Source organism: Xanthomonas vasicola (assembly GCF_000772705.2).
Lineage (GTDB): Bacteria > Pseudomonadota > Gammaproteobacteria > Xanthomonadales > Xanthomonadaceae > Xanthomonas > Xanthomonas vasicola.
This window is the reverse complement of sequence record NZ_JSBW02000096.1, coordinates 56,613-111,840: the sequence shown is the minus strand read 5'-3', so window position 1 is coordinate 111,840 and position 55,228 is coordinate 56,613. Positions and strand designations below refer to the sequence as shown.

Sequence of the window (55,228 nt, the reverse complement as noted above, 5' to 3'; positions counted from 1 at the left end):
GGCGTCGTGTGCGTGCAGCTTGGTCGAGCGCTTGATGTACTTGCCGTACAGAGCATGCTTGACCTGGCGCTCCACCAACACGGTGACCGTTTTGTCCATCTTGTTGCTGACGACACGGCCTTCGACCGTGCGCAGCGCTTGCTTTTCGTTATTGTCGCTCATCGCGGCCGTCCTTACTTGGTGCTGCCGAGCAGGTGCTTGACGCGAGCAATCTCGCGGCGCACCCGGCGGGTTTCGTGGGTCTTCGGCAGCTGGCCGGTGACCTGCTGCATACGGAGCGAGAACTGCTCCTTACGCAGATCGGTCAGGTGGGCCTTCAATTCGTCAGCCGACTTCTCGCGGAGTTGTTTGATATCCATCAGCGCACCGTCCGGGTCACGAAAGTGGTGGTCACCGAGAGCTTGGCAGCGGCAAGGCGGAACGCCTCACGTGCGGTCTCTTCGGGGATCCCCTCGATTTCATAGATCATGCGGCCCGGCTGAATCTGCGCCACCCAGTACTCCACGTTGCCCTTACCGGAGCCCATGCGGACTTCGATAGGCTTCTTGGTGATCGGCTTGTCGGGGAACACACGGATCCACATCTTGCCGCCCTTTTTGACGTGGCGGCTGATCGTGCGGCGTGCTGCTTCAATCTGGCGTGCGGTCAGCTGACCGTGCGCCGTGGCCTTGAGGCCGTATTCGCCGAAGCTGACGGCGTTTCCGCTCCATGCCAGGCCGTCATTGCGGCCCTTGTGCATCTTGCGATATTTGGTTCGCTTGGGTTGCAACATTGCCGTTACCTCGCTTCACGAGCCGGGCGCGACGGGCGGTCACCACGGTCGCCGCGATCGTTACGATCGTTGCGCGGGCTGTCGTCCTGCTTCTCCTGGCCAACCTGAGAGAAGTCGAAGACTTCGCCCTTATAGATCCAGACCTTGATACCGATGATGCCGTACGTCGTGGACGCTTCGGCAAAACCGTAATCAATGTCGGCACGTAGCGTGTGCAGCGGCACGCGGCCTTCGCGGTACCACTCCGAACGGGCGATTTCTGCACCGTTGAGGCGGCCAGCCACATTGACCTTGATGCCCAGGGCACCCAGGCGCATCGCGTTGCCGACCGAGCGCTTCATTGCACGGCGGAACATGATGCGACGCTCAAGCTGCTGCGCGATCGACTCGGCGACCAGCTGCGCATCCAGCTCAGGCTTGCGCACTTCGGTGACGTTGATGTGGGCCGGAACGCCCATCAGTTCGCTCACTTCCTTACGCAGCTTTTCGATGTCCTCGCCACGCTTGCCGATCACCACACCCGGACGGGCCGTGTGAATGGTCACGCGGGCGGTTTTGGCAGGGCGCTCGATCAAAATCTTGCTGACACCTGCCTGCGCGAGTTTCTTGCGCAGCATTTCACGCACTTTCAGGTCGGCTGCCAGATAGGCAGCGAAATCGCCCTTGTTTGCGTACCACTTGGAGTTCCAGTCTTTGGAGATACCAAGACGGATTCCAGTCGGATGAACTTTATGACCCATGGTCTTTTCCTTTCCGCTTACTTGGCGGCGCCGACAATCACAGTGATGTGACTGGTGCGCTTGAGGATGCGGGTACCGCGGCCTTTCGCCCGCGCCATGAAACGCTTCAGGGACGGACCTTCATCAACCATGATGGTCTTGACCTTCAGCTCGTCGACATCCGCGCCCTGATTGTTCTCGGCATTGGCAATTGCCGACTCCACAACCTTTTTGATCAGGTGTGCAGCCTTTTTATCCGAGAACTTCAGCAGATTGACCGCACGCTCGGCGGACAAACCACGCACCTGGTCAGCGACCAGTCGGGCCTTCTGCGGGGAGATGCGCGCGGTGCGCAGGATTGCTTTCGCTTCCATCGTCATCTCTCCTTACCTGCTCGACTTCTTGTCGCCACCGTGACCCTTGAAGGTCCGGGTGACGGCAAATTCGCCGAGCTTGTGGCCGACCATATTCTCGTTGACGAGCACCGGAATGTGGTTCTTGCCGTTATGCACGGCGATGGTGATGCCTACCATTTCGGGCAGGATCATCGAACGGCGCGACCAGGTCTTGATCGGCTTCTTGCTACCCGCAGCGGACTCCACCTTCTTTGCAAGGTGGTGATCGACGAACGGGCCCTTCTTAAGTGAACGTGCCATGGTCGATTAGCCCCTACGATCGCGGACGATGAACTGCTGGGTGCGCTTGTTCTTGCGCGTCTTGTAACCCTTGGTCGGAACACCCCACGGGGTGACCGGATGCGGATTACCCTGACCAGCCTTCGCTTCACCACCACCGTGCGGGTGATCGACCGGGTTCATGGCCGCACCGCGAACGGTCGGCCGAACACCGCGCCAACGCTTGGCGCCGGCCTTGCCCAACTTCTCGAGGTTGTGCTCATCGTTGCCGACTTCGCCGATGGTGGCGCGGCACTCGACCGGCACCTTGCGCATTTCGCCCGAGCGCAGACGCAGCGTGGCATAGATGCCTTCGCGAGCGACCAACTGGACGGCTGCACCGGCAGCACGTGCGATCTGAGCGCCCTTACCCGGCTTCAGCTCGATACCGTGAACCGTCGTACCGACTGGGATGTTACGCAGCGGCAGCGTGTTACCGGTCTTGATCGGTGCGTTGGCACCGGCAATGACCTGGTCGCCCGCCTTCAGGCCCTTGGGGGCGATGATGTAGCGGCGTTCGCCGTCGACATAGCACAACAGGGCGATATGAGCGGTACGGTTCGGATCGTATTCGATCCGCTCCACACGCGCCGGAATGCCTTCCTTGCTGCGCTTGAAGTCGATGATGCGGTAATGCTGCTTATGGCCACCACCGACGTGACGCACGGTGATGCGGCCGTGGTGGTTACGACCACCGGACTTGCTCTGCGAATCGAGCAGCGCCGCGTGCGGTGCGCCCTTGTGCAGATCGGGAGTAACCACGCGCACGGCGGAACGACGGCCGGGAGAGGTGGGTTTGAACTTCATCAATGGCATGGGATGGACCTCAGGCCTTGGCCGTTACGTCGATGGACTGACCATCAACCAGGCGGACGTACGCCTTGCGCCAATTGCCACGGCTGCCAGCACGGTTACGGAAGGACTTGCTCTTGCCCTTCACGTTGACCACGTTGACTGCCTTGACCTTGACGTCGAACAGCTGCTCAACCGCGGCCTTTACATCGGCTTTAGTGGCTTCGTTCGAAACTTCGAAGACATACTGGTTGGAGATTTCCTGCAGGCGCGCGGTCTTTTCGGAGACTCGCGGAGCACGCAGCACGCTGAAGATTTTTTCGTTGCTGCTCATGCCAGCCACTCCTCGACCTTCTTGACCGCATCGGCGGTGATCACGACCGTATCGGCCCCGACCAGAGCGACCGGATCCAGACCCTGCACGTCACGCACCTGCACATACGGCAGATTGCGAGCGGACAGATACAGGTGCTCGGAAGCTTCTTCGGTGACGATCAGCGGGCGCTTGCCCACGTCCAGTCCTTTGAGCTTTTCGATCAGGCCCTTGGTCTTGGTCGCTTCGAGGTCGAACGCGTCCACGATCATCAGACGCCCCTGACGGTTCAGCTCGGAGAAGATCGCGCAGATGGCCGCACGGTACATCTTGCGGTTGACCTTCTGCTCGAAGCTGCGCGGCTTGGCCGCGAAGGTCACGCCGCCGCCGACGAAGATCGGAGCCGTGAGCGCGCCATGACGCGCACCGCCGCCCTTCTGCTTCTTCGACTTCTTGGTCGTGCCCGCAACTTCCGAACGCGTCTTCTGTGCCTTGGTACCGGCGCGACCGGCGTTGCGATAAGCGACGACGACCTGGTGAACCAGATCTTCGCTGAATTCGCGACCGAACACGGCATCGGAGACCGAGACCTTGTTGTTGCTACCCGTGATAACGAGTTCCATCGTCATCTCTCCTTATGCCTTGCTCGCCGGACGGACGATCACGTCGCCACCAGCTGCGCCAGGCACGGCGCCGCGGATAGCAATCAGACCACGCTCGACGTCGACCTTGACCACTTCCAGGTTCTGCGTGCTTTGCTGCACGGCGCCCATGTGGCCCGACATCTTCTTACCCGGGAAAACGCGACCCGGGGTCTGGCGCTGACCCAACGAACCCGGCGCGCGATGCGACAGCGAGTTACCGTGAGTTGCATCGCCCATACGGAAGTTGTAGCGCTTGATGGTGCCCTGGAAACCCTTACCTTTGGTGACGCCCTGGACGTCGACCTTCTGGCCGACCTCGAAGATGTCCGCCTTGATTTCGCCGCCGACGGCGAAATCGCCGAGCTGGGCATCCTCAACACGGAATTCCCACAGGCCGCGACCCGCTTCCACCTTCGCCTTCGCGAAGTGGCCTGCAGCCGGCTTGTTGACCAGCGCGGCACGACGGGCGCCAACGGTAATCTGCACAGCGCTGTAGCCGTCGACTTCGACGGTCTTGATCTGCGCGATGCGGTTCGGAGTTGCTTCGATCAGCGTGACCGGTACCGAGCGGCCGTCTTCAGTGAAGAAGCGGCTCATACCAGCCTTGCGGCCCACAAAGCCCAACGAATATTTCTTCGTCATGGTCGTAGTCCTCAGGTCAGCTTGATCTGGACGTCAACGCCAGCCGCGAGTTCGAGCTTCATCAGCGCGTCCACGGTCTTGTCGTTCGGGTCGATGATATCGAGCACACGCTTGTGCGTGCGGGTTTCGTATTGGTCACGCGCATCCTTGTCGGCATGCGGGGATACGAGGATGGTGTAACGTTCGATCTTGGTCGGCAACGGGATCGGGCCACGCACTTGCGCGCCGGTCCGCTTAGCCGTTTCGACGATCTCGCTGGCCGAACGGTCGATCAAACGATGATCGAACGCCTTCAGCCGGATACGGATCTTCTGATCCGCCTTCTGACCGGTCTTTTGCTCCGCCATGACGGTGGGTTCCTTCGTTAAAAGAGCGACGGGCAAGGCCTCTGGGATACCTGCCCCGATATTCCTGACGTTGATGAAATCGCAGTGCGTCCTGCAAGCGAGGGCATTTCCTCCGCCCAAAAACTCAGGCAGCCCGGTAAACCGGCCTGCCCAGACAGAAAAGTATAATGCGCAACAAGAACACCGTCAACAACACGTGAGTTGTTGGGCGCTCCCTGCAACGCGACCTTCCCGGTCTGGCGAACACGAGCGGCTTCCTGCCGTTCTTTTCGCTGGAACTCAGCACCCTACCCAGGGACACCGAGCCGCCCATTTTAGCGCTCTACTGCGGCGTGCGCAAGCATTCTTCCTCGCTTCCACTCAGCCCAGCAGCGGATCCGACAGGTGGGCAGCGCGCTCCGGCTAGCAACCTGCACTGTGCAGCCGATTGGATGAGCTTCCGGGCGGGATCTGAGCGTGAAATCGCTCGGCCAGACTGCAGTGCCATGATAGCGCCGGCGCGTCCAGTGCCACGGCGTAGAAATGCCTCGAACATCCAGCAAGGCTAGCTGACGCCGCCGTGGATATCGCCGCAACGGCGAAAAACCGCGAAAGCGAAGCCTGCCAGCGTCCGCCGGGACGACCTCCGCCGTGTTGATGCACGGTGGCCACCACCGGGCCGGATCGGCGCGGCGCTCATAACGGAACGATGAGGTCGGGGCAGTGCGAAATGGAAATTCGCTTTTCCGCGGCGAGGTGCTCGATTCCCTAGTGGGGCATGTCTGGGCCAGTCCAGCTCTGGACTATCGCGGCGATCTGGAGTTGCTGCAGTGATCGTGGCATGGCTCTGTGCCGGTCACCACACCCAGCGCGTTCACCTCACCGGGCCGCTAGTGCCGCAGGCCGGCCTGCGAAAAGATTGATGAGCAACTTCGTCCGCTCCACACCGGAAGGCGATTTCTCGCCATCCCGGAGCATCCCGGCATGCGAACCATATCCACGCTTCTCTCGTCAAGTGATTGGGCACTCTACGCGTCAGTCGGTGCGGCAAAGTATTGGGACACTTCCAGCATGCTCATAACAAGCAAGCTTCTTAGCTGCGTGCTGGCGGGTCTGATCGTCACCATGATGCACACGAATACCAACACACAAATTTCCTAACGGAGATCTCCCACGAAGTTCCTGTGCCGGCCACGCGTGTTCGTGATGCTATTTCTCGCCATCGCCACGCAACGGTCACCACAGGCCAAGCAGCCCGCGCCATCCAACCAGGCGGAGCAGGCGCTCGCTTATGTCTTGAAGAACGACACCGTGCTGTCGAGAACTTTCGGCGCATGTCCGGGACTCGCCTTCAAGCGCACCCAGGCGGAGGCAGACAAGGCGTTATGACCAGCCCAGCCGACGCGAGGACGGCTTTTCCCCGAAGCCATATTCAATGCTGTTGCGAGGCAGGGAGCTCTCCCTGCCTCGTTCTTGCACGATCCCGCACCGGAGATTCCCCATGTCCCAGTACTCGCTCTCGCTGCTCGGCCTGCTGCTTTTTGGCCTGGTCGTTCCGCAGTCCCACGCCGCCAGCAAGGACGGCATTGCCTGCACGGACGCGTTGCACCAAGCGTTTGCGACCTCCGCCAGCGCGGCAACCCTGCCCGTTGCATGCAAACGCATCGGTCCAGTCGCACTTGGAATGCGCATGCAACAAGTCCGGGCCGCGCTGGGCCAACCGGATGTCACCCGCACCGATGCAGCAGATCAAGGCAGGCTTAGCTTGCTGTACCTGTACCCACGCAATTTCAAAGCGCAGCTGGCCCAGCATCCGCATCCAGCCGGCAAGCTCATCCATAGCGCGTTGGCCGTGGGATTCCGCAATGCTCGTGTCAGCAACCTGATTGCCTTCGCCGATCCGAAGGCGCCCCTACCCTTCGACCTGCTCGGGCAGCCGGCCGGCACCCATATCGACCGCATCCTTACAGCGATCGGTGGCAGCCCACAATGGAACGCCAGCCGCGACTATGTCCAGTTCGCCGCCATGCCACTGGGTGTGGATGTGGACCCGGATACCTCGGCCATCGTCGGGCTGAACATCGCAACCACCAAACGGGAGTTGGACAACTTCGGCTTGCCTGGCCTGGATCTGCTAAAGGACGCGAAGAGCGGCCTGATCAGCGGCATTCGCTAATGACCGCCAGCGTCTGCGCGCATGCTGCGCGGCATCGTTGTGTCGACTTCCCGCGATCGCGTCGCCGATGCGACCTGCGCATGCAGCGCCCCATGCTCTCTGATGCAGAGACTCCTGGTGGGACAGGTACCGTCTTTTTGTCTTTATCTTTGCAGCGGCTTGCATCCATTCGCGAGTCGGTAGTGGCTACAAAAACACGCAACGAGCTGCACGAACAGGGCGTTGCACGAATGCGGTTAGACGTCAGGCAGACGAGGCCTCCCATTGCGTGGGCATTGCCTGGCTCTGGGCGCTCCCGCGCACGTGATGCGCCGGGCCATTACGTTTCATGCCAAAGTGCCTCTGCGACGCATTCCGCGCCTGTCCCAGTTCTAGGCCAACACGCGGGCAAAGAAAAAGGCCGGCTTTCGCCGACCTTCTCTTTCCTGTGGCACAGCAGCCGAAGCTGCCGTGCTGCAGGCATTTCTTACTTGATGATCTTGGCAACCACGCCGGCGCCGACGGTGCGGCCACCTTCACGGATAGCGAAACGCAGACCTTCGTCCATCGCGACCGGATTGATCAACGTCACAACCATCTTCACGTTGTCGCCCGGCATCACCATTTCCACGCCTTCCGGCAGCTGGCAAGCGCCAGTGATGTCGGTGGTGCGGAAGTAGAACTGCGGACGGTAGCCCTTGAAGAACGGGGTATGACGGCCACCCTCGTCCTTCGACAGCACGTAGACTTCGGCTTCGAACTCGGTATGCGGCTTGATCGAACCCGGCTTGCACAGCACCTGGCCGCGCTCCACGTCGTCACGCTTGGTGCCGCGCAGCAGCAGACCGGCGTTGTCGCCTGCCTGACCCTGGTCCAGCAGCTTGCGGAACATTTCCACGCCGGTCACGGTGGTCTTCTGCGTATCGCGGATACCGACGATTTCGATTTCGTCGCCAACCTTGATGATGCCGCGCTCGATACGACCGGTCACCACGGTGCCGCGGCCCGAGATCGAGAACACGTCTTCCACCGGCATCAGGAACGGACGATCGACGTCGCGGGTCGGATCGGGGATGAAGGTGTCCAGCGCATCGACCAGCTTCAGGATCGCCGGCACACCGATGTCGCTCTGATCGCCGTCCAGCGCCAGACGCGCCGAACCGTGGATGATCGGGGTGTCATCGCCCGGGAAGTCGTACTTGCTCAGCAGCTCGCGCACTTCCATTTCGACCAGCTCGAGCAGCTCGGCGTCGTCGACCATGTCGGCCTTGTTCAGGAACACGACGATGTGCGGCACACCGACCTGACGCGAGAGCAAGATGTGCTCACGGGTCTGCGGCATCGGGCCGTCAGCGGCCGAACACACCAGGATCGCGCCGTCCATCTGCGCTGCACCGGTGATCATGTTCTTGACGTAGTCGGCATGGCCGGGGCAGTCAACGTGTGCGTAGTGACGGTTCGGGGATTCGTACTCGACGTGGGCGGTCGAAATCGTGATGCCGCGCGCCTTCTCTTCCGGCGCCGCGTCGATCGCGTCGTACGCCTTGAACTCACCACCGAAACGCTCGGCACCGATCTTGGTCAGCGCAGCGGTCAACGTGGTCTTGCCATGGTCAACGTGACCGATGGTGCCGACGTTCACGTGCGGCTTGGTGCGCTCGAATTTAGCTTTTGCCATGACTAACTACCTCTAATTAAAAAATTTGTGAGAAGGAGCTGAGCGAACTCAGCCCTTCTTGGTGACGGCGTCGGCGATGTTGGCCGGTGCCTCTTCGTAATGGTCGAATTCCATCGAGAACGTCGCACGGCCCTGGCTCATGGAGCGCAGCGAAGTCGCGTAACCGAACATTTCACCCAGCGGAATCATCGCATTGATGATCTTGCCCGACGGGCTGTCATCCTGACCCTGCAACACGCCACGACGGCGGCTCACGTCGCCCATCACGTCACCCAGGTAATCCTCCGGGCTGACGATCTCGACCTTCATAATCGGCTCCAGCAACACCGGGCTGGCTTTCGCGAAGCCCTGCTTGAACGCCATCGACGCGGCCAGCTTGAACGCCATTTCCGAGGAGTCGACGTCATGGTACGAGCCGAACACCAGCTTGACCTTCACGCCCACCACCGGGAAGCCGGCGATCGGACCACTGGTAATCGTTTCGCGCAGACCCTTTTCGACCGAGGGGATGAATTCCTTCGGAATGATGCCGCCGGTGATGTCGTTGACGAACAAGAAATCGTCTTTGACGTTGTCGCTCTTGCGCTCTTCCTCGGTCATCGGCGACAGCTCGATCACGACGTGACCGTACTGACCCTTACCACCGGACTGCTTGGCGTGCTTGTAGTCAGACTTGACGTCGGACTTGCGGATCGTTTCGCGGTAGGCCACCTGCGGCTTGCCGACGTTGGCCTCGACATTGAACTCGCGACGCATGCGGTCGACGATGATGTCCAGGTGCAACTCGCCCATGCCCGAGATGATGGTCTGGCCGGATTCTTCGTCGGTCTTGACGCGGAACGAGGGATCTTCCTGCGCCAGACGGCCAAGGGCCATGCCCATCTTTTCCTGGTCCGACTTGGTCTTCGGCTCCACCGCCATCGAGATCACCGGCTCCGGGAACACCATGCGCTCCAGGGTGATGATCTTGTCCTGCGCACATAGCGTGTCACCGGTGGTGACGTCCTTCAGACCCACGGCAGCGGCGATGTCACCAGCGCGCACTTCCTTGATCTCTTCGCGATTGTTGGAGTGCATCTGCAGGATGCGGCCCACGCGCTCTTTCTTCGACTTGACCGGGTTGTAGACCTGGTCGCCGGAGTTCAGCGTGCCCGAATAGACACGGAAGAACGTCAGCGAGCCCACGAACGGGTCGGTCATGATCTTGAACGCCAACGCCGAGAAAGGCGCGGTATCGGTCGCAGCGCGCGTGTCTTCCTTCTCGTCTTCGTCGATACCTGCGACCGGCGGACGGTCGGCCGGCGACGGCAACAGGTGCACGACGCCGTCGAGCATGGCCTGCACGCCCTTGTTCTTGAACGCCGAGCCACAGAACACCGGCACGATCTCGACCTTCAGGGTGCGCTCGCGCAGACCCTGCAAGATCTCTTCTTCGCTCAGGTCGCCTTCGTTGAGGTACTTGTCCATCAGGTCTTCGCTGGCTTCTGCAGCCGCTTCGACCATAAACGAACGTGCCTCGGTCGCGACATCGACCAGATCGGCCGGGATGTCACGGTATTCGAAGGTGGTGCCCTGCGATGCGGTATCCCAGTGGATCGCCTTCATCTTCAGCAGGTCAACCACGCCTTCGAAGCCGTCTTCGGCGCCGATCGGCACCTGCATCGGCACGGCGTACGCACCCAGACGGGCCTTCAGCTGCTCAACGACCTTGTCGAAGTTGGCACCGGTACGGTCCATCTTGTTGACGAAGGCCATGCGCGGCACGGAATACTTGTTGGCCTGACGCCACACGGTCTCGGACTGCGGCTGCACGCCACCGACGGCGCACAGCACGAACACCGCACCATCGAGCACGCGCAAGGAGCGCTCCACTTCGATGGTGAAGTCGACGTGCCCGGGGGTGTCGATGATGTTGAAACGGTGCTGCGGCATGGACTTGTCCATACCCGACCAGAACGCGGTGGTCGCAGCGGAGGTGATGGTGATACCACGCTCCTGCTCCTGCTCCATCCAGTCCATCACTGCAGCGCCGTCATGGACTTCGCCGATCTTGTGACTCACACCGGTGTAGAACAGGATGCGTTCGGACGTGGTGGTCTTGCCGGCATCGATGTGGGCCATGATGCCGAAGTTGCGGTAACGCTCGATAGGGGTGGTGCGGGCCACGGGGAGCCTCTCAATTTCTTGGATTTCGGATGGCCGAACGCCGCCTTTCGGCGGCCTTCGGATTGGATGCGACGCAAGATGCGTCGCAAACAGCACTCATATGGTGCTGAAGGGCCCCGTTACCAAGGCCCACGAGGTCACCAGCGGTAATGTGCGAACGCCTTGTTCGCCTCCGCCATACGGTGCGTCTCTTCGCGCTTCTTGATCGCGCCGCCGCGGCTTTCCGAGGCGTCCAACAGTTCTGCAGCCAGCTTACGCGGCATGGTGTTCTCGCCACGCTTGCGCGCGGAATCGATCAACCAGCGCATTGCCAGCGCCATGCGACGGGAGGAGCGCACTTCGACGGGCACCTGATAGGTAGCACCACCAACGCGACGCGATTTAACTTCGACAGCCGGGGCCACGTTGTCCAGTGCTTTCTGCACCAGCTCGATGGCATTCGGATTCTTTTCGCCAATGACGTCCATTGCGCCATAGACAATTTTCTCAGCAACCGACTTCTTGCCACTTTGCATCACCATGTTGATGAAGCGGGCAATGGTTTCGCTGCCATGCTTTGGATCTGGCAGGACGGTGCGCTGCGGAGTAGAACCTTTACGGGACATTTGAGTATTTCCTTAGCTCTTCGGGCGCTTGGCGCCGTACTTGGAACGACCTTGACGGCGCTTTGCGACGCCGGCGGCGTCCAGCACACCACGGAGGGTGTGATAACGCACACCGGGAAGATCCTTGACGCGGCCACCGCGAATCAGGACCACGGAGTGCTCCTGCAGGTTATGGCCTTCACCACCAATGTAGCTGATGACCTCTTCCTGATTCGTCAGACGCACCTTGGCGACTTTACGCAGGGCCGAGTTCGGCTTCTTCGGGGTAGTGGTGTAGACGCGTGTGCAGACGCCGCGGCGCTGCGGACACTTGTCCAGTGCCGGGGAGGCACTCTTGTAGGTGGTCGCTTGCCGAGGCTTGCGGACCAGCTGATTGATCGTCGTCATCAGTTGATTCTTCTGATTGAGAGGCCGAGACGGCCTGCACGAAAACAAAGGCAGGCCGAGACCGGCCCACCGAGACAGAGAAGTATAGCTGGCAGGACGAAACTCCGTCAACTTCACGGAATCTGAACCTACTGGCCCATCCAAGGCCGGAAAACGGAGGGCCTCCTGCCCTCCTTTTCGCGTGGCTTACGACCGCCGTCGGAGCGCTTACTCCTCGTCCGCGCCGGCGTCGGCCACAGCTGCGACCGGTTCGGCAACTGCCGGCTTGCCCGACAGCGTTTCCATTTCCGAGTCGGTCAGACCCGAAGACTTGCGACGTCCAGCGTGGTACGCCAGACCGGTACCGGCCGGAATCAGGCGACCCACGATGACGTTTTCCTTCAGACCGCGCAGGTTGTCGCGGGTGCCGCGGACGGCTGCCTCTGTCAACACGCGAGTGGTCTCCTGGAACGATGCCGCCGAAATGAACGACTCGGTGGCAAGCGACGCCTTGGTGATACCCAGCAAAACCGGATCGTACTTGGCCGGCAGTTCGTTGCGCTTGACCAGACGGGCATTTTCCTCGATGACGCGCTGGCGCTCGACCTGCTCGCCGTTGAGGAACTTACTATTGCCCTGATCGACGATCTCGACCTTACGCAGCATCTGGCGAGTGATCACCTCGATGTGCTTGTCGTTGATCTTCACGCCCTGCAGGCGGTACACGTCCTGGATTTCCTTGACCAGATACGCGGCCAGCGGTTCGACACCCAGCAGACGCAGGATGTCCTGCGGGCTCGGCTCGCCGTCCACCACGGTCTCGCCCTTGGTCACGTGCTCGCCTTCGAACACGATGATCTGGCGGTATTTGGGAATCAGCTCTTCGTGTTCCGAACCATCGGTGTCCTTGATGATCAGGCGCTGCTTGCCCTTGGTGTCCTTACCGAAGCTGATGATGCCCGAGCGCTCGGCCAGGATCGCCGGATCCTTCGGCTTGCGTGCTTCGAACAAGTCGGCAACGCGCGGCAGACCACCGGTGATGTCGCGGGTCTTGGACGCTTCCTGTGGAATCTTGGCAACCACGTCGCCCACGCCGACGGCGGCGCCGTCCTGCAGGTTGACAATGGAGCGCGGCGGCAGCAGGTACTGAGCCGGCAGATCCGTGTTCGGGATCGTCAGGTCATTGCCCTTGCCATCGACGATGCGCACGATCGGACGCAGTTCCTTGGCATGTGCACCGCGACGCTTCGGGTCGGTGATTTCGCGCGAGGCCAGACCGGTCAGTTCGTCAGTCTTCTCGATGACGGTGACGCCGTCGACGAAGTCGATGAAGCGGATGAAACCGGCCACTTCCGACACGATCGGGTGGTTATGCGGATCCCAGTTGGCAACGCTTTGACCGGCCTTGACCGCATCGCCGTCTTTGGCGGTGATGGTGGCGCCGTACGGCAACTTGTAACGCTCACGCTCGCGGCCGTGGCCATCGAGCACGGACAGCTCGCCAGAACGCGAGACCGCAACCAGCGAGCCACTGGCATGCGCCACCGACTTGAGGTTGTTGAACTTCACCGAACCGGTGGTCTTGACAGTGATGTTGTCCACCGCCGCGGCACGCGATGCCGCACCACCGATGTGGAACGTACGCATGGTCAGCTGGGTACCCGGCTCACCGATCGACTGGGCGGCGATGACGCCGACCGCTTCGCCGATGTTGACCTGGTGGCCACGTGCGAGATCGCGGCCGTAGCAGCGTGCGCAAACGCCGAACGAGGATTCGCAGCTGATGGTCGAACGCACCTTCACCGACTGCACGCTGGCGTCTTCGAGCTTGGCAACCCAGGCTTCGTCGAGCAGCGTGTTGCGGGTGACGATCGGCTCTTCGTCGTTGCCCGGCAGGTAGACGTCTTCTGCCACCACACGGCCCAGCACGCGCTCCTTCAACGGCTCCACCACGTCGCCGCCTTCCACGATCGGGGTCATGATCAACCCTTCGGTGGTGCCGCAATCGATTTCGGTGATCACCACGTCCTGCGCCACGTCGACCAGACGACGGGTCAGGTAACCGGAGTTCGCAGTCTTCAGCGCGGTATCGGCCAGACCCTTACGGGCACCGTGGGTGGAGTTGAAGTACTCCTGCACGTTCAGACCTTCGCGGAAGTTCGCCTTGATGGGCGTCTCGATGATCGAGCCGTCCGGACGCGCCATCAGGCCGCGCATACCGGCCAGCTGACGGATCTGCGCCTGACTACCACGGGCACCGGAGTCGGCCATGATGTACAGCGAGTTCATCGACTTCTGGTCGATGGTCTCGCCCTTGGCGTTTTCGACCTTTTCGGTACCGATGGTGTCCATCATCGCCTTGGCGATGCGCTCGCTGGTACGCGACCAGATATCCACGACCTTGTTGTAGCGCTCGCCAGCGGTGACCAGACCCGACTGGTACTGCTCCTGGATTTCCAGCACTTCGGCTTCGGCCTCGGTGAGGATGCCCTTCTTCTCGTCCGGGATCAGCATGTCGTCGATACCGATCGACACGCCGGCGCGGGTTGCGTAGGCGTAACCGGTGTACATCAGCTTGTCGGCGAACACGACGGTGTCCTTCAAGCCCAGCAGGCGGTAGCTGGAGTTGATCAGACGCGAGATGTTCTTCTTGGTCATCTCGGTGTTGGCCAGCTGGAACGGCAGGCCTTCGGGCAGGATTTCGCTCAGCAATGCACGGCCGACCGTGGTGTCCACGATTGAGGTACCACTGGTGCGCTTGCCATCGACTGCGTCCACGTCGACCTGGGTGATGCGGACCTTGACCTTGGCATGCAGTTCGACCACACGGTTGTCATAGGCGCGCTTCACTTCGCTGGTGTTGGCGAACACCATGCCTTCGCCCTTCTTGTTCTCAAGAGCGCGGCTCATGTAATACAGGCCCAACACCACGTCCTGCGACGGCACGATGATCGGCTCGCCGTTGGCCGGCGACAGGATGTTGTTGGTGGACATCATCAGCGCACGCGCTTCCAGCTGAGCTTCCAGCGAGAGCGGGACGTGGACAGCCATCTGGTCGCCGTCGAAGTCGGCGTTGAAGGCCGTACATACCAGCGGATGCAGCTGGATGGCCTTGCCTTCGATCAACACCGGCTCGAACGCCTGGATGCCCAAACGGTGCAGGGTCGGCGCACGGTTCAACAGCACCGGATGCTCGCGAATCACTTCTTCCAGGATGTCCCAGACTTCAGCTTCTTCGCGCTCGACCAGCTTCTTGGCGGCCTTGATGGTGGTAGCCAGGCCACGACGCTGCAGCTTGGCAAACACGAACGGCTTGAACAGCTCAAGCGCCATCTTCTTCGGCAGGCCGCACTGGTGCAGCTTGAGGTACGGACCGACGGTGATGACCGAACGACCGGAGTAGTCCACGCGCTTGCCGAGCAGGTTCTGACGGAACCGGCCCTGCTTGCCCTTGATCATATCGGCCAGCGACTTCAGCGGACGCTTGTTGGTGCCGGTGATGGCACGGCCGCGACGGCCGTTGTCCAGCAGTGCATCGACCGATTCTTGCAGCATGCGCTTTTCATTGCGCACGATGATATCCGGCGCATTGAGCTCCAGCAGGCGACGCAGACGGTTGTTGCGGTTGATGACGCGGCGGTACAGATCGTTCAGATCCGAAGTCGCGAAGCGGCCACCATCCAGCGGCACCAGCGGACGCAGATCCGGCGGCAGCACCGGCAACACGGTCATGACCATCCATTCCGGACGGTTACCCGATTCCAGGAAGGCTTCGATCAGCTTGATGCGCTTGGTCAGCCGCTTGAGCTTGGTTTCCGAACCGGTGCTGGCGATTTCTTCGCGCAGGCGGGTCATTTCCGACTGCAGGTCGATCGTGCGCAGCAATTCGTACACGGCCTCGGCGCCCATAGCGGCGTCGAAATCGTCGTTGTACTCCTGGCGTGCGGTCAGGTACTGCTCTTCGGTCAGCAGCTGGCGGCGCTCGAGCGGGGTCAGACCCGGCTCGGTGACGACATAGGCTTCGAAGTACAGCACGCGCTCGATGTCACGCAGGGTCATGTCCAGCATCAAACCGATGCGCGAGGGCAGCGACTTGAGGAACCAGATGTGCGCGACCGGAGAAGCCAGGTCGATGTGACCCATGCGCTCGCGGCGCACCTTGGCCAGAGTGACTTCGGTGCCGCACTTTTCGCAGACCACACCACGGTGCTTCATGCGCTTGTACTTGCCGCACAGGCATTCGTAGTCCTTGATCGGTCCGAAGATGGCGGCGCAGAACAGGCCGTCACGCTCGGGCTTGAAGGTCCGGTAATTGATGGTTTCGGGCTTCTTCACTTCGCCGTAGGACCACGAACGAATCAGGTCCGGCGACGCCAGCGCGATCTTGATCGCGTCGAAATCCAGCGTCTGGCGCTGCTGATTGAAGAGGTTGAGCAGGTCTTTCATTTGATATCTCCGGGTCGGAGGAATTTCGTATCTGAGATGAAACGCGAATAGCTTTGATCGGGACGGAGATCAGGGAACCTTGCCCCGGAAGAGCGAACGCACCGGGCGCTCGTCTCTACCGGGTTGCCGGACCCTGGCCAGGCCCTGCTCTTACTCTTCCAGTTCCATGTTGATCGCCAGCGAGCGGATTTCCTTCACCAACACGTTGAAGGATTCCGGCATGCCCGCGACCATCTCGTGCTCACCATCGACGATGTTCTTGTACATCTGGTTGCGGCCCTGCACGTCGTCGGACTTCACCGTCAGCATTTCCTGCAGGGTGTAGGCCGCGCCGTAGGCTTCCAGCGCCCAGACTTCCATTTCGCCGAAGCGCTGACCACCGAACTGCGCCTTGCCGCCCAGCGGCTGCTGGGTCACGAGCGAGTACGGGCCAGTCGAACGTGCATGCATCTTGTCGTCGACCAAGTGGTTCAACTTCAGGTAGTGCATGTAGCCGACCGTGGTCTTGCGATCGAACGCTTCGCCAGTGCGACCGTCGTACAGCTGGGTCTGACCGCTCTGCGGCAGTTCGGCCAGTTCCAGCATGCGCTTGATCTCCGCTTCGCTGGCACCGTCGAACACCGGGGTGGCCATCGGCACGCCGTCGATCAGGTTCTTGCCCAGGTTGAGCAATTCCTCATCGCTGAACTGCGACAGATCCACACGCTGCGCATTGATTGCGTTGTCGTGGTTGTAGATGTCGTCCAGGAACTTGCGCAGTTCGCTGACCGCCGTCTGTGCTTCCAGCATGCGCTGGATCTTGCGACCCAGGCCCTTTGCGGCCCAGCCCAGATGCACTTCCAGAATCTGGCCGATGTTCATACGCGACGGCACGCCGAGCGGGTTCAACACGATGTCGACCGACTCGCCCGTGGCCATGTACGGCATGTCTTCCACAGGCACCACGTTGGAGACCACACCCTTATTCCCGTGGCGGCCTGCCATCTTGTCGCCCGGCTGGATGCGGCGCTTCACGGCCAGGAACACCTTGACCATCTTCAGCACGCCCGGTGCGAGGTCGTCGCCCTGGGTGATCTTGCCGCGCTTGTCGGCAAAACGTGCTTCGAATTCCTTCTCGTGCGCCTGGATCTGCTTCTGCGCACGCTCGATGGCGTCGGCAGCGTCTTCGTCCTTCATGCGCAGCTGGAACCAATCGGACTTCTTCAGTCCATCCAGGTACGCGTCGGTGACGCTGTCGCCCTTCTTCAGGTTCGCGCCACCGTTGGCAACCTTACCCACGATCTGCGAACGCAGACGCGCGTAGATGGCGGCTTCCAGGATGCGGAACTGGTCGTCGAAGTCCTTCTTGACGCGCTTGATTTCAGACTCTTCGATCTGACGCGCGCGCTTGTCCTTCTCGATGCCGTCGCGGGTGAAGACCTGCACGTCGATGACGGTGCCGTCCATGCCCGGGGGTACGCGCAACGAGCTGTCCTTCACGTCGGACGCCTTCTCACCGAAGATCGCACGCAGCAGCTTTTCTTCCGGAGTCAGCTGGCTTTCGCCCTTCGGCGTGACCTTGCCGACCATGATGTCGCCGGCGCGCACTTCTGCACCGATATACACCACGCCGCTCTCGTCCAAACGGTTCAACGCCTGCTCGGACACGTTCGGGATGTCGGCGGAAATTTCCTCCGGCCCCAACTTCGTGTCGCGCGCAACGCAGGTCAGCTCTTCGATGTGGATCGTGGTGTAACGATCTTCTTCCACCACGCGCTCGGAGAGCAGGATGGAGTCTTCGAAGTTGTAGCCGTTCCACGGCATGAAGGCGATCAGCATGTTCTGACCCAGCGCCAGTTCACCGATGTCGGTGGACGGGCCGTCGGCCAGCACGTCGCCGCGCGCGATCACGTCGCCCACATTCACCAGCGGACGCTGGTTGATGCAGGTGTTCTGGTTGGAACGGGTGTACTTGATCAGGTTGTAGATATCCACGCCTGCATCGGTGCCGCCGCCAATTTCTGCCTCGTTGACCTTGACCACGATACGGGCTGCGTCGATCTGCTCGATAACGCCCCCACGCAGCGCATTCACGGTCACGCCCGAGTCGCGCGCAACCGCACGCTCGATGCCGGTGCCGACCAGCGGCTTCTGCGAACGCAGCGTCGGCACGGCCTGGCGCTGCATGTTGGCGCCCATCAGTGCGCGGTTGGCGTCGTCGTGCTCGAGGAACGGCACCAGCGCCGCTGCGACCGACACGGTCTGCATCGGCGAGACGTCCATGAAGTGCACTTCGGACGGCGGCTTCAACAGCGATTCGCCCTGGAACCGGCACGGCACGAACTGTTCGGTGAGCATGTTCTTGGCGTCGGTCAGCGCGTTTGCCTGGGCGATCACGTACTCGTTTTCTTCGATCGCCGACAGGTATTCGACGTCGTCGGAGACCTTGCCGTCCAGCACCTTACGGTACGGCGTCTCGAGGAAGCCGTATTGATTGGTGCGGGCGAACACGGCCAGCGAGTTGATCAGGCCGATGTTCGGGCCTTCCGGCGTTTCGATGGTGCAGACGCGGCCGTAATGGGTCGGATGCACGTCGCGCACTTCGAAGCCGGCACGTTCGCGGGTCAGACCACCCGGACCCAGCGCGGAGACGCGACGCTTGTGCGTCACTTCCGACAGCGGGTTGTTCTGGTCCATGAACTGCGACAGCTGCGAGGAGCCGAAGAATTCCTTGATCGCTGCAGCCACCGGCTTGGCGTTGATCAGTTCCTGCGGGGTCAGACCTTCCGACTCCGCCATCGACAGGCGCTCCTTGACCGCGCGCTCGACGCGAACCAGGCCCACGCGGAACACGTTTTCGGCCATTTCGCCGACCGAACGCACGCGACGGTTGCCCAGGTGATCGATGTCATCGACCACGCCGCGACCATTGCGAATTTCGGTGAGCACCTTGATCACTTCCAGGATGTCGGAGGTGTCGGTGTGCTCGGCGACCAGACGCTTGGATTCTTCGTCGTTACGCTCGGCAAAGTACTTCTTGTCGTACAACACCGACTCACCTAGCACGTCCTTGCGGCCGACGCGACGGTTGAATTTCATGCGGCCGACCGTGGACAGGTCGTAGCGCTCGAAGGTGAAGAACAGGTTGTGGAACAGGTTTTGTGCGGCTTCCTTGGTCGGCGGCTCGCCCGGACGCATCATGCGGTAGATTTCGACCAGCGCTTCCAGCTGCGTCTTGGTCGGATCGATGCGCAAGGTGTTGGATAGGTACGGACCACGATCCAGATCGTTCACCCACAGGGTGCCGACCGCATCGACGCCAGCCTTGCGGAAGGCAGCCAGCTGGTCTTCGCTGATTTCGTCGTTGGCATTGGCCAGCAGTTCGCCGGTGGAACCATCGACCACGTCGTGCGACAGGATGCGGCCAACCAGGTAGTCATCCGGCACAGCCAGCGCGGCAACGCCGGCGGCTTCCAGTTGCTTGACGTGACGCGCAGTGATGCGCTTGCCCGCTTCCACGATGACCTTGTCGCCATCGGCCAGGTCGAAGTTCAGCGTTTCACCACGCAGACGCTCCGGCACCAGCTCCAGCTGCACGCCTTCATCCGGATTGATGTGGAAGGTGTTGATCTCGAAGAACTCAGCCAGCATTTCTTCGTTGTTGTAGCCAAGCGCGCGCAGCAGGATCGACACCGGCAGCTTGCGGCGACGGTCGATACGGGTGAACAGCGCATCCTTCGGGTCGAACTCGAAGTCCAACCAGGAACCGCGGTACGGAATGATGCGGGCGCTGTACAGCAGCTTGCCCGAGCTGTGGGTCTTGCCACGGTCGTGGTCGAAGAACACACCTGGCGAACGGTGCAGCTGCGAGACGATCACGCGCTCGGTGCCGTTGACGATGAAGGTACCGTTGCCGGTCATCAACGGAATTTCGCCGAGATAGACCTCCTGCTCCTTCACGTACTTGATCGCCTTGGTCGACGACTCACGGTCGTAGATCACCAGGCGCACGGTCACGCGCAGCGGCGCGCCATAGCTCATGCCACGCTGACGGCATTCACGCTCGTCAAACACCGGCTGACCCAATTTGTAGCCGACGTACTCCAGCGCAGCGTTGCCGCTGTAGCTGGAAATCGGGAACACCGACTTCAATGCCGCGTGCAGACCGAGGTCCTTACGCTTGTTCGGCTCCACGTCTTCCTGCAGGAATTCGCGGTAGGAATCCACCTGGATGGCAAGCAGAAACGGCACTTCGAGGATCGAGCGCTGCTTACCGAAATCTTTGCGGATACGCTTTTTTTCGGTGAACGAATAAGACGTCATGAGGTCTTCACCCTAGGCTGCGGGGGCCGCGTCGCGGCGGCCCTGAAATAACAAAATTGTCAGTTGGAAGTCGCTGGTATTGCCGGCACCAGCACGCCTTCTCCTGCTACTTCCAACTACCAACTCGGTAAGGCCGGGAATCGGGAATTGAGAAATGGGAATCAGGTGAGCGCGCAATGTTGCATTTGCGATTCTCCGATCCCGATTCCCGTCCGAAACGGCCAAAGGCCGGGAGCTTTACGCTCCCAGCCTTCAGTGCATCACCATGAAACGCTGGCGATGCAAGGTGTTGCTTACTTGACTTCGACCGTTGCGCCAGCGTCAGTCATTTCCTTCTTGATCTTTTCAGCTTCGTCCTTGCTGACGCCTTCCTTCAGGATGCCGCCGGCTTCGGTCAGATCCTTGGCTTCCTTCAGACCCAGGCCGGTCACGCCGCGCACGGCCTTGATGGCGCTAACCTTGTTGGCGCCGGCGCTGGTCAGCACCACAGTGAACTCGGTCTGCTCTTCAACCACGGCGGCCGGGCCAGCTGCAGCAGCAGCGACCGGGGCAGCGGCGGAGACGCCGAACTTCTCTTCGATGGCCTTGACCAGCTCCATCACTTCCATCAGGGACTTCTCGGCGATGGCGTCGACGATCTGTTCGTTGGTAAGGGACATTGTGATTACCTTTAAATGATTTTCTGGATTGGGGTTCTAGCGAGCGCTAGGACATCAAGCTTCGGCAGTGTCGGCGACCGGCGTGGCGGCTTCGTCGCCACCACCCTGCTTGTCGCCAACGGCCTTGACGGCACGGGCGAACATCGCAGCCGGTTCGGACAGCACGCGGGCCAGCATGGCCAGGGCCTGGTCACGGGTCGGCAGCGAAGCCAACACGTCGACGTGGCCAGCCGGGAACAGTTCCCCGCCGATGGACACGACCTTGGCCTGCAGCTTGTCGTTGCTCTTGGCAAATTCCTTGATCAGGCGACCGGCTGCGCCGGGCTCCTCCATCGAAAACGCATACAGCAAAGGACCGACCAGCTTGTCAGCAGCGACAGCGAAATCAGTACCTTCAACGGCGCGCGCAGCCAGGGTGTTCTTGACAACTTTCAAGAACACGCCGGTTTCGCGGGCCTGCTTACGCATCGCGGTCATCTGGGAGACCGTGGTGCCAGCGTATTCGGCAGCGATCAGGGAGTGGGCCTTGGCGGCGATGTCTGCCAGCTCGGCGACTACTTCTTGCTTCTGGGACAGATTGAGAGCCATTGCACTCCTCCGTTAAAGCAGGGATTTGGGATTGGTAATTCGGGATTCGCCACAGCGATCACGCCACCGTTGCCAGATTCCACATACCGAATCGCTAATCCCCGCTTCAAACTACTCCGCTCGCGGCTCCTGCCGGTTGCGGTCCAGGGCAGCCTCCTTCCTGGAAGCCGGGAACATCAACTGATGCTCCTTTGGTGGCCGTTCTAGACCTGGAGTGGACTCGATCCGGGATGTCCCAGACGCGCGTAAACCAGAAAGCTCCAGAAGGGCGACACCATCTACGCCGGCCGGTTCGAAACGAACCGATTAAGCGATCCCGCTGCATCGACGGCGACTCCTTGCCAGTGCGAGCATCCTTGCCCGTCGTCGATCTGCGCTGACCGCGCCTGCGGTCTTTGACGGCTACCGCCGGACGTGCCGGCGATCGCCTTCAAAATGTCCGTTACCCCAAAGGAGGGAACGGACTCCCAGCACACGGTTACCCGGGCGGGAAAAACAATGCTGTACTGCAAAGCACGTCAGGCGCATGACGCCTGACGCATCCGATTACTTCAGCGACAGGCTCGACTGATCGACCGTCACGCCCGGACCCATGGTGGAGCTGACCGAAACCTTCTGCAGGTAGGTGCCCTTCGAAGTTGCCGGCTTGGCCTTGACCAGATCCAGCAACAGCGCCTGCAGGTTCGACTTCAGCGCTTCGTCATCGAAGGTGGCCTTGCCGATGGTGCAGTGGATGATGCCGGCCTTGTCAGTGCGATAACGCACCTGGCCCGACTTGGCGTTCTTGACCGCTTCACCTGGGTTTGCCGACACGGTGCCAACCTTCGGGTTCGGCATCAAGCCGCGCGGACCCAGCAGGGTGCCCAGCTTACCGACGACGCGCATGGCGTCCGGGGTGGCGATAACCACGTCGTAGCTCAGATCGCCGGCCTGCATCTTCTCGGCTAGGTCGTCCATGCCCACTGCCTCGGCGCCAGCAGCCAGGGCCTCGTCAGCCTTGGCGCCTGCCGGTGCGAACACTGCAACACGCACGCTCTTGCCGGTACCAGCCGGCAGCACGGTCGAACCGCGCACCTGCTGGTCGGACTTCTTGGCGTCCACGCCCAGGCGCACAGCAACGTCGATCGACTCGACGAACTTGGCCTTGGTGGCGGTCTTCAGGATCTTGATGGCGTCTTCGAAGGCATAGGTCTTGCCCGGAACGACAGCGGCCGCAATGGCCTTAACGCGCTTGCTCTGTGCCATGTCTTAGCCCTCCACCGTCAAACCCATGCTGCGGGCAGAACCCGCAATCGTGCGAACTGCCGCTTCCAGCTCGGCTGCCGTCAAATCGGCTTCCTTGACCTTAGCGATCTCTTCCAGCTGCTTGCGCGTAACCTTGCCCACCTTGTCGGTGTTGGGACGCTTCGAGCCGGAGGTCACGCCTGCGGCCTTCTTGAGCAGCACGCTGGCCGGGGTGCTCTTGGTGACGAACGTGAAGGTACGGTCGGAATACGCAGTGATGATCACCGGCGTCGGCAGACCCGGCTCCAGCTTCGACGTCGCAGCGTTGAATGCCTTGCAGAATTCCATGATGTTCAGACCGCGCTGACCCAATGCTGGGCCAACCGGCGGCGCAGGGTTGGCCTGACCGGCCTTGACCTGCAGCTTGATAAAAGCAGTAATCTTCTTAGCCATTTCAATACTCTCCGGGTGCTAGCGCCTGAACTGCAGGCTCCCCATCGGACCGGAATTCACGTGTCCCGGCTTCACGTTGTTGACCACACGCAGATGGCCGCCATGCGGCAGCCATTGTTTCCCGGCAGTTCGCCAGGACAGCGAGCAGCGCACTATAGCAGTATATTGGGCGAGCGCCTAGTCGGCGCCCACAGGGTCAGCCCTTCTCGACCTGACCGAATTCAAGCTCAACCGGGGTGGAGCGACCGAAGATGAGCACGGCGACACGCAGCCTGCTCTTCTCGTAATTGACTTCCTCGACGACGCCGTTGAAGTCGTTGAACGGCCCTTCCGTGACGCGCACCATCTGGCCCGGCTCGAACAACACCTTCGGACGCGGCTTCTCGACGCCGTCCTGCACACGCTGCAGGATCGCATCAGCCTCTTCGTCACGGATCGGCAGAGGCCGATCAGCGGTGCCGCCAATGAAGCCCATCACCTTGGAAGTTTCCTTCACCAAGTGCCAGCTCTCATTGTCGATGCGCGGAATACCGGCCTCTTCATGCGTTTCGATCTGCACCAGCACGTAGCCGGGGAAGAACTTGCGCTCGGACCGACGCTTCTGGCCAGCGCGCATTTCGATGACCTCTTCGGTCGGCACCAGCACGTCGCCGAAACGATCTTCCATCTCGGTACGGGCGATGCGGTCGCGCAACGCCTGCGCAACAGATTTTTCGAAGCCTGAATAGGCGTGAACGACATACCAACGCTTCACTGCTTGATTCTCCTCAACGAGCCAGGAACCACTGCGTGAGCTTCTGGATGACAAAGTCGAAGCCGCCCAACAGCAAACTCAGAATGATCACAACAAAAATCACGACCCAGGTGGTGCGAATGGCTTCCTGGCGCGTCGGCCAGACAACCTTACGCAATTCGAACCTGGATTCGGACATGAATTCGCGGGCCTCACGGCCTTTGCCGGTGCCCAAAAACACAAATGCGCCTGCCACCAATCCCACGATCACAGCCAGCGCACGCAACTGTGGCGTCCAGGCTCCAAGCTGGGTGGCGCGCTCAGGCGCAGAAAACCAGAACCACACAAACAACCCCGCAACCACGAGGAGTGCGGAGATGACGTATTTCACGATATCAGCGCTGGCAGCAGACGCGCTTTTGGAAGGCTCGATTTTGCTATTCATCCGGCTCTAGTTACCGATCTGACCCGAGTCGCTGGGCCGGAAAGAGGAGTGGCACGCCAGGAGGGACTCGAACCCCCAACCTGCGGTTTTGGAGACCGCTGCTCTGCCAATTGAGCTACTGGCGTATGTACTCGTTTACCGCAAACCCTAAGACAACGAAGGCGGACCGCGGTTCAGCCGGCCCGCCATTCGTTTGATCCAGCCGCCGTCAGGCAGCTGGACGCAGGCACTTACTTGATGATCTTGGCAACCACGCCGGCGCCGACGGTGCGGCCACCTTCACGGATGGCGAAACGCAGACCTTCGTCCATCGCGACCGGGTTGATCAGGGTCACAACCATCTTCACGTTGTCGCCCGGCATCACCATTTCCACGCCTTCCGGCAGCTGGCAAGCGCCAGTGATGTCGGTGGTGCGGAAGTAGAACTGCGGACGGTAGCCCTTGAAGAACGGCGTATGACGGCCACCCTCGTCCTTCGACAGCACGTAGACTTCGGCTTCGAACTCGGTGTGCGGCTTGATCGAACCCGGCTTACACAGCACCTGCCCACGCTCGACGTCGTCACGCTTGGTGCCGCGCAGCAGCAGACCGGCGTTGTCGCCTGCCTGACCCTGGTCCAGCAGCTTGCGGAACATTTCCACGCCGGTCACGGTGGTCTTCTGCGTATCGCGGATACCGACGATTTCGATTTCGTCGCCAACCTTGATGATGCCGCGCTCGATACGACCGGTCACCACGGTGCCGCGGCCCGAGATCGAGAACACGTCTTCCACCGGCATCAGGAACGGACGATCGACGTCGCGGGTCGGATTGGGGATGAAGGTGTCGAGCGCATCGACCAGCTTCAGGATCGCCGGCACGCCGATGTCGCTCTGATCGCCGTCCAGCGCCAGACGCGCCGAACCGTGGATGATCGGGGTGTCATCGCCCGGGAAGTCGTACTTGCTCAGCAGCTCGCGCACTTCCATTTCGACCAGTTCGAGCAGCTCGGCGTCGTCGACCATGTCGGCCTTGTTCAGGAACACGACGATGTGCGGCACACCGACCTGACGCGAGAGCAGGATGTGCTCACGGGTCTGCGGCATCGGGCCGTCCGCGGCTGAACACACCAGGATCGCGCCGTCCATCTGCGCTGCACCGGTGATCATGTTCTTGACGTAGTCGGCATGGCCGGGGCAGTCAACGTGTGCGTAGTGACGGTTCGGGGATTCGTACTCGACGTGGGCGGTCGAAATCGTGATGCCGCGCGCCTTCTCTTCCGGCGCCGCGTCGATCGCGTCGTACGCCTTGAACTCACCACCGAAACGCTCGGCACCGATCTTGGTCAGCGCAGCGGTCAACGTGGTCTTGCCATGGTCAACGTGACCGATGGTGCCGACGTTCACGTGCGGCTTGGTGCGCTCGAATTTAGCTTTTGCCATGGGTGCGTGTCTCGGTAATCGTTTGGAGTTGAAGACGATTGAGTAATGGTGCTCACGAAAGGAATCGAACCTTCGACCTCCTCCTTACCAAGGAGGTGCTCTACCGACTGAGCTACGTGAGCGAGTTTTGCATTATGCCATGCATTTGCGTTCAATGGAGCGGGAGACGGGAATCGAACCCGCACCATCAGCTTGGAAGGCTGAGGTTCTACCGTTGAACTACTCCCGCGCCGGGAACTGCATACCACAACGTGAAACTGGTGGAGGGAGGTGGATTCGAACCACCGAAGGCGTAAGCCAGCAGATTTACAGTCTGCCCCCGTTGGCCGCTTGGGTATCCCTCCAGCTTTTACTACCGGACCGGTGCGCCGCAAGGCGAATTCGGCTCGGGGTGAAGCAGCCCGTTATTTTGTTGTGGGACGCATGCAGTGTCAACAAAAATTTCGAACAATCTTCATCTCAACGGCACGTGACTTTGGGCGCCACGCGCAGCTGATCAGACGTTGAAGCGGAAGTGCAGGACGTCGCCTTCCTGGACGCGGTATTCCTTACCTTCCAGACGCAGACGCCCGGCATCGCGCGCACCCGCTTCGCCGCGATACTTGATGAAGTCGTCGAAGCCGATCGTCTCGGCGCGGATGAAGCCCTTTTCGAAATCGGTATGGATCACCGCAGCGGCCTGCGGTGCCGTCGAACCGGCCCGAACCGTCCAGGCGCGCACTTCCTTGACGCCCGCGGTGAAGTACGTCTGCAGGCCCAACAGCGTGTAGGCCGCACGGATGACGCGATTCAAGCCCGGCTCTTCCAGGCCGAGATCGGCCAGGAAGGTGTCGCGATCTTCGTCGTCGAGCTGGGACAGTTCTTCTTCGATGGCGGCCGACACCGGTACCACTTCGGCACCTTCGGTCAACGCATGCGCGCGCACTGCATCCAGGTGCGGATTGTTCTCGAAACCGTCCTCGAGCACATTGGCGATGTAGAGCACCGGCTTGAGCGTCAGCAGGAACAGATCGCGCACCAGCGCCTTTTCTTCTTCGTCCAGACCGGCGGCGCGGCCCGCCTTGCCATCCGCTAACGCGGCCTGCAACTTGGCCAGCACCGGCTTGCGCGCCGCTGCATCCTTGTCGCCGCCCTTGGCACTGCGTTCGGCACGGTTGAGCGCCTTTTCCACGCTGTCCAGATCGGCCAGCGCGAGCTCGGTATCGATGGTTTCGATATCGGCGATCGGGTCGACCTTGTTGTTGACGTGGATGACGTCGTCGTTCTCGAAGCAACGCACCACGTGGGTGATCGCATCGACCTCGCGGATGTGCGCCAGGAACTTATTGCCCAAACCTTCGCCGCTCGCCGCGCCAGCAACCAGGCCAGCGATATCGACGAACTCGACTGCGGTAGGAATCAGCTTCTGCGGCTTGACGATGTCAGCCAACTGATTGAGGCGCGGATCGGGCACCGGCACGATGCCGACATTCGGCTCGATAGTGCAGAACGGGAAGTTGGCCGCAGCGATGCCGGCCTTGGTCAGCGCATTGAACAGGGTCGACTTGCCGACGTTGGGCAGGCCGACGATGCCGCATTTGATACCCATGGGTTTTCCAGTGAATGGAGAATCGGGAATGGAGAATGGCAAGAGCAGCGCTCCGTCCATTCCCTATTCCCCATTCTCTATTTTTTTTCGGTATGCAGGCGCTTCATTGCCTCGCTGAAGTTGCCTTCCATCGCCAACGGCAACACGTCGATGGCGGCGGCGATGGCCGTGCCGATCGCAGCATCATCCTCGCGCCCTGCCCGTCCCAGCACCCAGGGCACAACGCGGTCCTTGTGACCGGGATGGCCGATGCCAACGCGCAGACGGTGAAATTTGCCATGGCCCAGCAGGCGAATGGTGTCGCGCAAACCGTTTTGTCCGCCGTGACCACCGTCGAACTTGAGCCGTGCAGTGCCGGGCGCCAGATCCAATTCGTCGTGGGCGACGAGCAAGTGTTCCGGCTCGATCTTCCAGAACCGCAAGGCGGCGGCGATCGACTTTCCGCTGAGATTCATGAAGGTGGCCGGCTTGAGCAGCCAGACCGGCTGTCCTGCGATATCGACCTTGGCGGTCTCGCCGAACAACTTGCTGTCCAATGCCCAGCGGGCGCCACTGCGCTCGATGAGGGCATCGACGAAACGAAACCCGGCGTTATGCCGGGTTTGCGCGTGTTCCGGACCGGGATTACCGAGTCCAACGATCAGGCGGAGTGCAGACATGCCAGTCACCGCAGCCGATTCCCCGCGCAATGCGAGGAATCGGCCGACGGATTACTTGGTCTCGGCGTCTTCGCTGCCTTCTTCGCCGGCAGCGTCTTCTTCAATGCGCACATGCTTGGCAGCAACCACTGCAACGTCGTGCTCCTTGCCCAGCTTCAGCTCCGGAATTTCGACACCGGCCGGCAGCTTGATTTCGGACAAGTGGATCACGTCGCCCACTTCCAGTGCACCGAGGTCCACTTCGATGAATTCCGGCAGATCCTTCGGCAGGCAGACCACCTGAACTTCATTGAGTTCGTGGGTGACGACCACTTCGCTCGACTTACCGGCCGGCGAGGCTGCTTCGTTGATGAAGTGCAGCGGCACAGCAGCACTCAGCTTCTCGTTGGCGCTGACGCGCTGGAAGTCGATGTGCATGATCAGCTGCTTGAACGGATGGCGCTGCATGTCACGCAGCAGCACCTGCTGCACGTCGCCATTGAGGCTCAGGTCCAGGATCGACGAGTAGAACCACTCGTTCTGCTGGGCGAGCCAGATCTGCTCGTGGTTGAGCTGGATGCTGACCGGCTCGAGTTCGCCACCGTACACGATGGCCGGAATGACGCCAGCGTGACGCAGGCGGCGGCTCGCACCCTTCCCCTCGTCAGCGCGGCGCTCGACCTTGATTTCATGAGTCTTTGCCATTGGATTTCACTACCTAGTTTGGAACACCGCCTCGCGGCGATGAAGCGTCTCACCCGCGACCAGGTGAGACGTGTGGCGGCGCCTGGAACCCGGGCACCGAATGCGGCATCAATCGACGTAGAGCGAGCTGACCGATTCGCCGAAGGCGATACGGCGGATGGTCTCGGCCAGCAGTTCGGCCACGCTCAGCTGACGAATCTTGGCGCAAGTACGCGCCGCTTCGTTCAACGGAATCGTGTCGGTGACCACCAGCTCGTCGAGCTGCGAATTGTTGATGTTGTCCACCGCCGGTCCCGACAGCACCGGGTGGGTGATATAGGCCACGACCTTGAGCGCACCGCGCTGCTTCAGCGCTGCGGCGGCAGCGCACAAGGTGCCGGCGGTATCGACCAGATCGTCGACCAGCACGCAGGTCTTACCCTGCACGTCGCCGATGATGTTCATCACCGTGGCGACGTTGGCGCGCGGACGGCGCTTGTCGATGATGGCCAGATCCGCATCGTCCAGACGCTTGGCGACGGCGCGCGCGCGCACCACACCGCCCACGTCCGGCGACACCACGATCAGGTTATCGGTGCCGTAGGCGCGCCAGATGTCAGCCAGCAGCAGCGGCGAGGCATAGACGTTGTCGACCGGCACATCGAAGAAGCCCTGGATCTGGTCGGCATGCAGGTCCACCGTCAACACGCGGTCGGCCTCCATCGCGCAGATCATCTTGGCGGCGACCTTGGCGGTGATCGGCACGCGCGAGGAGCGCATGCGACGGTCCTGACGCGAATAACCGAAATACGGGATCACCGCAGTGACGGACTGAGCGCTGGCGCGCTTGAGCGCGTCGATCAGCACCAGCAGTTCCATCAGGTTTTCCGCGCTCGGCGCGCAGGTCGGCTGGATGACGAACACTTCCTGCCGGCGCACGCTCTCTTCGATCTCCACCTGCACTTCGCCGTCGGAAAAGCGCGTGACCAGCGCCTTGCCCATGCGAACGCCCAAATCCTTGCAGATGCTCTGGGCAAGCGGCTTGTTGGCATTGCCGGAGAACACCAGCAGATTACGTTGGTCTTGCATGAGATCTCTCGGGCTGCGGCGAAGAGCGTGCGGGTCGATGGTGGAGCAGGACAAAGCCGACCAATGCCGGGCTTTTCGTTCAATTCCCGCGCAAGGATGCGCGAGATGCTGCAGAGGGATCTGCAGTTAAAACGTTTGCAGGTGGACCTGCTTTTCTAGACAAACTGGCAGGGGCGGTAGGATTCGAACCTACGAATGCCAGGATCAAAACCTGGTGCCTTGGGCCTCTTGGCGACGCCCCTGCATCAAAACTTCATCGCGTCACGTACGTCGAGCAATGGTGAGTGCGCTGCACCCTCCACCACCCACGCCCGCAGGCTGTCCGGCAACTGCGCCATGGCCTGCTCTGCAGCAGCGCGCGTGGCGAATTCGACGAAACAGCCACTTCCCGACCCGGTCAATCGCGGTGTGCCGACTCTGGAAAGCGCCTGAAACACTGCCTCAACGGCGGGTTCGCGGCGCCGCAGAACCGGCTCGAACGCATTGTCGAGCAGAGAACCGGAAGCGAAGTCCGGTATTTTCGCGGGCGCAGCATCCCGCGTCAATTCCTGTGATCGAAATAACACCGGGGTCGGTACGTGAACGCCCGGATCGACCAGCAGATAGGCCGCTTTCGGGAGGGCAATCGGGGTCAGTTGTTCGCCCACGCCTTCGGCCCAGGCGTTGCGGCCGCGCACGAAAACCGGCACATCCGCGCCCAGCTGCAGGCCGAGTTCGGCCAGCGCATCAGCCTCCAGACCCAAGCCCCACAAGGCATTGAGCGCCACCAGCACGGTCGCCGCGTCCGAAGAGCCGCCACCGAAACCACCGCCGGCGGGGATGCGCTTGTCGACTCGGATCTCCGCGCCCGCCCCGGCGCCGGTTGCCGATTGCAGCAGGCGCGCGGCGCGGATCCCAAGGTCATCGTCTTCGGCCACGCCAGGCAAACTCTCGCCGATGCGCAGGATCTGGCCGTCGCTGCGCAGACGAAGATGAATGGTGTCCCCCCAATCCAGCAGCCGGAACACGGTCTGCAGCAGGTGGTAGCCATCCGCACGGCGCCCGGTGATCTGCAAAAAAAGATTGAGCTTGGCCGGCGCAGGCCACGCCGACCAATCATTGCCCGGCGCGTCCATCAGGGCGATACGGTCCATTGGTCGACCAGCAGGCGCACCTTGGCCTCACCGTTACGGGCTTCGATCCGCTGCGGCAGCTCGGGCTGGTCGGCGCTGGCGGGCGTCCAGGCGAGGAATTCGACGATCCAGCCGTCCTGCTGCACGGTGCGCGGGCGGCCTGCGGCATCCAGCTCGACCCGCGCGGCCCCAGCGTCGGCGATGCGCAGCGCGCGCACCCAGTCCGGCATCTGCTTGACCGGGATGGTCCAGCCGGTCGCTTTCAGCAACACCTGCTCGGCATCGGGGCCACTGCGCGGGCCACCGTCCAGCCCTTCCAGCCGGCCGGCGCCGCTGGTGGTGTCGCCGGTGAGCACCCAACTTTGCCGGGTAACCGGCGCGCTGAGTTGCACGCGGTAGCGCGGACCGTCCTGCTGCCAGTCGATGCGGCCGCTGCCGCCATTGCGGTCCTTGCTGATCGCCACCCGACCCTGGAACGACCAGGTGGGATGCGCCTGCAGCCAGGCTTGGCGGGCGGCTTCCGCCTGGCGGGCGCTCTCGGAGACTTGCTCAACTACCGCCGCGCCACTGCCCTGCCCGCGCGGCACGCTCACGCAGGCCGACAGCCCGACCAGCACCAGCCCGCTCAGGGCCAGCATGCGGAACGCCTTGCTCATAGCCCGAACTTTTCCACGGCGCGTTGCAGCGCACGGTTGTCCGGGTCCAGGCGGCGCGCTTCGTCGAAGTAACGGCGTGCCTCGTCCTGCTTGCCGCTGACCCACAGTACTTCGCCCACGTGAGCGGCGATTTCCGGGTCCTTGACCAGCGCCCAGGCGCGGCGCAGCTGCACCAACGCTTCCTTGGTGCGGCCCATGCGGTACAGCACCCAGCCATAGCTATCGACGATGGCCGGATTGTCCGGGTCGGCGGTGCGGGCGCGGTCGATCAGCGCCAACGCTTCCTTATAACGAGTGGTGCGGTCGGCCAAGGTGTAGCCCAGCGCGTTCAGGGCGGCGACGTTTTCCGGCTCGGCCACCAGGATCTTGCGCAGATCGGCCTCGGCACGCGGGACATCGTCGCGCCGCTCCCAGGCCAGCCCGCGGGCGTACAGCAGCGCGCTGTCGTCCGGATAAGCCGCCAGGCCACGTTCGAAGGCATCCAATTCGCCCGGGGCGTCGTTGGCCCGCTGATGCAGCTCGGCTTCGAGCACGTAGGCGTCGCGGCGGGCGTCATCGTCGGCAGTGGCATCGCCCTGCAGGGCGCGGGCTTCGGCAAGCGCTTCGGGTTTGCGGCCCAGTTCGTACAGCGCGCTGGCGGCGCGCAGACGCGCCTCGCTCAGCTGCGGGCCGCCAGGCACGCCGCGATACCACTCCACCGCCTCGTCGTAGCGCTTGAGGAATTCGGCGATCTTGCCCAGCAGCAGACGGCGGTCCGGATCGGGCTTGGTGGCATTGCTTTTCAGCTCGGCGTACAGCGCTTCCAATGAGCTGCGGTCTTTTTCCTTGGCCAGCATCGAGGCACGCAAGCCGTAGGTCTGGGTGTCCTGCGGCCCGGTCGCAAGCACGCGCGCGGCGGCTTCGGTCTGGCCCATGGCGTCGTAGGCGAAGGCCAGCGCGCCGCGCAGCTCGGAGTCCTTGACCGCCTGCGGCTCGATGGTCTTCAGCAGCGCCAGCGCTTCGTCGTTCTTGCCTTCCTGCTGCAGCTGGGTAGCGTGCAACAAGGCCACGCGTGGTTCTTCGGGGAAGCGGCGCACCACTTCGTCGACGATGCGTTTGGCCAGCGCCGGGCGCTCCATGCGCAGCGCGAGCCGGCCGAATTCCTGCCAGGCTTCGATCTGATTCGGAATGGCGCCGGCTTTGACCAGGTCTTCGAGCACATCGGCCGAGGCTTCCGGCTCGCGGCCGCCGTTGGCCAGGGCAATCAATGCGAAGCGCCATCCGCGCGGATCGGGCTCCTTGAGCAAAACGAGCAAGTCGCGGCGAGCGGTGCGCAGATCGTTGCGGCGCAGGGCCAGCGAGGCTTCGGTGCTGCGCATGGACATCGACGACGGCGCGCGGGCGCGCCACAACGCTAGCGCTTCGATCGCGCGCGGGTCGTCGTTGGCCAGCATGGCGATGCGGGCGGCACGCTCGGCCAGCCCGGCATCGCCGGCTTCGGCCTTGGCTGCGTCCAGATAGGCGCGTGCGGCATCGTCCAACTGCCCGGCCTGCAAGGCGAATTCGCCGGCCAGCACGGGTTCCAGCGACGAGGCGCCGGCACTGCCGGTCGGCGGAACGGGCAGTGCTTTCTTGGGTGCTGCGGTGGCACTGGCGGAGACTGCTACCAGCAAAAGAACACTCAGGATGCGAATCGATACAGGCATCGGGGGCAACCGGGCCGTAAAATGGGGCCCTAAATGGCCGCCAGCTTATCGCAAGCAACTGAACAATGACGTTGTGGGTGCTCGGACTGAATCACCAGACCGCACCTGTGGACCTGCGCGAACGCGCGGCGTTCGCAGGTGATGCGCTACCGCGCGCGCTCGAATCGTTGCGTGCGTTGCCGCAGGTGAGCGAGGCCGCGCTGCTGTCCACCTGCAACCGCACCGAGTTGTATGCGATGGCCGACGAGGCGCACAGCCTGGTCAACTGGCTGGAAACGCATGCGCCCGGGCTGAGCGGTTATCTGTATCAGCACCAGGAGGCCGAAGCGGTACGCCATCTGTTCCGGGTCGCCACCGGGCTGGACTCGATGGTGCTGGGCGAGCCGCAGATCCTGGGCCAGGTGAAAGACGCCTGGGCAGTGGCGCGTGCACACGGCGCGCTGGGCAGCGGCCTGGACCGGCTGTTCCAGCAGACCTTTTCGGTGGCCAAGCGTGCGCGTACCGACACCCGCGTCGGCGCCAATCCGGTCTCGGTGGCGTCCACTGCGGTGCGGCTGGCGCAGGAATCGTTTGCCCGGCTCAACGAATCCACGGTGCTGCTGATCGGCGCCGGCGAGACCGTCGAACTGGCCGCCAAGCATTTGAGCGAAGGCCGCGTACGTCGTCTGCTGATCGCCAATCGCACCCTCGCCCACGCCCAGACGCTGGCCAGCCAGCATGGCGGCTACGCGTTGCCGCTGGGCGACCTGGAACGTCATCTGGCCGAGGCCGACGTGGTGTTTTCGGCCACTGCTGCGCGTGAGCCGCTGGTGACACGCGTGCAGGTGGAACAGGCCTTGCGCGCGCGCAAACGCAAACCGATGCTGCTGTTCGACCTGGCGGTGCCACGCGATATCGAGGCCTCCGTGGGCGAGTTGAGCGACGCCTACCTGTACACGGTGGACGATCTGGAACGCGCGGTCGAAGACAACCGCCGCGGCCGCCGCGAAGCGGCCGACCAGGCCGAAGCCATCATCGACCTGCAGGTGGCGCGCTATGTCGAAACCTTGCAGGCCACCGCGCGCCAGGCACCGCTCAAGCGGCTGCGCGCGTTTGGCGACAGCACCCGCGATGAACTGCTGGCCAAGGCACGCCAGCAATTGCACAACGGCAAAGCCGCCGACGAAGTACTGGAACAGTTGGCGCATGCGCTAACCAACCGCTTGCTGCATCCACCCACTGCCGCATTGCGCGATGCAGCGCTCAACAACGACCTGGAATTGACCACCGCGGCCGACCGGCTGTTTCCGGAAAAACCGGGTTACCAACATCCCCCTATAGCTACCCCGATCGTGAGGACCGATGACGCCGACCCTGCGCCGTAAGCTCGAAGCGCTGGCCGAGCGCCGCGAAGAACTGCAACACCTGCTCTCCGACCCCGATGTGGTCAACAACAACGACAAGTTCCGCACGTTGTCGCGCGAACTGTCGCAGCTGGAGCCGGTGGCGGTGGCGCTGGAAGACGAGACGCGCGCCAAGGCCGACCTGGCTGCGGCCGAAGCCATGCGCAGCGACCCGGAAATGCGCGAGCTGGCCGAAGAGGAAATCGCCGCCGCACAGGCGCGCCTGGAAGAACTCGACGCGCAACTGGCATTGCTGCTGGTACCGCGCGACCCGCGCGACGACGGCAACCTGTTTTTGGAAGTCCGCGCCGGCACCGGCGGCGACGAAGCAGCGATCTTTGCCGGCGACCTGTTCCGCATGTACGCGCGCTACGCCGAGCGCCAGGGCTGGAAAGTGGAGATCGAATCCGATAGCCCCGGCGAACACGGCGGCTACAAGGAAGTGGTGGCGCGCGTGGTCGGGCGCGGTGCGTATTCGCGCTTGAAATTCGAATCCGGCACCCATCGTGTGCAACGCGTGCCGGCGACTGAATCGCAGGGCCGCATCCACACCTCGGCCGCAACAGTGGCGATCATTCCCGAAGCCGATGACGTGGAAGAGATCGTAATCAATCCAGCCGATCTGAAGGTGGATACATTCCGCTCGTCCGGTGCGGGCGGCCAGCACGTCAACAAGACCGAATCGGCGATCCGCATCACCCACGTGCCCAGCGGGGTGGTGGTGGAATGCCAGACCGAGCGCAGCCAGCATGCCAATCGCGACAAGGCGATGAAGCGGCTGAAAGCACAGTTGGCGGAAGCCGAACGCAGCAAGGCGGCTGCAGCAGAAGCGCAGACGCGCAAGTTGCAGGTGGGCAGCGGCGACCGCAGCCAGCGCATCCGCACCTACAGCTTTCCGCAGGGCCGCATCACCGACCATCGTGTCGAAGGGCTGACCTTGTACGACCTGCCCAACATCATCGAAGGCGATCTGGATGCATTGATCGCGCGGCTGCTGCACGAGCATCAGGCCGACGAACTGGCACGGTTGAGCGACAGCCCGTGAGTGCGCAGATCCCGCGCGAGCTCTTGCAGCTGCGCGAGGCAGTGCGATGCCAGCCCGGCGATTTCGTCGCCTGGTTGATGCTGGCCGATGCCGAGCTCGGCATGGGCGCAACCGCTGCCGGCGAAGCGGCCGTGCAGCGCGCGTTGGTATTGCATCCTGGGCACCCGGAAGCGGTGGCGCGACTGGGCCGGGTGCGCTGGGCACAGCAGCGCCATGCAGAAGCCGCCACGTTGCTACAGCAGGCCTCGGACCTGGTGCCGCAGCACCCGGGCATTGCGTTGTGGCTTGGGCACGCGCTCGAAGATGCAGGCCAACCGGAGCAGGCGGCCGACGCCTACACGCGCGCGCATCAGCTGTTGCCCGACGCGCCCTACATCACCGCGCAATTACTCAATTGGCGACGCCGCCTATGCGATTGGCGCGAGCTGGAATCACTGGCTGCGCAGGTGCGTACTGCAGTGGCGCAAGGCGAAGCGGCGGTGGAGCCATTCGCGTTCCTGAGCGAGGACGCCAGCGCTGCCGAGCAACTGGCGTGCGCCCGCACCCGTGGGCAGGCGATTGCCGCGTCTCTGCGCCCGCTGCCAGCGGCAACGCTGCGCAGCCGCGGCGCACCGCAGCTCGGCTTCGTCTCCAACGGCTTTGGCGCGCACCCCACCGGTTTGCTGACCGTGGCGTTGTTCGAAGCGCTGCAGCGACGTCAGCCGGACTTGCAGGTGCACCTGTTCGCCACCAGCCATGACGACGGCAGCGAGATTCGCGCGCGCCTGGCACAGGCGACGCAGTTGCACGACGTCACCACGCTCGGGCATGTGGCGACCGCGCAGCACATTCGCGACTTAGGCATCGATCTGCTGTTCGATCTACGCGGCTGGGGCGGTGGCGGACGTCCGGAAGTCTTTGCATTACGCCCAGCACCGGTGCAGCTCAACTGGCTGGCGTATCCCGGCACCTCGGGCGCACCGTGGATGGACTATGTGTTGGGCGATGCATTTGCATTGCCGCCGTCGCTGGAGCCGTTCTACAGCGAACAGGTGCTGCGCCTGCCGCGTGTGTTCCAGCCCTCGGATACCTCGCGCACGGTTGCCGAACCGCCATCGCGTGCGAAATGCGGCTTACCTGAGCAGGGCGTGGTGCTGTGCTGCTTCAACAACAGTTACAAGCTCAATGCACGCAGCATGCTGCGCATGCTGGCGGTATTACGCGCGGTTCCAGATAGCGTGTTGTGGCTGCTGTCCGGTCCAGGCCAGGCGGATGCGCGATTGCGTGCGTTCGCGCAGGCACAAGGCGTGGCTCCGCAGCGCCTGATTTTCATGCCGAAGTTGCCGCATCCACAGTATCTGGCGCGCTATCGGCATGCGCATCTGTTTTTGGATACGCATCCCTACAACGCGCACACCACTGCCTCTGATGCGCTATGGGCAGGCTGCCCGGTGTTGACCACGCCGGGCGAGACTTTTGCTGCGCGTGTGGCTGGCAGCCTCAATCAGCATCTGGGGCTGGATGAGATGAATGTTGGCGATGACGCTGCGTTTGTGGCCAAAGCAATCGCATTGGCGAGCGATGCGGAGGCCTTGCGTGGCGTGCGTGCGCGGTTGGCGGAGCAACGCCTGCGCAGTGGTGTTTTCGATATGGACGGATTTGCGGATGATCTGGCTGTGCTGCTGCGCGGTGTTGCTCAGCGCAGTGGGTGGTTGGGGGTTTAGAGCGTTGCCACGCGTTGGCTAACGGGCGCCACTTGCGCGAAGAGGGCGCGCATGAGCCGAAGGTGCGAGGGATAAATGCCGTCTCCAAGCACCAGCCGCGACCGCCTGCGACTGCCCAGTCGTTTTGTTAGCGCTTCCAGATGTCGGTTGTCGAATGCAGCACCCATGTGCTGCGTGAGATGAGTGGCTGGAGGCGCCTCCAAGCGCTGCGGATACGCATCGACGCTGTATTTCCTTCTCCCGTCGGAACATTGGCCCCCTTCATTGGGAGAAAAGGATGCGTAGCGCCGAATGAGGGTGTGACCACTGCAACATTCCCTGCCGCCGTACCCTCACCCCAACCCCTCTCCCGCAGGAGCATGGGCTAACGGCGACGCATCACTCTATACCCGATAGGTAGGCGCTCGATGCAACTTCACACCGCAGCGCTGTACCCGGCGGCCCAGCCTCGCTAGGCTGCGTGCATGCCTTCCACTTTCGACTTCATTCCGCTGCGCCTGTGCGTGCTGACCGTGTCCGACAGCCGCACCCTGGCCGATGACCGCTCCGGCGATTACCTGGCCGATGCCCTCACCCACGAAGGTCACGTGCTGCACGAACGTGCACTCTGCCCGGACGACCGTTACCGCATGCGAGCGATCGTGTCCGGCTGGATCGCCGATGCGCAGGTCGATGGCATCCTGATCACCGGTGGCACCGGCTTTACGGGCCGCGACAGCACACCGGAGGCGATCACCCCGTTGCTGGACAAGGTCATGCCTGGGTTCGGCGAGATGTTCCGCGCGATCAGCGTGGAAGAAATCGGAACCTCCTCGCTGCAGTCGCGCGCATTTGCCGGGCTGGCCAATCACAGCTTCGTGTTCTGCCTGCCCGGCTCCACCTCGGCCTGCCGCACAGCGTGGGAAAAGATTGTGCGTGCGCAGCTGGATGCGCGCACCAAGCCCTGCAATCTGGCGACATTGCGTCCACGCCTGGGCGAATAGCCTGCGCGCTTTCCACTGTTGCTGGAACGCGCATGTCGCACCTGAAACGCAAGGCTTACAAAAAGTTGCTGGCGCCGATGCAATTGGAGCTGGTCAACATGGCGCGCTGGCTGCGCCACACCAACCAGCGTGCGCTGGTGCTGGTGGAAGGCCGCGACACCGCCGGCAAGGGCGGCGTGATCCAGGCCATGGCCAGCCATCTCAACCCGCGCCAGTGCCGTGTAGTGGCGCTGCCCAAGCCGAACGATCGCGAAAGCACGCAGTGGTATTTCCAGCGCTACGTGACGCACTTGCCGGCGGCTGGCGAATTGGTGCTGATGGATCGCAGCTGGTACAACCGTGCCGGCGTCGAAAAGGTGATGGGCTATTGCACCGACGCGCAATACAACCTATTCCTGGAGCAGGCGCCACGCTTCGAGCAGATGCTGGTCGACGACGGCATCCTGCTGTTCAAGTACTGGTTGTGCGTGGACCAGGCCGAGCAGGAAAAGCGCTTTGCCGAACGCCGCGAAGACCCGCTCAAGGGTTGGAAGCTGTCGCCGGTGGACCTGCAGTCACGCGCCAAATACGACGACTACACCGCTGCGCGCGAACGCATGCTGGAAGCGACGCATACGCCAGATGCACCGTGGACGCTGGTGGATTTCAACGACCAGAAACGTGGCCGTTTGAGCCTGATCCGCGATTTGCTGGACCGGCTACCGGACACCGCGGTGCCCGATACGTTGATGCAGCTGCCGCCATTGCCCGGCAAGCTGCACAAGGAACGCTACGGCGTTCTGGAACCGATCGACGATTACACCGCCCAGTCTTGAGAGAGTTCGTTGCTGGCCGCAGTGGCACGCGGCAGCGGATGCAGGCCGGCCTGACGTTCGGCTTGCTCGGCCTGCAGCACCAGCTGGCTCAGGCGCTGACTGAACAACTGCATGAAACCGCGATGCAGCGGGCGCATCGCCTCCATGTAGTCCACGTCATCGGCCTGTGCGCCGAGCGGGCTACAGGACGACAGCAGCACTTCGTCCAGCCGCAATGCGCTGTCGGGCAGGCGCACCAGTGCGGCGCGGCGGAGCCAGTCGCGCATGCCTTCGCGGTATTCGGCGGCCAGGATGTAGGCCACTTCGACCTGGTCCAGGTCCACATCTGGGTTCCATGCCAGCACCTGGATCACCTGCGAGCGCTCGTCCAGCATGCGGCCTTCGGCCACCAACGCATGCAGCTGTTGCAGCAGGCGCCATTGCACGCCGGCGGCTTCGCGCTGGGCACTCGGCATCGTCTCGATGGCCAGGGCCAGACGCCGCGCAAACAACGCTGACACTTCGGACAGCACGATCGGGCCGGCATCGGCGCCGAGCAAGAAGCGTTCGGTACGCAGCGCGGCGGTGTCTGGCAGATAGCCGTCCTGCAGCGGGCGCATCACGCCGTGGTCGAGCAGCGACAGCACCACATCCAGCCAGTAACGGCGTTCCTGCTGCAGCGTGCGGTTGGCGGCGGCGTTGTGCCAGGCCTGACGCACATCGTCCAGGCGCACGATGCACGCCTGCGCATCCAGCCCGTCCCACGGCGAGCGGGTGGCGTCGTTGGGGTCGAACGTTTCTGCGCTGAGCATGCCGCCGCCGAATCGGTGCCAGGCGGCGCCACGCTGGGCGCCGGCCGGGTCCGGCTTGGCAGCAGCAATCGGGGCTGCGGTGGCTGGGCGCAGGAGCGCGGCATAGGCATCGGCCCACGAGTCGGGCAGGCGCGCCGACAACGGATAGTTTGCCGAGGGCTGAGCCAGCCCCTGGCGTGCCAGACGCAGGCTCCACACCACCGCTCCGACGACGATGCCGCCGAAGATCCAGGCCAGCAGCCAACTGGTGGCCGCCTGTTCGGGTTGCAGCACGCGGGTGTGCGGGTGCAGAAACAACAACCAGCCGCTGCCCAGCAGGACACCGAGATACAGCCACGGCGCCAACTGCGCCATCTGGCGGTTGCGGCGATGTGCGGGCAGGTCATGCCCGTCGTTGCGGTCTTGAGATGGAGCGGCCATTACATTCCCCGTGCACGCCTGATCGCGTTGACAAGGTTATCGGCGAGGCCATCCAACTCTGTTGGCCTGCTTCAGTGGCGCACGCTCAGCCAGTTACAAATTCTTCAGTCGGCGGAACGGCGCACGGCGTGCGCGTCACTGCCGTGACCGTCGCGGCCGGTGGGCCCTGCCACAGCCATGCTTCCAAGGCCTCCAGCGCCGCCGCGCTGCCGGCGGCGACCACCTCCACGCTGCCGTTCGCCTGGTTGCGCGCGTGCCCAACCAAGCCCAGCGCGATGGCGCGTTCGCGGGTGGAAGCGCGATACCACACGCCCTGCACCACCCCACTCACCGCGAAGCGTGCCGCCTGCATTACCCCGCCTTTCCGGTGATGCCGACGGCGGCTTCGATATCGTGCGCGGTGACCGGGCCCAGGAATTGCTTGGCGACCTTGCCGTCCGGGCCGATCAGGTAGGTCATCGGCAGACCGCGCGGGGTGGCGAAGTCCTGTGGCGGCTGGTACGGGTCGAGGATGGCCACCGGATAGGAGACCGGGTGGTCCTTCAAAAATGCCTGCATGTCGGCGCTGGTGATGTCTTCATAGGCCAGACCCACCACTTCGATGCTGTCGCGCATGGTGTGCAGCGCCGACAACTCGGGCATTTCCTTCAAGCACGGCGCGCACCAGGTGGCCCAAAAATTCACCACGACCCATTTGCCGCGGTGCGCGGCCAGGTCGTAGGTCTCGCCGGTGACGGTCGGCAGCGAAAGCTTGGGCATGTCGGCGGTCTGCTGCACCACCGAGCTGGCGGGCGGTGCGGCCGGGTCGGCGGGCGTGGCCGGCGCAGTCGGCGTCTGGGTGGTGGCGGCCGGCGCGGCCCCGTTGCCGGCGGCGGGAGTGGCCTCGCTGGCGGGCTTGCAGGCGGTGAGCAACAGCAATGGCAACAGCAGCGCACAGGCGACGCGGACAAGACGCACAGTCATGGAGGACCTCCGGGAAGGTGGGTGTAAAGGTCGCCGACCGGTTGCGCCAGCACGCTGCGCAACGGTTGGCGTAGCTGTTCCAGCGTGGCGGCGGCGGCCTGGCCGTAGGCATCGTCGCGACACGGCAACGGGCGGTCTTCGATCGGCACGCGCAGTTGGCAGTTTTCGTAGAGCTCGGCCAGTGGCACCACGTCCAGATCGCGCGCCAACAACCATTGCCCGCGCTCGTCGCGGCGCAGCAGGCGAATGCGTTTGAGCTCGCATAGCAACTCCTGCATCAGCGTGTCGGTGAGCATGGGTTCCAGCGCAAGGATGCGGTCTTCGTCCAGGCCTTCGCCGTGGACGCGCGCCTGGCGGAACCGGCCGAGCAGACGCAGCAGGCCGTAGATCTCGAAGCCCGGCGGCAGCCGCATGGCTTCGGGCTGGTAGCGGAAGGCCGCCATCGACGAGGCCAGCGAGGCGCCCAGCAGCACCGATACCCAGCTCAGGTAGATCCACAACAACAGGATCGGCAACGCCGACAATGCGCCGTAAATGCGTTGATAGGTCTGGAAATTACCGAGATAAAAGCCAAACCCCCACTTGACGATTTCCATCAGGATCACCGCCAGCAGCGCGCCCGGCAGCGCATGCCGCAGCCGCACCACGTGCTGCGGCACTACGCGGTAGATCAGCACGATACAGACGAACTCCACCGCCATCGGCGCCAGCCGCCAGGCGAATTCGGCCAGCCATTGGCCTTCGGTGGTGCGGAACAGCGGCAGCGCGAACACATACGCTGCCATCGCCATCGAGGCGGCGGCCAGCATGGTGCCCAGCGTCAGCACCGTCCAATAGATCAAGAAACGCGTCACCTTCGGCCGCGCGGCGGCGACCCGCCAGATGCTGTTGAAGGTCTGCTCGATGCTGTGCAGGGTGATCAGCAGCGAGGCCACCAGCGCCACCATACCGGCCACGGTGAACTTGCCCAGGTCTTCCAGCGAGCGGTTGAGATAGTTCTGTACCGAGCGCGCGGCGCCGGGGACGAAGTTGTTGAAGATGAAATCGGTCAGTGCGTCCTTCCACTCGTTGAAGGCCGGAAATGCCGACAACACACCGAACACCACGATCGCCAATGGCACCAGTGCAAACACGGTGGTGTACGCAAGCGAGGCGGCCGCCTGGAACAGCCGGTCGTCGAGAAAGCGGCGCCACAGAAAGCGCCCGAAGCTCACCGTCCGCGCGCGGTCGCGCAGACGCTCTTTCCATTGGTGGAGTTTGTTCACACGCGACATCGCGCAAGGGTACCCGATGCGCCGTCATCGCGGCCTTGCCACAGCTGCGGCGTGCAGCAACAGGCTGGCTTGGTCGATACTGCGGCAACTCACACAGGCGGCAAAGACACGATGGCGGAGATTCTGGTGCTGTATTACAGCCGGGGCGGTTCGGTGGCGCGGCTGGCGCGGCAGATCGCGCGCGGCATCGGCGAAGTGCCCGGCATGAGCGCGCGGCTGCGCACGGTGCCTCCGGTCGCTGCGGTCACTCAAACCAGCGCCCCGCCGGTCCCGGACGAAGGCGCGCCGTATGTGGACCGCGCCGATCTGGCCGAGTGCAGCGGCCTGTTGCTGGGCAGCCCCACCCGCTTCGGCAACATGGCCGCGCCGATGAAGCATTTCCTCGACAGCCTGGGCGCCGAATGGGCCAGCGGCACCCTGGCGGGCAAACCGGCGGGCGTGTTCACCTCCACCGCCTCAATGCATGGCGGGCAGGAATCCACCTTGCTGTCGATGCACCTGCCGCTGCTGCATCACGGCTGCCTGATCGTCGGCATCCCGTTCACCGAGGCCGCGCTCAGCCACACCACCAGCGGCGGCACGCCGTACGGCGCCAGCCATGTCTCCGGCGCTGATGGAGACCCGCAACCGAGCGAGGACGAAGCGCTGCTGGCGCGCGCGCTGGGCCGCCGGGTGGCCGATATCGCGCGGCGGCTGGCAAGCCCATGAGCGTGCGCGTCATGCATTGGCTGCTGAGCGCCGCACTGCTGGCGCTGGCGGTGTTGTTCGCGGTGTGGTTTCACGACGACCCGCGCCCGATTGCCGCGCTCATCGTCTTCGTACTGCCGGCCGCGCTGACCGGCGTGCTGGCGGTACGCAGCGCGCGTGCCCGCTTCTGGGCCGGCGTGTTTGCGCTGGGCTGGTTCAGCCACGGCGTGATGGCTGCCTGGAGCCAGCCGCAGGCACGTGGTATGGCATGGCTGGAATTGCTGCTCGCCCTGGCGGTTGTTGGCCTGGTGGGCGGCCCCGGCATGGCAGCGCGCTTCGGCAAGAAACGCCCGCCGCATTGATGCTGCCCAACTGCGCGATGCCGCGGGTGCCAGCGCATCCACTTGAAAGCACTCAGGCGGCTACTCCTGAGCGCAGCCAACACACCAACTGCGACCATTGTCAGGCGGACCTGGCCGGTGCTCGGGCGGCATGTACCGAGCCTCCACTCCATGCACACCGTCCACGCCCACCTGACGATTACTTGCTACGGTTCGATAGCCGCTCTTAGTTTCCGACCAGCGTAGTCACGCCCTGCGGGTCGACATACAGCAAAGTCTGCCGTTAACCACACTGCAATTGCCGCCGAACCCCACATTGAGCGTGCTCGAGGTGCTGTATTTGGCGAACTGCGCGGCAGCGCCGGACGGTAACGTCAGATCCAGCCGCTGATGGCCAGTGCCGGTGTTGACCGCCACCAGCACCAGCTTGTTGTCCGGTGTGTGCGGTAGGCGGCGACCGAGAGACATCGGAATACGGGTGCTCGGTGCGCCGATGCGCACCGAGCCGGGACGCACGCAGCGTGCGAACTGCGACATCGCGTCGCCTCCGGTTCGGACCTAACGCCGCAGCCAGCGTCTGCGCAGGCGCTGCATGTGCGAAGGCTGCTGGTAGCGTGCGTCATGATCCCTCCGTGTTGAACGGGAAATCACCCTCCGCTGGTCGGCGCATGCCTGCACCGGATCAACCCAAGCACATGCAGCACCGCCACATTCGGCACAGCTAGCGCAGATTCGGCGCACCCGTTGGTCAAGGCCGCTGTCTTACTGCCACTCCCCTGGCCGGGCGGTATCATGGCGGCCCGCACGCGGCCTGCACCGCGTTTGCCCTACAGGATCCGCAGCAATGGAAGACCTTCTGATCGTCACCACCGGTGGCACGATCGACAAGATCTACTTCGACGATAAATCGGACTACCAGATCGGCGACCCGCAGATCGGCCTGATCTTGAAAGAACTGGGCGTGACCTTCCATTTTTCGGTGATTCCGATCATTCGCAAGGATTCGCTGCACATCACCGATGCCGACCGCGAACTGATCTGTGCCACCATCGCCGCCCAGCCCACACGCCACGTGCTGATCACCCACGGCACCGATTCGATGGTGGAAACTGGCAAGGTGCTGCAGACCATCGCCGACAAGACCATCGTGATGACCGGCGCGTTGAACCCGGCACGCTTCCGCGGTTCGGATGCCGAATTCAATATCGGTTGCGCCGTCGGTGCAGTGCAATCGCTGCCGGCTGGCGTCTACATCGCCATGAACGGCCGCATCTGGAATCCGGAAAAGGTGCGCAAGAACGTGGCTGCCAATCGCTTCGAATCGGTCTGAGACCATGAGCAAGGCCACCCGTGCAACCAAGGCATTGGACGCTGCCGGCGTGGCTTACGTGTTGCACCCGTACGACTATCAGCCCGATGCCGATGCGAAGGGATTGCAAGCCGCACAGGCGCTGGGCCTGCAGCCGCACACCGTGTTGAAGACGTTGATGGCGTGGGTCGACGACAAGGCGGTCTGCGTGGTGATTCCCTGCGACCGCCGGGTGTCGTTAAAGAAACTGGCCAGCGCGTACGGTGGCAAGTCGGCACGCATGATGGAGGTGGCCGATGCCGAGCGTCGCACCGGCTATAAGGTTGGCGGTATCAGTCCGCTCGGCCAGCAACGGCAAGCGCCAGTGCTGGTGGAAACCACGGCGTTGGATGCACCCGCGCTGTGGATCAACGCCGGCCAGCGCGGGTTGCTGCTGGAATTGCCCGGTGCCCAGCTGTTGCCTGCACTCGCCGCACGCGCGTGCGCACTATGCGAGTAACCGCATAACCGCGATGCCGCACGTACTTGCTGGTGTGCACGCCACTCGCTCACAAATCGGCTCACGCGGTGCATCGCAGTCGATCATCTGCCTGGACTTCAACCCCCAGCCGATGTCACACCACACTGCACGCATGCGCTGACGCCTGCCGCACTACAGCAGTCGTCAGCAGCTCTCGGCGCGCCAGCAGCAGCGCGCCGAGATCACTCAATACGCCGCGGTGACGCTCACGCCGGAATAGCCCAGCGTTGCCTTCAAGCGAACGTAATAAACGCCTGCTGCGGGCGCGGCCAGCGTGCAACTGTCGCCATTGCCCGGCAACATGCTGCGGCAGCTGTAAGCGGCATCGGTCGGTAGCGCACCCGCACGTACCGAAAGATCGGCATTGCCACTGCCACCGGCGAGCGTGAGCTTGAGCGAACGTGTGCCTGCGGGCACATTGACCTGGTAATACAGCGAATCCGAAAGCGCTGCGCTCAGCCCGGTGCGTGCCACATTCCTGGTCAACGTGGTCGAAGCGATTACTGCCGCCACCGCGCCGTCGGCATCCACCAGCCCTGCCCCGCACCCCTGCGTGCAGGCCACCGGCAATGGCCGTGCGCTGGCCTTGAGCAAAGCTTTCACCGTTGCCGGCGTCAGCGGATTCAAGGCCACCGACTGCATCAGCGCCACCACCCCGGCCACATGCGGCGCTGCCATCGAGGTACCGCTATACACCGCATACGCTGGATTGCCCGGCACCGTGGTTCCGGTATTGAGCGTGGACACGATCGATTGCCCGGGCGCGGCGATATCCACGCCGTTGCCGAAGTTGGAGAAGCTGGCCTTGGCGCCGGCCGAGGTGGTGGCCGCCACCGCGATCACATTTGCACAATTGGCCGGCACGCTGGTGGAGACATCCATATTGCTGTTGCCAGCGGCCACCACCACCGCGCTGCCACGCGTCACCGCCGCGGTGATGGCGTTGTTCAACGTGGCCGAGCATGTGCCGGGGCCGCCCAGCGACAGATTGATCACCGTGGCCGGATTAGGATTGGCCGGCACGCCGTTGACCTTGCCGCCGGCTGCCCACACGATCGCATCGGCGATATCGGACATGTAGCCGCCGCATCGGCCCAGCACCCGCAACGGCAGAATCTTGGCGTTGAACGCGGTCCCGACCACGCCCACCGCGTTGTTGCCCACCGCCGCCACGATGCCTGCCACATGCGTGCCGTGCCAGCTGGAATTGCTCGCTGATGCACCGGGCCCGCATTCGTTGGCGGCGGCCCAGTCGCCCTGGTCGGTCGCGGTGGCATCGCGCGCATTGCCATCGCGCGCAGTGGCCGGGTCGACGATGAAGTCATAGCCGGGCAGCACGTTCGCTGCGAGGTCCGGATGATTAGTGATGCCGGTGTCGATCACCGCCACCACGATGCCTTTGCCGGTGGAACGGTCCCAGGCCGGACGGATGTTGAGGCTGGCCGCGGTCGCGCCCATCGCCCACTGCTGCGGCACGCCGGGGTCGTTCGGAACCAGCAATGGCCGCATCAGGATGTCCACTTCCACGCGTTTGACGGCAGGATCCGCGGCCAGGCGCCGCATCAGGCTTTCCGAATCCACGCGATCCAGCTTGCGATTGGCCACCAGCAACATCGGTCCGCCACTGAGCCGGCGCGTGGCCGACAAACCCAGCGCACGTCCGTGCGCTTCCGGCACGGCACGCGCGATGTCGCCCCATGGCGCAGACAACCCGGTCACCCGGCTGCTGCCGACGCTGTTCTTGTAGCTGACGATGAAACGCTGATGTGTGCTGCTGGAATTCAGCCCTTGCAGACTGACCTCGCCAGCGGCGGCATGAAACGTGCATGACAACGCACAGACGAATGCGACGCGGCGCAGCGCGCTAACTACGTGATACGACATGAATCCATCCCTCCCCAAGGACCTGGCAACCCGGATGGCAACGCGCTAACGCCACTGCGATACGCCGTTACCTGATGCGTGGGCATGCATACGTCCGTGCCTCACGTGGGGTGGCTATCGGCGTTCCATTGGACACACTGAAGTAGCCATCCTGCACTGGCGTGCGCTTCGTTCAGCCATTGCTGCCAGCCCTAGATGGCGGCCCGGCGATTGCCGCTGCCCAGACGCACATTGCCCCGCGCAAAGCGGGGCAATGCAGGCTTTAAACCACCGACAGTGGCGTCGGGGAAGACCCGACACAATACCGGCACGGGCCGGCATCCAAGTCGTCGGCGCCATCTTACGGGGTCTGGCTGACCGCGCCGGCCGCGTTGACGATGCCGGCGCCGCAGCCGCCCGGGCAAGCGCCCGGCAGCGGACGTGCGGTGTTCTTCAACAGCGTTTTCACCGCCGTCGGCGTCAGCGGGCGGCTAGCGACCGACTGCACCAGCGCCACTACGCCGGCCACATGTGGGGCCGCCATCGAGGTGCCGTTATAGCTGGCGTAGCTGGCCGAACCCGGCGTGGTGGTGCCGCTGTTCAAGGTCGACAGGATCGCCGAACCCGGGCCGGAGATGTCGATGCCGGTGCCGAGGTTGGAGAAGCTCGAACGCGCGCCGGCCGAGGTGATCGACGCAACAGCAATCACATTGGCGCAGCTGGCCGGGGTGAAGTTGGCCACGTTGGCATTGCTGTTGCCGGCAGCCACCACCACGGTGGTGCCACGCGACACCGCGCCATTGATCGCGTTCTGGCAACTGCTCGAGCAGGTGCCGCTACCGCCTAGCGACATGTTGATCACTTCGGCCGGATTGGCATTGGCCGGCACGCCGGACACAGTGCCACCCGAGGCCCACATGGAGGTGCCGCAGCTGCGGCGAGAGGACCGAGTCTTCCTGCACGCTGCGGATCGGGCTGATAACTGCAAGGGCGCCAGGCCCGTGGAAACGACTGACCGGTGTCCATTCCGGCCGAGCGGCAACAGCTCGCCTGCGCCTGCCGAACGGCAGACCTTTACGAGACATTGCAGATGAGGTGAAGCGAAGAGAACAGGCGTCCCCTGGCGGCGTGGCCAGGGAACGCACCTAGCGATCGCGCGTTAGTAGCTCGCTGTCAGGGTCACACCGGAGAACGTGCTGTAGGCCTTGATCCGCACGTAGTAGATGCCCGATGGCGACGTGATGTTGCAGGTTTCGTTGTTGCCATCCAGGTACGGACGGCAGGCGTAAACGGTGTCGGTCGGCGCGCTACCGGCCCGCACGTACAGGTCTGCATCGCCGCTACCGCCGCTGGTGGTCACCGTCAGCGTGCCGCTGCCGGCCGGCACCGTGATGGTGTAGTTCAACTCTGCACCTGCGGATGCGCCAAGACCGGTCACCGGCATGCCATTGGTCAGGGTATTGCCGGTTCCGCCACCACCACCGCCGTTGCTGCCGGCGATGGCCGCCGTCACTGCCGCATCGGCATCGACAAGGCCCGCACCGCAACCGCCCGAACAGGCACCCGGCAAGGCGCGCGCGGTGTTCTTCAGCAGCGTTTCCACTGCAGCAGGCGTCAACGTGGTCGGCGCAACCGACTGCACCAGCGCCACCACGCCAGCGACATGTGGCGCCGCCATCGAGGTGCCGTTGTACGAGGCGTAGCTGGCATTGCCCGGCGTGGTGGTGCCGCTATTGAGCGTGGAAAGAATGCCCGACCCCGGTGCGGAGACATCGATCCCGGCACCGAAGTTGGAATAGCTGGCCTTGGCACCGGCCGAGGTGGTGGCTGCCACCGCGATCACATTGGCGCAGTTGGCCGGCAACGAACCGGACACGTTGGCGGCACTGTTGCCTGCCGCCACCACTACCGTTGTGCCACGCGAGACCGCGCCGTTGATCGCGCTCTGCATCGTGGACGAACAGGTGCCGCCGCCGCCCAGCGACATGTTGATGACTTCGGCCACGCTGGTATTGGCCGGCACACCGCTGACGCTGCCGCCGGACGCCCAAATGATGGCGTCGGCGATATCCGACAGCGAACCACCGCAACGGCCCAGCACGCGGACCGGCACCACCTTGGCGTTAAACGCAGTACCGGCCACACCGGTGGTGTTGTTGGTCACCGCCGCCACCGTGCCGGCGACATGGGTCCCGTGCCAGCTGGAGTTGGACGTGGTGCAGCCAGTGGTCGAGTTCCAGTCGCCTTCGTCCGCGGGATTGTTGTCGCGCCCATTGCCGTCACGCGCGGCGGTGGCATCGCTGATGAAGTCGTAGCCGGGCAGGATATTGGCGTCGAGGTCGGGGTGGCTGACGATGCCGGTATCGATCACCGCAACCACCACGTTGGCACCGGTGGACTTATCCCAGGCTGGGCGGATGTTGAGACCGGCGTTGGTGGTGCCGAAGGCCCATTGCTCGGATAGGCGAGTGTCGTTGGGGGTCAACACGGCGTGCAGCATCTGGTCCACTTCCACGCTCTGCACATTGGGGTCGGCGGCCAGTTGGCGCATCAGGGTTTCGGCTTCGGCGCGATCCAGCGCGCGATCGGCCTGCACCAGCTCCGGTCCCACTGCCAGGCGACGCACGCTGTTCAAGCCCAGCGGCTTGCCGGCCTTTGCCGGCAGCGCACGCGCCGCGGTGCGCAAAGAGCTGGTCAACACGCTCGGACTGCTCAGCGCGCTGCTGCCGTTCTTGTAGGTCACGATGAACTTCTGGTGGGTCTGCGCAGTAGCCAGGCCATCGAGGTAGACATCACCAGCAAAAGCCGGCGTTGCCAGCAACAGGGAGGTAAGTGCCGAGGCACCCAGGATGCAGAGCGCACGGTGGCGCGAACGAAGCGACGCGTTATACATAGAATTCCATTCCAGTCAAGAGAACCGCCGAAGCGGTAGTTCCGAAACCGTCGCGACGGCGACCGCCCCAGTGCCACGGACCTCCGCTGTTATCGATCCGTTCAGCAAACCTATCTCAATAAAATCAAACTGGAAAATACATAATTGGTAATTTCTGAAATAAACTTCAATTGTGCGATGCGAATCACGAATAACGCATACTGAATTCGACGCCTTTCCGGTTCGAAACATGTGCTTTTGCTGGGCGCGCAAACAAAAAAGCCCCCGTGCTGATACACGGAGGCCTTTGTTTGACGAACTATGTCGTCTTACGACAAACGCACCAGCCAGCCGTGGCGATCCGGCACGCGTCCGTATTGGATGTCAGTCAACTCCTGGCGCAGCGACATGGTCACCTCGCCCGCCGGCGCGGACAGATCGCCGACCGCAAAGCCATCACCCTTCAATTCACCGATCGGGGTCACCACCGCCGCCGTGCCGCAGGCGAACACCTCGGTGATCTCACCGGAAGCCACGCCCTGCTTCCACTCGTCGATAGCAACCTTGCGCTCGATCACCGGCATGCCGCGGTCGCGGGCCAGTTGCAGGATGCTGTCGCGGGTAATGCCTTCCAGGATGCTGCCGGACAGTTCCGGGGTCACCAACGTGCCGTCCCTGTAGACCAGGAACACGTTCATGCCGCCCAGTTCTTCGATGTACTTGCCTTCCACCGGGTCCAGGAACAGCACCTGCGAGCAGCCCTGCGCATAGGCCTTCTGCTGCGGCAGCAACGAGGCGGCGTAGTTGCCACCGCACTTGGCTGCACCGGTACCGCCCTTTGCGGCACGTGCGTACTCGGTTGACAGCCAGATCGACACCGGCGCCACGCCCTTGGCGAAGTACGGGCCGGCCGGGCTGGCGATCACGTAGTACGACGCCTTGTGCGCCGCACGCACGCCCAGGAACGCCTCATCGGCAATCATGAACGGGCGGAAATACAGGCTGGTTTCCGGAGCCGACGGCACCCAGTTGTCGTCCACAGCGACCAGCTGGCGCAGCGATTCGACGAACAGGTCCACCGGCAATTCCGGCAGCGCCAGACGGCGCGCCGAACGCTGCAAGCGCTCGCCATTGGCTTGCGGGCGGAAGGTCCAGATCGAGCCATCGGCATGCCGGTAGGCCTTGATGCCTTCGAAGATTTCCTGGCCGTAATGCAGCACCGAGGCGGCCGGATCTAGCTGCAGCGGGCCATACGCACGCACTTGTGCGTCATGCCAGCCCTGCTCGTTGTTCCAGGAAATGGCGACCATGTGGTCGGTGAAATGCAGCCCGAAACCGGGCGCAGCCAGGATCACGGACAGTTCGTCGGCGCTGCGCGGCGACGGAGAACGGGTGGAAGCGAAGGACACGGACACCGGGAGATTCCTGTATGGCGGGCGAAAGGACGCAGCGCCACATCGTGGACATGGCGCGTGACGATCAGAGCATGCCGGTCTCGAGACGGGCCGCTTCGGACATCATATGCCGGCCCCACGGCGGGTCGAACACCAACTCGACATCGGCTTCGGCAATGGTCGGGATCATTTCGACCTTACTGCGCACGTCGTCGACCAGGATCTCGCCCATGCCGCAACCGGGCGCGGTGAGCGTCATCTTGACGTCGACCCGGCGCTGGTTGTCTTCTTCGCGATGGCTGACCACCGCTTCGTAGACCAGGCCCAGGTCGACGATATTGAACGGAATTTCCGGGTCGAAGCAGGTGCGCAGCTGCTGCCACACCAGCGCTTCCACCTCTTCATCGCTGGCGTTGGCTGGCAATTCCAGCCCGGGCGGCGGCTCCTTGCCGATCGCATCGCCATCCTTGCCGGCAATGCGGAACAAGCTGCCTTCGACGAAGACGGTGTAGCTACCACCCAGCGCCTGGGTGATATAGCCGTAACTGCCTGCGGGCAGGGTCACCGAATCGCCCTGCGGCACCATGACGGCATCGCAATCGCGTTCGAACTGGACGGGTTCGCTGCTACGGGAGTACATGGGCTGGATATGGGGCCGCGCAGGTCGCGCGCAAGTCGGCCATTCTAGCCGACCACGATGGCATCGCCGCCTGCCACCGCGCCCAGCGACGACGATGCTGCATTCCATCAGCCGCACTGCCGTGGCGAGCGGTGCGCCGCAAATGCCGGCGCGCGCTTTATCATGTGTGCACTCTCAGGAGCTCCAATGCCGCCCACCACCGCGTCCGCCAGAACTGCCCACTGGCTCTGGCCCCCGCTCCTGCTGCTGGGATGCGTCACCGCCCTCATCGCCTGGCTGCTCATCGCACTCGCGCTGGGCAACCAGGCCGGCTGGATGGCCGTGGTCGCGGCGCTGGAGATCGTCTGGATGCTGCGCCTGGGCACCCTGCACGCCGGCCGCTTGCGCATCGGCGTGGCTGTGGTGACGACGGCGCTGATCATCATCGGCACCAACTGGGGCATCGCCTCGGCCCAACTGGGCGGACCGCTCGGCCTGGACCCATGGACCTCGGCCCAGAAGATGGGCACCGGCCTGGCCTGGACCCTGCTGCAACTGGCCAACAACGGCTTCGACTTACTTTGCTACGTTGCCGCCCTGCTCGTGGCGTGGTGGGCCGCGCGCTGAGCCGGGCGCGCTGAAAAGCGCTGCCAGTTTGCTGCAGGGCGCTTGCCCGCCCACCATCGCGGGACACGCCGCAAGTACGTCCGTGTAGCCTCCTTGGCGGCATCCATGCCGCCAAGGGTCCTGCGACGGTAGCCGGGCAAGGACCACCAAGTTGGTCGTTGCGCAGAGTTTTCAACAAAGCCACTAACAATGACTGGCCGCGCTGGCGCGGTGCCTCTGTTCTTCAATAAAGCACCAGTCAACTGTCTGGCGCGGTGCCCTCACCGCTTGCGGGACCGTTGGCAGCATGGATGCCGCCATCGAGCCCCCAGGGTGAAGTGACCCCCAAAAGCTGGACAGTTGGGCGATCAGACGGCCAGCCTGGCTTGTTCCCGGTCCGTGACCGGGCTCAGACCCTTCAAGTTCAGCTTGATCCGGTGTGCGTTGTAGTACCTGATGTACTCCACCAGCCCGGCTTCCAGGCCTTCGATGCTGTCAAAGCTGTTCAAGTAGAAGAATTCTGATTTCAGCGTCCCGAAGAAGCTCTCCATGGCCGCGTTGTCCAAGCAGTTGCCGCGTCGGGACATGCTTTGTTGCAGAGAGTGCTTTTCGAGCATACGCCGGTAGGTCTCGTGCTGGTAATGCCATCCCTGGTCAGAGTGGATCATCGGCCGCGCGTCGGCGGGCTAACGCGGCGGCCTCGTTCTTTAGCAAAACAACCAGCAACTTTGAGGGCATCGCGCCTTCGACTAACCCGGCTGTTGACTCAAGAGCGTGGTGTCGGCATGCCCAAGCACCACCATCGCGCCGACCAGCACGATGCCGTGGATGAAGTTGGAACCGGACATCAACGGCGTATGCAGGATCACCGGCACCCGCGAGATGATCACGTGGCCGGCGATGGCCGCCAGCATGAAGATGTACAGCGCTACGAAACCGTCGCTCATCGTCTTTCGCTCCACTGGCCGGTGCGGCTCGCCGGTCATACCCACGCCGCGCACGTGCAGGCGCCTGTCAACCGAATCCGTGCTCGCCCGTTGACGTCGTATCGTCTTCGCGGAAGCTACGCTGTGTTGGTGGGAACCCCTTTCGATCCACAACCTGCCGCACCGGCCGCCACCGTGCCGGTTTCGCTGGATGCCTTTCTGGCCGGCATCGGGCCGCGTGCGTTCCGTTTTGCCGAGGCCGGCTTGCGACACCGCGAAGATGCCCTGGACGCGGTGCAGGACGCCATGGTGAAGCTGCTGGGCTATCGCGAGAGGCCAGCCGAAGAATGGACGCCGCTGTTCTGGAGCATCCTGCGCAGCCGCATCATCGACCTGCAGCGACGGCGCAGCTTTCGCCTGAAATTCTGGGCGCCGGCCGAGCGTGCCGACGACGAAGGCCCGATCGACTGGGCCGCCCACGGCACCGGGCCGGTCGACGAACAACAGCATCAACAGGCCTACCAACGGCTGGTCGATGCACTGCGCACATTGCCGGCACGCCAGCGCGAAGCATTCACCCTGCGCGTGCTCGAAGATCTGGACGTGGCCACCACCGCCAAGGCGATGGGCTGCTCCGAGGGCTCGGTCAAAACCCACCTGTCGCGTGCGCGCGACGCGCTGCAAAAACAGTTTGAGGATTTCCTGTGAACCGCTCCTACGACCCCGCCCGTCTGGATGCGCAGCTGCGCCAGCTGCATGCCACCGCGCTGACCAGCCTGCCGCCGCAGACATTGGCGCGCCTGTGTCGGGCCCGTCACGCGTCGGCCACCACGCGCAGCCGGCGCGGCTACTGGTTACTGGCTACCGCGTGCTCGGGCCTGCTGGCAATCGGCATTGGCCTGCAATTGGGTCCGAGCGAGCGCGCCCCGTCTGGCGCCGCGCCCACCCAGTTAGTTGCCAGCACCAGCGCCACCACCGATACAGACGACCTGCTGACCCAGAACCCGGACCTCTACGTCTGGCTTGGGTCCGACACCGCCCTGGCCATGGAATAAGCACGATGACCCACACCACCCGCCTGCTGTTGACCCTGTTGCTGTGCGCCGGGCCGTGCGCCTTGACGCTGGCCCAGGACCACCC

The 55,228-nt window shown here is 63.2% G+C and carries 54 protein-coding genes, 5 tRNA genes and 4 pseudogenes (2 of these 63 only partly in view); 15 read left to right on the top strand and 48 right to left on the bottom strand.

Annotation, left to right across the window (positions count from 1 at the left end; genetic code table 11):
* The 11 genes in view from rpsQ to rpsJ are tightly spaced (at most 17 nt apart) and all read right to left on the bottom strand, a layout consistent with a single transcriptional unit that may run on beyond the window.
* A protein-coding gene (gene rpsQ, locus NX05_RS20770) for a 30S ribosomal protein S17 (protein WP_010371082.1) crosses the window boundary here: on the bottom strand, window positions 1–162 show its 5' portion. The gene continues 108 nt to the left of window position 1, outside the view; the window shows 162 of its 270 coding nt (coding positions 1–162); it begins with the start codon at window positions 160–162; its stop codon lies beyond the left edge, outside the window.
* 11 nt (window positions 163–173) lie between these two features.
* Window positions 174–359, bottom strand: coding sequence for a 50S ribosomal protein L29 (gene rpmC, locus NX05_RS20765; protein ID WP_003486703.1), 186 nt, complete (start codon window positions 357–359; stop codon window positions 174–176).
* Window positions 359–772: a 50S ribosomal protein L16 gene (gene rplP, locus NX05_RS20760; RefSeq protein WP_003486706.1), complete on the bottom strand. Its 414-nt coding sequence runs from the start codon at window positions 770–772 to the stop codon at window positions 359–361. The genes rpmC and rplP overlap by 1 nt, the downstream gene beginning before the upstream one ends.
* A gap of 5 nt (window positions 773–777) precedes the next feature.
* A complete protein-coding gene (rpsC, locus tag NX05_RS20755) occupies window positions 778–1,512 on the bottom strand; it encodes a 30S ribosomal protein S3 (protein WP_005993372.1) in 735 nt (244 codons plus the stop codon).
* Between the two features lie 17 nt (window positions 1,513–1,529).
* The gene (gene rplV / locus NX05_RS20750) at window positions 1,530–1,865 is read right to left on the bottom strand and encodes a 50S ribosomal protein L22 (protein WP_002811686.1); all 336 of its coding nucleotides are present in this window, start codon (window positions 1,863–1,865) and stop codon (window positions 1,530–1,532) included.
* Between the two features lie 12 nt (window positions 1,866–1,877).
* Window positions 1,878–2,147, bottom strand: coding sequence for a 30S ribosomal protein S19 (gene rpsS / locus NX05_RS20745; RefSeq protein ID WP_005993369.1), 270 nt, complete (start codon window positions 2,145–2,147; stop codon window positions 1,878–1,880).
* Window positions 2,148–2,153: 6 nt separating this feature from the next.
* On the bottom strand, window positions 2,154–2,981 hold the full coding sequence (rplB, locus tag NX05_RS20740) for a 50S ribosomal protein L2 (protein ID WP_010371059.1): 828 nt from the start codon (window positions 2,979–2,981) through the stop codon (window positions 2,154–2,156).
* A 10-nt stretch (window positions 2,982–2,991) separates the two neighbouring features.
* Complete coding sequence (rplW, locus tag NX05_RS20735) at window positions 2,992–3,291, bottom strand: 50S ribosomal protein L23 (protein ID WP_002811694.1); 300 nt, start codon at window positions 3,289–3,291, stop codon at window positions 2,992–2,994.
* Window positions 3,288–3,893: a 50S ribosomal protein L4 gene (gene rplD, locus NX05_RS20730; RefSeq protein WP_010371054.1), complete on the bottom strand. Its 606-nt coding sequence runs from the start codon at window positions 3,891–3,893 to the stop codon at window positions 3,288–3,290. The genes rplW and rplD overlap by 4 nt, the downstream gene beginning before the upstream one ends.
* A 12-nt stretch (window positions 3,894–3,905) precedes the next feature.
* Complete coding sequence (gene rplC, locus NX05_RS20725; protein WP_010371052.1) at window positions 3,906–4,556, bottom strand: 50S ribosomal protein L3; 651 nt, start codon at window positions 4,554–4,556, stop codon at window positions 3,906–3,908.
* A gap of 11 nt (window positions 4,557–4,567) precedes the next feature.
* Entirely contained in the window at window positions 4,568–4,903 is a 336-nt protein-coding gene (gene rpsJ / locus NX05_RS20720; RefSeq protein WP_008571672.1) for a 30S ribosomal protein S10, read from the bottom strand.
* A 1,185-nt stretch (window positions 4,904–6,088) separates the two neighbouring features.
* On the opposite strand from rpsJ, the gene NX05_RS20715 reads away from it, so the two are divergent.
* Window positions 6,089–6,271, top strand: a complete 183-nt coding sequence (locus NX05_RS20715; RefSeq protein WP_039435954.1) for a hypothetical protein — start codon at window positions 6,089–6,091, stop codon at window positions 6,269–6,271.
* A gap of 112 nt (window positions 6,272–6,383) precedes the next feature.
* On the top strand, window positions 6,384–7,058 hold the full coding sequence (locus tag NX05_RS20710) for a hypothetical protein (protein ID WP_039435953.1): 675 nt from the start codon (window positions 6,384–6,386) through the stop codon (window positions 7,056–7,058).
* 466 nt (window positions 7,059–7,524) lie between these two features.
* Here the strand turns inward: NX05_RS20710 and tuf (NX05_RS20705) are convergent, their stop codons facing one another.
* The 25 genes from tuf (NX05_RS20705) to NX05_RS20585 form a co-directional block, all read right to left on the bottom strand.
* Window positions 7,525–8,715: an elongation factor Tu gene (gene tuf / locus NX05_RS20705; RefSeq protein WP_010376339.1), complete on the bottom strand. Its 1,191-nt coding sequence runs from the start codon at window positions 8,713–8,715 to the stop codon at window positions 7,525–7,527.
* Window positions 8,716–8,763: 48 nt separating this feature from the next.
* Window positions 8,764–10,881 carry an elongation factor G gene (gene fusA, locus NX05_RS20700; RefSeq protein WP_039435950.1) on the bottom strand — a complete coding sequence of 706 codons (2,118 nt, stop codon included), beginning with the start codon at window positions 10,879–10,881 and terminating at the stop codon, window positions 8,764–8,766.
* A gap of 137 nt (window positions 10,882–11,018) precedes the next feature.
* Window positions 11,019–11,486, bottom strand: coding sequence for a 30S ribosomal protein S7 (gene rpsG / locus NX05_RS20695; protein WP_005917592.1), 468 nt, complete (start codon window positions 11,484–11,486; stop codon window positions 11,019–11,021).
* 12 nt (window positions 11,487–11,498) lie between these two features.
* Window positions 11,499–11,873 (bottom strand): 30S ribosomal protein S12, encoded by a 375-nt coding sequence (gene rpsL / locus NX05_RS20690; RefSeq protein ID WP_010367274.1) that lies wholly within the window; start codon window positions 11,871–11,873, stop codon window positions 11,499–11,501.
* 207 nt (window positions 11,874–12,080) lie between these two features.
* Window positions 12,081–16,298 carry a DNA-directed RNA polymerase subunit beta' gene (gene rpoC, locus NX05_RS20685; RefSeq protein ID WP_010367275.1) on the bottom strand — a complete coding sequence of 1,406 codons (4,218 nt, stop codon included), beginning with the start codon at window positions 16,296–16,298 and terminating at the stop codon, window positions 12,081–12,083.
* A gap of 150 nt (window positions 16,299–16,448) precedes the next feature.
* Complete coding sequence (gene rpoB / locus NX05_RS20680; RefSeq protein ID WP_010367276.1) at window positions 16,449–20,600, bottom strand: DNA-directed RNA polymerase subunit beta; 4,152 nt, start codon at window positions 20,598–20,600, stop codon at window positions 16,449–16,451.
* A 293-nt stretch (window positions 20,601–20,893) separates the two neighbouring features.
* Window positions 20,894–21,259, bottom strand: a complete 366-nt coding sequence (gene rplL / locus NX05_RS20675) for a 50S ribosomal protein L7/L12 (RefSeq protein ID WP_010367277.1) — start codon at window positions 21,257–21,259, stop codon at window positions 20,894–20,896.
* 54 nt (window positions 21,260–21,313) lie between these two features.
* Window positions 21,314–21,847: a 50S ribosomal protein L10 gene (rplJ, locus tag NX05_RS20670; protein ID WP_010367278.1), complete on the bottom strand. Its 534-nt coding sequence runs from the start codon at window positions 21,845–21,847 to the stop codon at window positions 21,314–21,316.
* A 546-nt stretch (window positions 21,848–22,393) separates the two neighbouring features.
* On the bottom strand, window positions 22,394–23,092 hold the full coding sequence (rplA, locus tag NX05_RS20665; protein ID WP_010367280.1) for a 50S ribosomal protein L1: 699 nt from the start codon (window positions 23,090–23,092) through the stop codon (window positions 22,394–22,396).
* Between the two features lie 3 nt (window positions 23,093–23,095).
* Window positions 23,096–23,524: a 50S ribosomal protein L11 gene (gene rplK / locus NX05_RS20660; protein WP_008574191.1), complete on the bottom strand. Its 429-nt coding sequence runs from the start codon at window positions 23,522–23,524 to the stop codon at window positions 23,096–23,098.
* 196 nt (window positions 23,525–23,720) lie between these two features.
* The gene (gene nusG / locus NX05_RS20655) at window positions 23,721–24,278 is read right to left on the bottom strand and encodes a transcription termination/antitermination protein NusG (protein WP_014502148.1); all 558 of its coding nucleotides are present in this window, start codon (window positions 24,276–24,278) and stop codon (window positions 23,721–23,723) included.
* A gap of 13 nt (window positions 24,279–24,291) precedes the next feature.
* Window positions 24,292–24,702, bottom strand: a complete 411-nt coding sequence (gene secE / locus NX05_RS20650) for a preprotein translocase subunit SecE (protein ID WP_039435944.1) — start codon at window positions 24,700–24,702, stop codon at window positions 24,292–24,294.
* Window positions 24,703–24,751: 49 nt separating this feature from the next.
* Window positions 24,752–24,827: transfer RNA gene (locus NX05_RS20645), tRNA-Trp, on the bottom strand.
* A gap of 105 nt (window positions 24,828–24,932) precedes the next feature.
* Window positions 24,933–26,123 (bottom strand): elongation factor Tu, encoded by a 1,191-nt coding sequence (tuf, locus tag NX05_RS20640; RefSeq protein ID WP_053012919.1) that lies wholly within the window; start codon window positions 26,121–26,123, stop codon window positions 24,933–24,935.
* A 46-nt stretch (window positions 26,124–26,169) separates the two neighbouring features.
* Window positions 26,170–26,245 (bottom strand) — tRNA-Thr (locus NX05_RS20635).
* Between the two features lie 33 nt (window positions 26,246–26,278).
* Window positions 26,279–26,352, bottom strand: a tRNA-Gly gene (locus NX05_RS20630).
* A 29-nt stretch (window positions 26,353–26,381) separates the two neighbouring features.
* A tRNA-Tyr gene (locus tag NX05_RS20625) sits at window positions 26,382–26,467 on the bottom strand.
* 152 nt (window positions 26,468–26,619) lie between these two features.
* The gene (ychF, locus tag NX05_RS20620) at window positions 26,620–27,711 is read right to left on the bottom strand and encodes a redox-regulated ATPase YchF (RefSeq protein WP_010376337.1); all 1,092 of its coding nucleotides are present in this window, start codon (window positions 27,709–27,711) and stop codon (window positions 26,620–26,622) included.
* A gap of 77 nt (window positions 27,712–27,788) precedes the next feature.
* Window positions 27,789–28,370, bottom strand: coding sequence for an aminoacyl-tRNA hydrolase (gene pth, locus NX05_RS20615; RefSeq protein WP_039435941.1), 582 nt, complete (start codon window positions 28,368–28,370; stop codon window positions 27,789–27,791).
* Between the two features lie 51 nt (window positions 28,371–28,421).
* The gene (locus tag NX05_RS20610; RefSeq protein ID WP_039435939.1) at window positions 28,422–29,054 is read right to left on the bottom strand and encodes a 50S ribosomal protein L25/general stress protein Ctc; all 633 of its coding nucleotides are present in this window, start codon (window positions 29,052–29,054) and stop codon (window positions 28,422–28,424) included.
* Window positions 29,055–29,162: 108 nt separating this feature from the next.
* On the bottom strand, window positions 29,163–30,122 hold the full coding sequence (locus tag NX05_RS20605) for a ribose-phosphate diphosphokinase (protein WP_039435936.1): 960 nt from the start codon (window positions 30,120–30,122) through the stop codon (window positions 29,163–29,165).
* Between the two features lie 165 nt (window positions 30,123–30,287).
* Window positions 30,288–30,364 (bottom strand) — tRNA-Gln (locus NX05_RS20600).
* 3 nt (window positions 30,365–30,367) lie between these two features.
* The gene (ispE, locus tag NX05_RS20595) at window positions 30,368–31,255 is read right to left on the bottom strand and encodes a 4-(cytidine 5'-diphospho)-2-C-methyl-D-erythritol kinase (RefSeq protein ID WP_039435934.1); all 888 of its coding nucleotides are present in this window, start codon (window positions 31,253–31,255) and stop codon (window positions 30,368–30,370) included.
* Window positions 31,237–31,890 (bottom strand): lipoprotein insertase outer membrane protein LolB, encoded by a 654-nt coding sequence (lolB, locus tag NX05_RS20590; RefSeq protein ID WP_039435931.1) that lies wholly within the window; start codon window positions 31,888–31,890, stop codon window positions 31,237–31,239. Before lolB ends, ispE begins: the two co-directional genes overlap by 19 nt.
* Complete coding sequence (locus tag NX05_RS20585) at window positions 31,887–33,575, bottom strand: tetratricopeptide repeat protein (protein ID WP_039435928.1); 1,689 nt, start codon at window positions 33,573–33,575, stop codon at window positions 31,887–31,889. Before NX05_RS20585 ends, lolB begins: the two co-directional genes overlap by 4 nt.
* A gap of 65 nt (window positions 33,576–33,640) precedes the next feature.
* On the opposite strand from NX05_RS20585, the gene hemA reads away from it, so the two are divergent.
* From hemA to ppk2, 5 genes are all read left to right on the top strand, one after another.
* Entirely contained in the window at window positions 33,641–34,939 is a 1,299-nt protein-coding gene (gene hemA, locus NX05_RS20580; protein WP_039435926.1) for a glutamyl-tRNA reductase, read from the top strand.
* A complete protein-coding gene (gene prfA / locus NX05_RS20575; RefSeq protein WP_010367320.1) occupies window positions 34,917–36,002 on the top strand; it encodes a peptide chain release factor 1 in 1,086 nt (361 codons plus the stop codon). Before hemA ends, prfA begins: the two co-directional genes overlap by 23 nt.
* Entirely contained in the window at window positions 35,999–37,705 is a 1,707-nt protein-coding gene (locus tag NX05_RS20570) for an O-linked N-acetylglucosamine transferase, SPINDLY family protein (protein WP_039435922.1), read from the top strand. Before prfA ends, NX05_RS20570 begins: the two co-directional genes overlap by 4 nt.
* Window positions 37,706–38,169: 464 nt before the next feature.
* Window positions 38,170–38,688 (top strand): molybdenum cofactor biosynthesis protein B, encoded by a 519-nt coding sequence (gene moaB / locus NX05_RS20565; protein WP_039435920.1) that lies wholly within the window; start codon window positions 38,170–38,172, stop codon window positions 38,686–38,688.
* A gap of 32 nt (window positions 38,689–38,720) precedes the next feature.
* Complete coding sequence (gene ppk2, locus NX05_RS20560) at window positions 38,721–39,503, top strand: polyphosphate kinase 2 (protein WP_039435917.1); 783 nt, start codon at window positions 38,721–38,723, stop codon at window positions 39,501–39,503.
* On the opposite strand, the gene NX05_RS20555 is transcribed toward ppk2, so the two are convergent.
* From NX05_RS20555 to NX05_RS20540, 4 genes are all read right to left on the bottom strand, one after another.
* Window positions 39,485–40,714 (bottom strand): hypothetical protein, encoded by a 1,230-nt coding sequence (locus NX05_RS20555; protein WP_039435913.1) that lies wholly within the window; start codon window positions 40,712–40,714, stop codon window positions 39,485–39,487. The two genes, ppk2 and NX05_RS20555, sit on opposite strands and share 19 nt — an antisense overlap.
* An 85-nt stretch (window positions 40,715–40,799) precedes the next feature.
* Window positions 40,800–41,066 carry an acylphosphatase gene (locus NX05_RS20550; RefSeq protein ID WP_039435911.1) on the bottom strand — a complete coding sequence of 89 codons (267 nt, stop codon included), beginning with the start codon at window positions 41,064–41,066 and terminating at the stop codon, window positions 40,800–40,802.
* The gene (locus tag NX05_RS20545) at window positions 41,066–41,677 is read right to left on the bottom strand and encodes a TlpA family protein disulfide reductase (protein ID WP_039435908.1); all 612 of its coding nucleotides are present in this window, start codon (window positions 41,675–41,677) and stop codon (window positions 41,066–41,068) included. Before NX05_RS20545 ends, NX05_RS20550 begins: the two co-directional genes overlap by 1 nt.
* A complete protein-coding gene (locus NX05_RS20540; protein ID WP_010367329.1) occupies window positions 41,674–42,951 on the bottom strand; it encodes a YihY family inner membrane protein in 1,278 nt (425 codons plus the stop codon). Before NX05_RS20540 ends, NX05_RS20545 begins: the two co-directional genes overlap by 4 nt.
* A gap of 51 nt (window positions 42,952–43,002) precedes the next feature.
* On the opposite strand from NX05_RS20540, the gene wrbA reads away from it, so the two are divergent.
* Together wrbA and NX05_RS20530 are read left to right on the top strand one after the other, a co-directional pair.
* Complete coding sequence (wrbA, locus tag NX05_RS20535; protein WP_017112881.1) at window positions 43,003–43,659, top strand: NAD(P)H:quinone oxidoreductase; 657 nt, start codon at window positions 43,003–43,005, stop codon at window positions 43,657–43,659.
* The gene (locus NX05_RS20530) at window positions 43,656–44,000 is read left to right on the top strand and encodes a DUF2069 domain-containing protein (protein WP_010367338.1); all 345 of its coding nucleotides are present in this window, start codon (window positions 43,656–43,658) and stop codon (window positions 43,998–44,000) included. Before wrbA ends, NX05_RS20530 begins: the two co-directional genes overlap by 4 nt.
* Window positions 44,001–44,205: 205 nt before the next feature.
* Here the strand turns inward: NX05_RS20530 and NX05_RS20525 are convergent.
* Window positions 44,206–44,525: pseudogene (locus NX05_RS20525) on the bottom strand (glycoside hydrolase family 30 beta sandwich domain-containing protein); the annotation flags it as partial.
* Window positions 44,526–44,823: 298 nt separating this feature from the next.
* Between NX05_RS20525 and NX05_RS20520 the strand changes: the two are divergent.
* Both NX05_RS20520 and ybaK read left to right on the top strand, forming a co-directional pair.
* Window positions 44,824–45,309: an asparaginase domain-containing protein gene (locus NX05_RS20520; RefSeq protein ID WP_039435901.1), complete on the top strand. Its 486-nt coding sequence runs from the start codon at window positions 44,824–44,826 to the stop codon at window positions 45,307–45,309.
* A 4-nt stretch (window positions 45,310–45,313) separates the two neighbouring features.
* The gene (ybaK, locus tag NX05_RS20515) at window positions 45,314–45,787 is read left to right on the top strand and encodes a Cys-tRNA(Pro) deacylase (protein ID WP_017118473.1); all 474 of its coding nucleotides are present in this window, start codon (window positions 45,314–45,316) and stop codon (window positions 45,785–45,787) included.
* Window positions 45,788–45,994: 207 nt separating this feature from the next.
* Here ybaK and NX05_RS20510 read toward each other — a convergent pair whose 3' ends face one another.
* The 5 genes and pseudogenes from NX05_RS20510 to sufT all read right to left on the bottom strand — a co-directional run bounded on the left by NX05_RS20510 (window position 45,995) and on the right by sufT (window position 52,577).
* Window positions 45,995–47,692: a S8 family peptidase gene (locus NX05_RS20510; RefSeq protein ID WP_039435898.1), complete on the bottom strand. Its 1,698-nt coding sequence runs from the start codon at window positions 47,690–47,692 to the stop codon at window positions 45,995–45,997.
* Window positions 47,693–48,032: 340 nt separating this feature from the next.
* A pseudogene (locus tag NX05_RS20505) lies at window positions 48,033–48,590 on the bottom strand (S8 family serine peptidase); the annotation flags it as partial.
* A gap of 240 nt (window positions 48,591–48,830) precedes the next feature.
* Entirely contained in the window at window positions 48,831–50,564 is a 1,734-nt protein-coding gene (locus NX05_RS20500) for a S8 family peptidase (protein WP_039435895.1), read from the bottom strand.
* A 308-nt stretch (window positions 50,565–50,872) separates the two neighbouring features.
* A complete protein-coding gene (locus NX05_RS20495; protein ID WP_039435893.1) occupies window positions 50,873–51,958 on the bottom strand; it encodes a branched-chain amino acid aminotransferase in 1,086 nt (361 codons plus the stop codon).
* Window positions 51,959–52,022: 64 nt separating this feature from the next.
* A complete protein-coding gene (gene sufT, locus NX05_RS20490; RefSeq protein WP_039435890.1) occupies window positions 52,023–52,577 on the bottom strand; it encodes a putative Fe-S cluster assembly protein SufT in 555 nt (184 codons plus the stop codon).
* Between the two features lie 186 nt (window positions 52,578–52,763).
* On the opposite strand from sufT, the gene NX05_RS20485 reads away from it, so the two are divergent.
* Window positions 52,764–53,183 (top strand): hypothetical protein, encoded by a 420-nt coding sequence (locus tag NX05_RS20485; RefSeq protein WP_010381522.1) that lies wholly within the window; start codon window positions 52,764–52,766, stop codon window positions 53,181–53,183.
* A 347-nt stretch (window positions 53,184–53,530) separates the two neighbouring features.
* On the opposite strand, the pseudogene NX05_RS20480 reads toward NX05_RS20485, so the two are convergent.
* Both NX05_RS20480 and NX05_RS20475 read right to left on the bottom strand, forming a co-directional pair.
* A pseudogene (locus NX05_RS20480) lies at window positions 53,531–53,842 on the bottom strand (IS3 family transposase); the annotation flags it as partial.
* 90 nt (window positions 53,843–53,932) lie between these two features.
* Window positions 53,933–54,109, bottom strand: a pseudogene (locus NX05_RS20475) (proton-translocating transhydrogenase family protein); the annotation flags it as partial.
* A 123-nt stretch (window positions 54,110–54,232) separates the two neighbouring features.
* Between NX05_RS20475 and NX05_RS20470 the strand changes: the two are divergent.
* The 3 genes in view from NX05_RS20470 to NX05_RS20460 are tightly spaced (at most 5 nt apart) and all read left to right on the top strand, a layout consistent with a single transcriptional unit that may run on beyond the window.
* Window positions 54,233–54,796, top strand: coding sequence for an RNA polymerase sigma factor (locus NX05_RS20470; protein WP_010367363.1), 564 nt, complete (start codon window positions 54,233–54,235; stop codon window positions 54,794–54,796).
* Window positions 54,793–55,143: a hypothetical protein gene (locus NX05_RS20465; RefSeq protein ID WP_039435887.1), complete on the top strand. Its 351-nt coding sequence runs from the start codon at window positions 54,793–54,795 to the stop codon at window positions 55,141–55,143. Before NX05_RS20470 ends, NX05_RS20465 begins: the two co-directional genes overlap by 4 nt.
* A gap of 5 nt (window positions 55,144–55,148) precedes the next feature.
* On the top strand, window positions 55,149–55,228 hold the 5' end (the start) of the coding sequence (locus NX05_RS20460; RefSeq protein ID WP_010367367.1) for a DUF3106 domain-containing protein. The gene runs 412 nt beyond the window's last position; only the first 80 of its 492 coding nucleotides appear in the window; its start codon is at window positions 55,149–55,151; its stop codon lies beyond the right edge, outside the window.

Bases quoted from the DNA above. Each gene is read 5' to 3' on its own strand.
- rpmC (WP_003486703.1), bottom strand. From the start codon at position 359: ATGGATATCAAACAACTCCGCGAGAAGTCGGCTGACGAATTGAAGGCC.
- rplP (WP_003486706.1), bottom strand. From the start codon at position 772: ATGTTGCAACCCAAGCGAACCAAATATCGCAAGATGCACAAGGGCCGC.
- rpsC (WP_005993372.1), bottom strand. From the start codon at position 1,512: ATGGGTCATAAAGTTCATCCGACTGGAATCCGTCTTGGTATCTCCAAA.
- rplV (WP_002811686.1), bottom strand. From the start codon at position 1,865: ATGGAAGCGAAAGCAATCCTGCGCACCGCGCGCATCTCCCCGCAGAAG.
- rpsS (WP_005993369.1), bottom strand. From the start codon at position 2,147: ATGGCACGTTCACTTAAGAAGGGCCCGTTCGTCGATCACCACCTTGCA.
- rplB (WP_010371059.1), bottom strand. From the start codon at position 2,981: ATGCCATTGATGAAGTTCAAACCCACCTCTCCCGGCCGTCGTTCCGCC.
- rplW (WP_002811694.1), bottom strand. From the start codon at position 3,291: ATGAGCAGCAACGAAAAAATCTTCAGCGTGCTGCGTGCTCCGCGAGTC.
- rplD (WP_010371054.1), bottom strand. From the start codon at position 3,893: ATGGAACTCGTTATCACGGGTAGCAACAACAAGGTCTCGGTCTCCGAT.
- rplC (WP_010371052.1), bottom strand. From the start codon at position 4,556: ATGACGAAGAAATATTCGTTGGGCTTTGTGGGCCGCAAGGCTGGTATG.
- rpsJ (WP_008571672.1), bottom strand. From the start codon at position 4,903: ATGGCGGAGCAAAAGACCGGTCAGAAGGCGGATCAGAAGATCCGTATC.
- NX05_RS20715 (WP_039435954.1), top strand. From the start codon at position 6,089: ATGCTATTTCTCGCCATCGCCACGCAACGGTCACCACAGGCCAAGCAG.
- NX05_RS20710 (WP_039435953.1), top strand. From the start codon at position 6,384: ATGTCCCAGTACTCGCTCTCGCTGCTCGGCCTGCTGCTTTTTGGCCTG.
- tuf (WP_010376339.1), bottom strand. From the start codon at position 8,715: ATGGCAAAAGCTAAATTCGAGCGCACCAAGCCGCACGTGAACGTCGGC.
- rpsG (WP_005917592.1), bottom strand. From the start codon at position 11,486: ATGTCCCGTAAAGGTTCTACTCCGCAGCGCACCGTCCTGCCAGATCCA.
- rpsL (WP_010367274.1), bottom strand. From the start codon at position 11,873: ATGACGACGATCAATCAGCTGGTCCGCAAGCCTCGGCAAGCGACCACC.
- rpoC (WP_010367275.1), bottom strand. From the start codon at position 16,298: ATGAAAGACCTGCTCAACCTCTTCAATCAGCAGCGCCAGACGCTGGAT.
- rpoB (WP_010367276.1), bottom strand. From the start codon at position 20,600: ATGACGTCTTATTCGTTCACCGAAAAAAAGCGTATCCGCAAAGATTTC.
- rplL (WP_010367277.1), bottom strand. From the start codon at position 21,259: ATGTCCCTTACCAACGAACAGATCGTCGACGCCATCGCCGAGAAGTCC.
- rplJ (WP_010367278.1), bottom strand. From the start codon at position 21,847: ATGGCTCTCAATCTGTCCCAGAAGCAAGAAGTAGTCGCCGAGCTGGCA.
- rplA (WP_010367280.1), bottom strand. From the start codon at position 23,092: ATGGCACAGAGCAAGCGCGTTAAGGCCATTGCGGCCGCTGTCGTTCCG.
- rplK (WP_008574191.1), bottom strand. From the start codon at position 23,524: ATGGCTAAGAAGATTACTGCTTTTATCAAGCTGCAGGTCAAGGCCGGT.
- secE (WP_039435944.1), bottom strand. From the start codon at position 24,702: ATGAATAGCAAAATCGAGCCTTCCAAAAGCGCGTCTGCTGCCAGCGCT.
- tuf (WP_053012919.1), bottom strand. From the start codon at position 26,123: ATGGCAAAAGCTAAATTCGAGCGCACCAAGCCGCACGTGAACGTCGGC.
- ychF (WP_010376337.1), bottom strand. From the start codon at position 27,711: ATGGGTATCAAATGCGGCATCGTCGGCCTGCCCAACGTCGGCAAGTCG.
- pth (WP_039435941.1), bottom strand. From the start codon at position 28,370: ATGTCTGCACTCCGCCTGATCGTTGGACTCGGTAATCCCGGTCCGGAA.
- NX05_RS20610 (WP_039435939.1), bottom strand. From the start codon at position 29,054: ATGGCAAAGACTCATGAAATCAAGGTCGAGCGCCGCGCTGACGAGGGG.
- NX05_RS20605 (WP_039435936.1), bottom strand. From the start codon at position 30,122: ATGCAAGACCAACGTAATCTGCTGGTGTTCTCCGGCAATGCCAACAAG.
- ispE (WP_039435934.1), bottom strand. From the start codon at position 31,255: ATGGACCGTATCGCCCTGATGGACGCGCCGGGCAATGATTGGTCGGCG.
- lolB (WP_039435931.1), bottom strand. From the start codon at position 31,890: ATGAGCAAGGCGTTCCGCATGCTGGCCCTGAGCGGGCTGGTGCTGGTC.
- NX05_RS20585 (WP_039435928.1), bottom strand. From the start codon at position 33,575: ATGCCTGTATCGATTCGCATCCTGAGTGTTCTTTTGCTGGTAGCAGTC.
- hemA (WP_039435926.1), top strand. From the start codon at position 33,641: ATGACGTTGTGGGTGCTCGGACTGAATCACCAGACCGCACCTGTGGAC.
- prfA (WP_010367320.1), top strand. From the start codon at position 34,917: ATGACGCCGACCCTGCGCCGTAAGCTCGAAGCGCTGGCCGAGCGCCGC.
- moaB (WP_039435920.1), top strand. From the start codon at position 38,170: ATGCCTTCCACTTTCGACTTCATTCCGCTGCGCCTGTGCGTGCTGACC.
- ppk2 (WP_039435917.1), top strand. From the start codon at position 38,721: ATGTCGCACCTGAAACGCAAGGCTTACAAAAAGTTGCTGGCGCCGATG.
- NX05_RS20555 (WP_039435913.1), bottom strand. From the start codon at position 40,714: ATGGCCGCTCCATCTCAAGACCGCAACGACGGGCATGACCTGCCCGCA.
- NX05_RS20550 (WP_039435911.1), bottom strand. From the start codon at position 41,066: ATGCAGGCGGCACGCTTCGCGGTGAGTGGGGTGGTGCAGGGCGTGTGG.
- NX05_RS20545 (WP_039435908.1), bottom strand. From the start codon at position 41,677: ATGACTGTGCGTCTTGTCCGCGTCGCCTGTGCGCTGCTGTTGCCATTG.
- NX05_RS20540 (WP_010367329.1), bottom strand. From the start codon at position 42,951: ATGTCGCGTGTGAACAAACTCCACCAATGGAAAGAGCGTCTGCGCGAC.
- NX05_RS20530 (WP_010367338.1), top strand. From the start codon at position 43,656: ATGAGCGTGCGCGTCATGCATTGGCTGCTGAGCGCCGCACTGCTGGCG.
- NX05_RS20520 (WP_039435901.1), top strand. From the start codon at position 44,824: ATGGAAGACCTTCTGATCGTCACCACCGGTGGCACGATCGACAAGATC.
- ybaK (WP_017118473.1), top strand. From the start codon at position 45,314: ATGAGCAAGGCCACCCGTGCAACCAAGGCATTGGACGCTGCCGGCGTG.
- NX05_RS20510 (WP_039435898.1), bottom strand. From the start codon at position 47,692: ATGTCGTATCACGTAGTTAGCGCGCTGCGCCGCGTCGCATTCGTCTGT.
- NX05_RS20500 (WP_039435895.1), bottom strand. From the start codon at position 50,564: ATGTATAACGCGTCGCTTCGTTCGCGCCACCGTGCGCTCTGCATCCTG.
- sufT (WP_039435890.1), bottom strand. From the start codon at position 52,577: ATGTACTCCCGTAGCAGCGAACCCGTCCAGTTCGAACGCGATTGCGAT.
- NX05_RS20485 (WP_010381522.1), top strand. From the start codon at position 52,764: ATGCCGCCCACCACCGCGTCCGCCAGAACTGCCCACTGGCTCTGGCCC.